38 protein-coding genes, 1 tRNA gene and 1 pseudogene (1 of these 40 running past the window's edge) are annotated in these 57671 nt (G+C 35.9%); 23 read left to right on the top strand and 17 right to left on the bottom strand.

What is annotated here, in order from left to right:
- The 4 genes from acs to VKJ25_RS16120 all read left to right on the top strand — a co-directional run.
- Positions 1–1660, top strand: partial view of an acetate--CoA ligase gene (gene acs, locus VKJ25_RS16135; RefSeq protein WP_324237660.1) — the 3' portion only. It extends 308 nt beyond the left edge of the window; only the last 1660 of its 1968 coding nucleotides appear in the window; the start codon falls outside the window, past its left edge; it ends in the stop codon at positions 1658–1660.
- Between the two features lie 102 nt (positions 1661–1762).
- Complete coding sequence (locus tag VKJ25_RS16130; protein WP_324237659.1) at positions 1763–2176, top strand: lipoxygenase family protein; 414 nt, start codon at positions 1763–1765, stop codon at positions 2174–2176.
- A 272-nt stretch (positions 2177–2448) separates the two neighbouring features.
- A complete protein-coding gene (locus VKJ25_RS16125) occupies positions 2449–4581 on the top strand; it encodes a pentapeptide repeat-containing protein (RefSeq protein WP_324237658.1) in 2133 nt (710 codons plus the stop codon).
- A 164-nt stretch (positions 4582–4745) separates the two neighbouring features.
- The gene (locus VKJ25_RS16120; RefSeq protein WP_324237657.1) at positions 4746–6068 is read left to right on the top strand and encodes a YcjF family protein; all 1323 of its coding nucleotides are present in this window, start codon (positions 4746–4748) and stop codon (positions 6066–6068) included.
- A 596-nt stretch (positions 6069–6664) separates the two neighbouring features.
- Here the strand turns inward: VKJ25_RS16120 and thiS are convergent.
- Both thiS and VKJ25_RS16110 read right to left on the bottom strand, forming a co-directional pair.
- Positions 6665–6880, bottom strand: a complete 216-nt coding sequence (thiS, locus tag VKJ25_RS16115) for a sulfur carrier protein ThiS (protein ID WP_324237656.1) — start codon at positions 6878–6880, stop codon at positions 6665–6667.
- Positions 6881–6891: 11 nt separating this feature from the next.
- Positions 6892–7974 carry a thiamine phosphate synthase gene (locus VKJ25_RS16110; protein ID WP_324237655.1) on the bottom strand — a complete coding sequence of 361 codons (1083 nt, stop codon included), beginning with the start codon at positions 7972–7974 and terminating at the stop codon, positions 6892–6894.
- A gap of 1710 nt (positions 7975–9684) precedes the next feature.
- Here VKJ25_RS16110 and VKJ25_RS16105 point away from each other — a divergent pair.
- Positions 9685–11493 carry a DUF1565 domain-containing protein gene (locus VKJ25_RS16105; RefSeq protein ID WP_324237654.1) on the top strand — a complete coding sequence of 603 codons (1809 nt, stop codon included), beginning with the start codon at positions 9685–9687 and terminating at the stop codon, positions 11491–11493.
- A 407-nt stretch (positions 11494–11900) separates the two neighbouring features.
- On the opposite strand, the gene VKJ25_RS16100 is transcribed toward VKJ25_RS16105, so the two are convergent.
- Positions 11901–12083: a hypothetical protein gene (locus VKJ25_RS16100; protein WP_324237653.1), complete on the bottom strand. Its 183-nt coding sequence runs from the start codon at positions 12081–12083 to the stop codon at positions 11901–11903.
- A gap of 1 nt (position 12084) precedes the next feature.
- The gene (locus tag VKJ25_RS16095) at positions 12085–12222 is read right to left on the bottom strand and encodes a hypothetical protein (protein WP_324237652.1); all 138 of its coding nucleotides are present in this window, start codon (positions 12220–12222) and stop codon (positions 12085–12087) included.
- A gap of 620 nt (positions 12223–12842) precedes the next feature.
- Here VKJ25_RS16095 and VKJ25_RS16090 point away from each other — a divergent pair.
- The 6 genes from VKJ25_RS16090 to VKJ25_RS16065 all read left to right on the top strand — a co-directional run bounded on the left by VKJ25_RS16090 (position 12843) and on the right by VKJ25_RS16065 (position 26781).
- A complete protein-coding gene (locus VKJ25_RS16090) occupies positions 12843–13433 on the top strand; it encodes a DUF3038 domain-containing protein (RefSeq protein WP_324237651.1) in 591 nt (196 codons plus the stop codon).
- Between the two features lie 314 nt (positions 13434–13747).
- Positions 13748–15727, top strand: a complete 1980-nt coding sequence (locus VKJ25_RS16085) for a DUF4335 domain-containing protein (protein WP_324237650.1) — start codon at positions 13748–13750, stop codon at positions 15725–15727.
- A 555-nt stretch (positions 15728–16282) separates the two neighbouring features.
- On the top strand, positions 16283–17152 hold the full coding sequence (locus tag VKJ25_RS16080) for an MBL fold metallo-hydrolase (RefSeq protein ID WP_324237649.1): 870 nt from the start codon (positions 16283–16285) through the stop codon (positions 17150–17152).
- Positions 17153–17643: 491 nt separating this feature from the next.
- A complete protein-coding gene (gene rpsU, locus VKJ25_RS16075; RefSeq protein ID WP_324237648.1) occupies positions 17644–17832 on the top strand; it encodes a 30S ribosomal protein S21 in 189 nt (62 codons plus the stop codon).
- A gap of 432 nt (positions 17833–18264) precedes the next feature.
- A complete protein-coding gene (gene deoC / locus VKJ25_RS16070) occupies positions 18265–18939 on the top strand; it encodes a deoxyribose-phosphate aldolase (protein WP_324237647.1) in 675 nt (224 codons plus the stop codon).
- A gap of 705 nt (positions 18940–19644) precedes the next feature.
- Positions 19645–26781 carry a translocation/assembly module TamB domain-containing protein gene (locus tag VKJ25_RS16065; protein ID WP_324237646.1) on the top strand — a complete coding sequence of 2379 codons (7137 nt, stop codon included), beginning with the start codon at positions 19645–19647 and terminating at the stop codon, positions 26779–26781.
- A 441-nt stretch (positions 26782–27222) separates the two neighbouring features.
- Here the strand turns inward: VKJ25_RS16065 and VKJ25_RS16060 are convergent, their stop codons facing one another.
- Complete coding sequence (locus VKJ25_RS16060) at positions 27223–28311, bottom strand: PIN/TRAM domain-containing protein (protein WP_324237645.1); 1089 nt, start codon at positions 28309–28311, stop codon at positions 27223–27225.
- Positions 28312–29025: 714 nt separating this feature from the next.
- Here VKJ25_RS16060 and hemW point away from each other — a divergent pair.
- Complete coding sequence (gene hemW, locus VKJ25_RS16055) at positions 29026–30273, top strand: radical SAM family heme chaperone HemW (protein ID WP_324237644.1); 1248 nt, start codon at positions 29026–29028, stop codon at positions 30271–30273.
- 924 nt (positions 30274–31197) lie between these two features.
- Positions 31198–31455, top strand: a complete 258-nt coding sequence (locus VKJ25_RS16050) for a DUF1830 domain-containing protein (protein ID WP_324237643.1) — start codon at positions 31198–31200, stop codon at positions 31453–31455.
- 404 nt (positions 31456–31859) lie between these two features.
- On the opposite strand, the gene VKJ25_RS16045 is transcribed toward VKJ25_RS16050, so the two are convergent.
- The 4 genes from VKJ25_RS16045 to VKJ25_RS16030 all read right to left on the bottom strand — a co-directional run bounded on the left by VKJ25_RS16045 (position 31860) and on the right by VKJ25_RS16030 (position 33904).
- Positions 31860–31931: transfer RNA gene (locus VKJ25_RS16045), tRNA-Asn, on the bottom strand.
- A 147-nt stretch (positions 31932–32078) separates the two neighbouring features.
- On the bottom strand, positions 32079–32621 hold the full coding sequence (locus VKJ25_RS16040) for an NYN domain-containing protein (RefSeq protein ID WP_324237642.1): 543 nt from the start codon (positions 32619–32621) through the stop codon (positions 32079–32081).
- A 324-nt stretch (positions 32622–32945) separates the two neighbouring features.
- Positions 32946–33641, bottom strand: a complete 696-nt coding sequence (locus VKJ25_RS16035) for an energy-coupling factor ABC transporter ATP-binding protein (protein WP_324237641.1) — start codon at positions 33639–33641, stop codon at positions 32946–32948.
- On the bottom strand, positions 33638–33904 hold the full coding sequence (locus tag VKJ25_RS16030; RefSeq protein ID WP_324237640.1) for a UPF0367 protein family: 267 nt from the start codon (positions 33902–33904) through the stop codon (positions 33638–33640). The genes VKJ25_RS16035 and VKJ25_RS16030 overlap by 4 nt, the downstream gene beginning before the upstream one ends.
- 1454 nt (positions 33905–35358) lie before the next feature.
- Here VKJ25_RS16030 and psbD point away from each other — a divergent pair.
- Positions 35359–36417 carry a photosystem II D2 protein (photosystem q(a) protein) gene (psbD, locus tag VKJ25_RS16025; protein WP_324237639.1) on the top strand — a complete coding sequence of 353 codons (1059 nt, stop codon included), beginning with the start codon at positions 35359–35361 and terminating at the stop codon, positions 36415–36417.
- Positions 36418–36914: 497 nt separating this feature from the next.
- Entirely contained in the window at positions 36915–37196 is a 282-nt protein-coding gene (locus VKJ25_RS16020) for a 4a-hydroxytetrahydrobiopterin dehydratase (RefSeq protein WP_324237638.1), read from the top strand.
- A 444-nt stretch (positions 37197–37640) separates the two neighbouring features.
- Here the strand turns inward: VKJ25_RS16020 and VKJ25_RS16015 are convergent, their stop codons facing one another.
- The 3 genes and pseudogenes from VKJ25_RS16015 to VKJ25_RS16005 all read right to left on the bottom strand — a co-directional run.
- Positions 37641–37913, bottom strand: coding sequence for a hypothetical protein (locus tag VKJ25_RS16015; RefSeq protein ID WP_324237637.1), 273 nt, complete (start codon positions 37911–37913; stop codon positions 37641–37643).
- Between the two features lie 49 nt (positions 37914–37962).
- The gene (locus VKJ25_RS16010) at positions 37963–38163 is read right to left on the bottom strand and encodes a hypothetical protein (RefSeq protein ID WP_324237636.1); all 201 of its coding nucleotides are present in this window, start codon (positions 38161–38163) and stop codon (positions 37963–37965) included.
- A gap of 14 nt (positions 38164–38177) precedes the next feature.
- Positions 38178–38315, bottom strand: a pseudogene (locus VKJ25_RS16005) (HNH endonuclease); the annotation flags it as partial.
- 679 nt (positions 38316–38994) lie between these two features.
- On the opposite strand from VKJ25_RS16005, the gene VKJ25_RS16000 reads away from it, so the two are divergent.
- The 3 genes from VKJ25_RS16000 to VKJ25_RS15990 all read left to right on the top strand — a co-directional run bounded on the left by VKJ25_RS16000 (position 38995) and on the right by VKJ25_RS15990 (position 43791).
- The gene (locus VKJ25_RS16000) at positions 38995–40860 is read left to right on the top strand and encodes an iron uptake porin (protein WP_324237635.1); all 1866 of its coding nucleotides are present in this window, start codon (positions 38995–38997) and stop codon (positions 40858–40860) included.
- Between the two features lie 772 nt (positions 40861–41632).
- Entirely contained in the window at positions 41633–42598 is a 966-nt protein-coding gene (gene cysK / locus VKJ25_RS15995) for a cysteine synthase A (protein WP_324237634.1), read from the top strand.
- 518 nt (positions 42599–43116) lie between these two features.
- Positions 43117–43791 (top strand): J domain-containing protein, encoded by a 675-nt coding sequence (locus VKJ25_RS15990; protein ID WP_324237633.1) that lies wholly within the window; start codon positions 43117–43119, stop codon positions 43789–43791.
- Positions 43792–44564: 773 nt separating this feature from the next.
- Here the strand turns inward: VKJ25_RS15990 and VKJ25_RS15985 are convergent.
- Positions 44565–45803 carry a vWA domain-containing protein gene (locus VKJ25_RS15985; protein ID WP_324237632.1) on the bottom strand — a complete coding sequence of 413 codons (1239 nt, stop codon included), beginning with the start codon at positions 45801–45803 and terminating at the stop codon, positions 44565–44567.
- 797 nt (positions 45804–46600) lie between these two features.
- Here VKJ25_RS15985 and VKJ25_RS15980 point away from each other — a divergent pair.
- The 5 genes from VKJ25_RS15980 to VKJ25_RS15960 all read left to right on the top strand — a co-directional run bounded on the left by VKJ25_RS15980 (position 46601) and on the right by VKJ25_RS15960 (position 52594).
- Positions 46601–47290, top strand: a complete 690-nt coding sequence (locus VKJ25_RS15980) for an ATP-dependent Clp protease proteolytic subunit (protein ID WP_324237631.1) — start codon at positions 46601–46603, stop codon at positions 47288–47290.
- 244 nt (positions 47291–47534) lie between these two features.
- Positions 47535–48125, top strand: a complete 591-nt coding sequence (gene clpP, locus VKJ25_RS15975) for an ATP-dependent Clp endopeptidase proteolytic subunit ClpP (protein WP_324237630.1) — start codon at positions 47535–47537, stop codon at positions 48123–48125.
- A gap of 414 nt (positions 48126–48539) precedes the next feature.
- A complete protein-coding gene (locus VKJ25_RS15970) occupies positions 48540–49181 on the top strand; it encodes a J domain-containing protein (protein ID WP_324237629.1) in 642 nt (213 codons plus the stop codon).
- A 1028-nt stretch (positions 49182–50209) separates the two neighbouring features.
- A complete protein-coding gene (locus VKJ25_RS15965) occupies positions 50210–51454 on the top strand; it encodes an FkbM family methyltransferase (protein ID WP_324237628.1) in 1245 nt (414 codons plus the stop codon).
- Between the two features lie 183 nt (positions 51455–51637).
- Positions 51638–52594, top strand: a complete 957-nt coding sequence (locus VKJ25_RS15960; protein WP_324237627.1) for a calcium/sodium antiporter — start codon at positions 51638–51640, stop codon at positions 52592–52594.
- Between the two features lie 344 nt (positions 52595–52938).
- On the opposite strand, the gene VKJ25_RS15955 is transcribed toward VKJ25_RS15960, so the two are convergent.
- The 4 genes from VKJ25_RS15955 to VKJ25_RS15940 all read right to left on the bottom strand — a co-directional run bounded on the left by VKJ25_RS15955 (position 52939) and on the right by VKJ25_RS15940 (position 57271).
- Positions 52939–54051: a potassium channel family protein gene (locus tag VKJ25_RS15955; RefSeq protein ID WP_324237626.1), complete on the bottom strand. Its 1113-nt coding sequence runs from the start codon at positions 54049–54051 to the stop codon at positions 52939–52941.
- 190 nt (positions 54052–54241) lie between these two features.
- On the bottom strand, positions 54242–55333 hold the full coding sequence (locus VKJ25_RS15950) for a glycosyltransferase family 4 protein (protein ID WP_324237625.1): 1092 nt from the start codon (positions 55331–55333) through the stop codon (positions 54242–54244).
- 733 nt (positions 55334–56066) lie between these two features.
- Positions 56067–56774, bottom strand: coding sequence for an SDR family oxidoreductase (locus tag VKJ25_RS15945; protein ID WP_324237624.1), 708 nt, complete (start codon positions 56772–56774; stop codon positions 56067–56069).
- The gene (locus VKJ25_RS15940; protein WP_324237623.1) at positions 56771–57271 is read right to left on the bottom strand and encodes a 6-pyruvoyl trahydropterin synthase family protein; all 501 of its coding nucleotides are present in this window, start codon (positions 57269–57271) and stop codon (positions 56771–56773) included. Before VKJ25_RS15940 ends, VKJ25_RS15945 begins: the two co-directional genes overlap by 4 nt.
- Between the last annotated feature and the right edge of the window lie 400 nt (positions 57272–57671).

Below are 57671 nucleotides of genomic sequence, written 5' to 3'. Positions count from 1 at the left end.
AATTTGGGAAGGAGAACCAGGAGATTCTCGTACCCTCACATACGCCCAATTACATCGAGAAGTTTGCCAAATGGCAAATGTATATAAACAATTGGGAGTAAAAAAAGGCGATCGCGTGGGTATCTATATGCCCATGATTCCGGAAGCAGCGATCGCCATGTTAGCCTGTGCCAGAATAGGCGCACCCCATACAGTAGTTTTTGGTGGCTTTAGTGCAGATGCTCTGAAAAACCGTCTGGTTGATGCTGAGGCCAAATTAGTCGTCACAGCCGATGGTGGTTGGCGTAAAGATGCTATTGTTCCGCTCAAAGAACAAGTAGACAAAGCATTAGCAGCAGGTGTTCCCACCGTAGAAAATGTCCTAGTTGTGAAACGCACTGCTCAAGAAATTCAGATGGAACCAGGACGCGACCATTGGTGGCACGATTTGCAGCAAGGCGTTTCTGGGGAATGTCCAGCAGAACCGATGGATAGTGAAGATATGCTATTTATCCTCTACACAAGTGGTACAACAGGGAAACCAAAAGGGGTAGTACACACCACAGGGGGGTATAACCTTTATAGCCACGTTACCAATAAATGGGCATTTGATTTGCAAGAAACAGATGTATATTGGTGTACTGCTGATGTAGGCTGGATTACAGGTCATAGTTATATTGTTTACGGTCCTCTTTCTAATGGTGCTACTAGCCTCATGTATGAAGGGGCACCCAGAGCGTCTAATCCTGGTTGTCTCTGGGATGTAGTAGAAAAATATGGTGTTACCATTTTCTACACCGCTCCTACTGCGATCCGAGCATTAATGAAAATGGGAGAGCACCATCCCTATTCTAGAAATTTAAGTTCTTTACGTTTATTGGGAACAGTAGGAGAACCCATTAACCCAGAAGCTTGGATGTGGTATCATCGGGTAATTGGTGGCAGTCGGTGTCCAATAGTTGATACTTGGTGGCAAACCGAAACAGGTGGATTTATGATTACTCCTTTGCCTGGTGCTACTCCTACTAAACCTGGTTCCGCAACCAAGCCTTTCCCTGGTATTATTGCTGATATTGTGGATCAGGAGGGAGAAGCTGTTGCTGGTAATGATGGTGGATACTTAGTCATTAAGCATCCTTGGCCGGGAATGATGCGGACTGTTTATGGTGATGACGATCGCTTCCGTCGGACTTATTGGGAATATCTACGCCCGAAAAATGGGGAATATATTTATTTTGCTGGTGATGGTGCGCGCAAAGATGAAGATGGTTATTTTTGGGTCATGGGTCGTGTTGATGATGTGATTAATATAGCAGGTCATCGTCTGGGAACGATGGAAGTAGAATCGGCGTTGGTGTCTCACCCTGCTGTGGCAGAAGCTGCGGTTGTTGGTAAACCTGATCAGGTTAAGGGTGAAGCTATTGTGGCTTTTGTAACTTTAGAAGGCGAGCGCCAAGCTAATGAGGCTTTGGAGAAGGAGTTGAAGCAGCACGTTGTTCAGGAAATTGGAGCGATCGCTCGTCCTAATGAGATTCGGTTTACGGATGATTTACCGAAGACTCGTTCTGGGAAGATTATGCGACGGTTGTTGCGTTCTTTGGCATCAGGTCAGGAAATTGTTGGAGATACTTCGACTTTGCAAGACCGGAGTGTGTTGGATAAGTTACGGGGTGGTGAGTAATGGCGCTACGGGCAAGTTAAAAGTCAAAAGTCAAAAGTTTGACAGTTGAGTAGAGTGCGTTAATGAAATTTAACGCACCGCCTACTAAATTGTGGGATATTATTGAAAGCGGTATCGACGATTATTTTTACTGGCAGTGCGCAACACGCAGCAGTTAATTTTGCCCAAAAAACTTATATGATGTATGTTCCCGCATTTCCTTTGGCTCATTATCTGATGCCACCGACTAATATTGAAGATCGAGAAAGTTTTATGGATGGTTTACCTTCTTTAAATCAAGCTCAAAGTCAGATTCATACACTTTATTTATTGTGTTCAGTTCACTATACGAAATTAGGGAAGTATCGTAGTTCTGATTTCCCAGAAAATAAGAAATTACAAGCAGCGTTGACAAAATTCCAAGAAAATTTGAGTGTGGCAGCGACTATTATTAATAAAAGGAATCAAAGTTCGGATCGTTTGATGCCTTATGAGTTTCTGCTTCCAGAGAATATTCCCCAAAGTATTAATATTTAGGGTTGAGTTTATGAGGTAGGGGCGAATGGTATTCGCCCGTAGAAGATAAATGGGAGTTATCAATTTGCTGAAAATTTAGGTTGGGTAGAACGCAGTGAAACCCAACACCTGGGATATGGTTGTTGGGTTACTCCTACGGAGAAGCAAGCTACGTTCCATGCTGCGCAATGCTAACGCAAACAAACCAGCCTACATAATTTTTAGGAGTTTTGAAACTCAGCAATCGTCTTTCCAATTTTCCTTTAGTACATCCTTTTTAATAAATAAAAAATATGAATCGGCGTCAACGTGAAATATTGCAACTATACTCACAAGGTGAGCTAAATTTCCAAGGAGCTAATCTTAGAGGTCTGTCTTTTCAGGAGGAAAATTTGTCTGGTGCAGATTTCAGTTTTGCCGATCTTCGGGGTACTAATTTTAGTGGGGCAAAGCTAACGGGAGCTAAGTTTTGTGGAGCTAAGGCAGGGTTACAGAAATCCCAGATAGTAGTTTTGCTTGTTGGTGTTTTTGTTTTATTTAGTGTATCAGTTTTTTTGAATGTATTAGTTTCAGCTTTTATATTACTTAATTTTCAAAATAGTGTCGAGCAGCCAATTGCTGCTTGGGTATCCTTAGTTGTAATTATTATATTTTGGATAACGTTTATTTGTGAAGGGATAGAAAAATCAAGTGAACCAGTTGCTGCCACATTCGCTGGGGCTGTGCTATTGGCCGGAATATTCCTCTGGAAGATAGCCAGCGCCGGAATTCCCGCTTTCCTCAGTTCATTAGCCGCAGCAGTCGGTGTCGCTTTTGTCTTTTCCGGAGCTTTTGCCTTCACCGAAACTGTCTCTGGAATGTACGGCTTTATATTAGCTTTGATATTAGCCTTAGCAGGAGCGGTTGCATTTGTCTTCGTATTGGTCATAAGTTTCGCCTTCCTGGGAGCCATGGCTGGAGTTATAACCTTATTCCAAACACTTTTAAGTGCTTATGTTGCTTATCAAGCAATTAAAGGAGATGAAAGATACGTTTTTCTGCGTAATGCAGCTCTTACTTTTGCTGCTGTAGGTGGAACATCTTTCAGAGATGCCAATTTAACTGATGCTGACTTTACTAATGCTACTCTCAAAGGTACAGATTTTACAGGAACTGAGATAATCCGTACTTGTTGGAAAAACACTATAAAACTAGACTACATACGACCTGGAAAAACTTATCTAAAAGATGCCAAAGTCAGAGAGTTAGTAAAAACAGGTCAAGGTGAAAACATCAATTTAGATCGCTTTGACCTCCAAGGAATAGATATCGAGGGAGCAAACCTAACTAACGCCAGTTTCATAGAAGCGAACCTCAACTCAGCTAACCTTCAAGATGCAAACCTCTCTCGTGCAAAATTAGTAGGAACATTTTTAGACCAAGCTAACCTCACAGGAGCAACCTTAACCGGAGCTTTTCTTGAAGACTGGGGGATAACAACCACAACTAAACTAGATGGTATCAAATGCGATTATGTTTATATGCGTCTGCCTCCAGATAAACGACCAGACTTTCTCAAACTTCCACCAGAAGAAAGTTTGGATGAGCGCGTGCGTCGAAAACCTGCCGATGAAGATAAAAATTTTGAAGAAGGAGAGTTTACAGAATTTATCAAACCTTTAGTAAATATCTTAGACCTTTATCATAATCAAGGAGTAGACCCCCGAATAGCTGCATATTCATTTGAGAAACTACAAAAAGACCATCCAGAAGCAGAAATAAAAATGCGTTCTATGGAAGTTCGCGGGGAAAATAACGACAAATTATTGATTAGAGCTGATACTAAACCTGAAGCTAACCATTCAGTATTAGATAAAGAATATTTCGATACTTACAACAACTTAAAAGCACTTTCAGAAGAACAACTTCTAGCAGTATTGGCAGAGAAAGAAAAAGATATTGAATGGTATAAAGGTGTGTTAAGTGCAGCAGTTCATCGCCCTAGTGTTAATATAGAAAATAATAGTAATAAAGGAAATTTAATTATGTCAGAAAGTAGTGGAGACCACATTCATGCTCATCAAATTGATGGAGCAGTTGCCAACAAAGGAGGAAGTTATGGTGTGGGTAGTAATAAAGGAGAAATTAAAGACTCAAAAATTGCTGGTACAATTTACGAATCTCAAGAACAAAATTTAGCACAAGCAGCAAAAGATATTCAAGAATTATTAGAGCAACTTGATGAAACTTACCCGTCAGATACAATGCCAGGCAAAGTGAAAATTGCTGAAGAAGTAATTACACAAATAGATAATAATCCAACTAAAGCAGAAAGAATATTCAATGCTATAAAAGCAGGTGGAGTTGCTGCCTTTGAACAATTCCTAAATCATCCTGCAAGTAGTTTTGTTATTGCAGCATTGGAAGATTGGCAAAAGACTAAATAATGAGAATAAACCAGGTTTATTGCCTCGATCTTTAGACATCTCTAGGAAAGATGAAATAGGAAAAATGGAATAGGAAACCCACCCCTAACCCCTCCTAGCAGGGAAAAAATTTATAATTTATGGATAATAATTGATTTTACTACTGAATTAATAACTGAACTGCAATGACTGAACAACCCGATACTAACTCCCCAAAACTTAATTCCGAAAAGTCCGATCGCCCGACTGAAGATGTCAAAACAGAGTCAAAAAAAGATTCTTGGCAACATCGGATCGGTGGAATTTTCTATGATACCAGCAACCGTCTCACCAAACTTTTCCCTGTAGATCGGGCAGCACAAACAGTAACGAAATGGTTTAGCGTCGATGAAGCTCAAGTTGCTGAAATATTGGCAAAAGTACGCGCTGAACTTCCTACGACTGAAGCTATTTTAATCGGTAAACCCCAAACTGGTAAAAGTTCCATAGTTCGTGGTTTAACAGGGGTTTCTCCAGAAATAATCGGCCAAGGTTTTCGCCCCCACACTAAACACACGGAACGTTATGCTTATCCTTCTGAGGATTTGCCGTTGTTAATTTTTACCGATACTGTGGGGTTGGGAGATGTGAAACAGGAAACTCCGGTTATTATTGAGGAACTTTTGGGAGAGTTGCAACAGGAAAGCAACCGTGCTAGAATTTTGATTTTGACAGTCAAAATTAATGATTTTGCCACGGATACTTTACGACAAATTTCCCAACAGTTGCAACAAGAATATCCTAATATTCCTTGTTTATTAGCAGTAACTTGTCTCCACGAAGTTTATCCTAACTCTACGGACGATCATCCTGAATATCCTCCAGAATATGAGGAAGTTAATCGCTCTTTTGCTGCTATTCAGGAAGATTTTCGTGACTTGTATAATAGTTCTGTTTTGCTTGACTTTACTCTGGAAGAGGATGGCTATAACCCAGTATTTTATGGTTTAGAAGCTTTTCGAGATAGTTTAGCAGAATTGTTGCCAGAAGCAGAAGCGCGAACTATTCATCAATTATTGGATGAGGAAGCAAGCAAACAACTAGGGAATATTTACCGAGATGTGGGGAGGCGTTACATTTTATCGTTTACTATTATGGCAGCTACCGTGGCAGCAGTACCTTTGCCTTTTGCCACAATGCCAGTATTGACAGCGTTGCAAGTGTCGATGGTGGGTTTATTGGGAAATTTCTATGGGCAAACAATTTCGCCTTCTCAAGCAGGTGGAATTGTTAGTGCTATCGGTGGGGGTTTTGTTGCTCAAGCCGTGGGAAGAGAGTTGATTAAATTTGTGCCTGGGTTTGGGAGCGCGATCGCTGCTTCTTGGGCAGCTACCTATACTTGGGCGTTGGGTGAAAGTGCTTGTGTTTATTTTGGAGATTTGATGGGAGGAAAAAAGCCAGATCCTGATAAAATTCAGGGAGTTATGCGGGAGGCATTTGAGTCAGCAAAGGAAAGGTTTAGGAGATAATTGATAATTAATAATTAATAATTAATAATTAATAATTAAAATTCAGGACTTACGCAAAGGTACTAGGTGCTATATATAGAGTCTTGCTCAGTTACGAGATACGCTTTTAATGTCGCGTAGCGTTTCGGCGCTTGAGCCGACATATAAAGCGGAGCTTTGCGGAACGCAAAACGCACCTTACTACAGATAGCGTCCATGGGTAAGTCCTAAATTAATAATTAATAATTCAGGACTTACGCAAAGGTAATATATATATATATATAGTAAAAAAACTATTGTGCAATAGTTTTAAGAACCATATCTAGGGTTGCTGCGTAAGTCCTGTAATTGATACAGCAAATTTCAGACAAATGAGGTACAGGGTGAATGGTGAAAACATGGTAGTGGGATTTAATAGTTAAATCTGTACTTCTTATGCTTGGAGTCTGCTATATTCATCTCTTAATTCAGTAACACCGCTTTTAAGTAAGTATTTCAAACCTCCGACTTTAGTCGGAGGTTCACTCTCTACTGATAACTGATAACTGAAATGACTCTTCTATAATTCCCATTCCTACTGACTTCTGGATTCTGGATTCTGGCTCCTGACGCAAATCCTATACACCTCCTCCTACAATAGTAACTATTTCCAATTTATCTCCCGATTGCATTTCAGTTTCATCCCAAAATTGTCTATGGAGAATCTCACCGTTATATTCCACAGCTACCAAACGCGGGTTTAACCCCAACTCTTCCAGAAAATTTGGTAGAAGAGTCTGGGGTAAACAGGTGCGAGTTTCTCCATTAACCTTAAGTGTTATTTTATTTGACATTCCTATGTAACCTAGATTTTTTCCGGTAATATATTATGAGAGCGTAGAGTTTGATAACGATTTAATTGAGACAGAAAATATTGAGTTACCAAAGTTGGTTGCTCTGCCTCCATAATCGCCCTAACTACGGAGACACGCTCGGCACCACCAGATAGAACTTCATCACAGTTTTGCATATCAATTCCACCAATAGCAAACCAAGGAATCGGACAATTTTTCACAGCATAACTAATATATTCTAAACCTGCTGCTGCTTTACCTGCTTTAGTCGGAGTTTCATATACTGGTCCGACTCCAATATAATCGGCTTTTTCCTCGATTGCTCGCTTCATTTCTTCTGGATTTGTGGTCGAACGACCAATCAGTTTCTGGGGACCAAGGAGTTGTCTAGCCAAATTAACAGGTATATCCTCTTGTCCCAGATGAACTCCATCTGCATCAACAGCGATCGCTAAGTCTACTCGGTCATTAATAATAAATAGAGCGCCATAGCGACGGCACATTTGACAAAGTTCCTGAGCTTCTGTTAACTTTCTTACATCATTTGCGGTTTTATTCCGATATTGGACAAGAGTTAATCCTCCCTGAAGAGCAGCTTCTACTATATCAGTTAATTTTTCTTGGGGTGAGGTGACAAGATATAAGTAAGAGTTTTGGAGTTGTTGATTTCTCTGATAGGCAAGAATCCCACTTTCGATAGTATAAACTCGATAACGTATTTGTTTACAAGCAGAAGCCATCTGAGAATTATAAATTTTTCCATATTCTTCTAGAACTCTGAGCGCTTCTTCTAAACGACAGAAATTAACTTGTAGTAGTTGTTGCACATCTGAACGGTGTTCCTCTTGTGGATGAGTTAATTCCGTACCAGGGTCTCCAGGAGTATTGCGGGACATTCTTAATTCTGTGCCATGCCAGCTCCCAATTTCTTGACGTAATAGTTTACATTCATTGGCCAAATTAACACTATTAAGGCCAAAGCGACACCATTCTTCAATAATTCTCAGTCCTTCCCGCGCCCTATCTAAATTGGCATCTAAAATTCGCCGAACGGCAGGTTGCACATTTTTATCCCCATTATATTGATCGCCCATAAAAATTATCCTATAAGTTTTAATCCTAAGTTTGTGTTTATCAACCATAACTATAATCTTGGTCACTCAGATATTTGGGAGGCAAACCAAGACAAATTTTGTTACTAATATAAATTGTTTTATGACACTTCTTAACATTTACAGGGGATTTTATCTTAGTGTGGTACACCTATTAAGGAGTGAGAGAGTAGGGGAGTGGGGGAGTAGGGGAGTAGGGGAGTAGGGGAGATAGGGTAGATTAAAATAATCAGGACTTACATGGGAGGTACTATATATAGAGTTAAAAAACTATGGCGCCAGAGTTTTAAGCACTATATCTATGGCTGCCACCTAAGTCCTCATAATTATAGAATTATCAACACATACTACAGCGCTTTCCATTTTTATGAGGTACACCTGCGCAGGCTTTCCGGACCGCACTGCAATGTTTTCACCATTTACCCTGTACATCTTAATGCCGGAAATTTGCTGTATAGAACCCCTAAATGGGTCTCTAAAATTAGATGGGGAGATGGGGAGATGGTGAATATAAGGCTCTAATTCTAGCTTTTTCCTTATTTCCCCTCCACGGTCAGGGTTAGGGGTGGGTTGACTCCTGACTTAACTTCTTTGGCAAAAAAAACTAAAGATACAGTTAGGGGTTCTATATAACCGAATTCTATATATCGGAATAAAATTAGGTGGGGAGATGGAGCCGATAGAAAATATATTTATTTACTCTTTCAAAATTCCGGTTATTGTCTTTCAACGCAAGAAAGATATTCCTAGCTGATAGCTAATAGCTGATGGCTGTTTGCGTAGCATTCTGTAGGAAATGCTTACAAAATTACTGCTTATGGAGTAGAACTATTACCCCCTTTGGTTTAAACCCCTACCCCCTATTATCAAACTATATATAATAATTGAAGAGGGCTTGCTGATTAAATCTAAAAGTATTGACAGAAAAAGTATCGGTTAAATAGTTACACTTCAGAGGAACACAGAGACAATCCCCCCTACCCCACAAGTGAAAGCTATCCCTTACCCATAACTTCTGAAAAACTTGTGGGACTCAGCCCTAGCCCCTCCCAGGAGGGATATCCCTTACCCATAACTCCTGAAACCCTTGTGGGACTCAGCCCTAGCCCCTCCCAGGAGGGGAAGGGGGAGCTCTTAGCAGGGGAGAAGGGAGAAACAATCATGCTAGCTAAGTAAAAATACTTAAATAATCAGAGCTTACGCAGCGACCCTAGATATAGCGCTTAAAACTATGGCGCCATAGTTTTTTAACTCTACATATAGTACCTTTGGGTAAGTCCTGTAATCCCAGAAAAAGCCGAACCAAGACTAACCCATAAGTTGTCAATAATACCCAAGTTTTATAAGAAAGATGTTTATAAAGCATAGGGCATAAAAAGGGGGGGAAGTAGAAGGGAATATTGGTTCAAAGGGAAAAGTTTTTTATCATTGATTATTCGGACATGATATTAGCCTTTTTTAGATATGGAAAAAGTATCAGCTTTTCTGTGAAAAAAAGCACAGTTCCCGAAAAATCAAAAAGTTAGGATTTTGGGGTAATATGAAAGAGAAAAATAAAGGGGCTATAATAAAGACTTATTCTATAACTCCCTGTTCCTCCTGATTCTTAATTACTACCTACTCCCTACTTCAACCATCAGAATTTTTCAGCAAACTCTAAATAGTCTGTCACAGTGTCCTAGGACGAAAGCCGTGAATCTAATATTTATCCTTTTTTGGCAAGAAAATAATCAAACAAATTTAGTGCGTAAAATTAACTATTTATCACCTCTTTTAGCTACAGCTTTACTGGGGTTATTTACCTCTACAAGTTTGGCAGTACCATTAGTACAAAAAGTTGCCCAATCTCCAGAAACTCAAACTAATTCTCAAACGAATGTGCTTTATGTTAGTTCATCTATTGGTAAAGATTTTGGAGATGGCACTAAAACTGCTCCTTTACAAACTATTACTTATGCTCTGAAAATTGCTCGACCTAATACCACAATTTTACTAGCTCCTGGAACTTATAGTAGACAAACAGGTGAAGTTTTTCCTTTGATTTTACAGCCAAAAATTGCTATTAAAGGTAACTATTTTAATAGTGGGAAAAATGTTGTAATTGAAGGTGGTGGTAATTTTAAGAGTCCGACTAGAAATCGCCAAAATATTACAATTTTTGCTGGTAATGACTCAACTTTAAGTGGTGTAACTGTCACAAATCCTAATTCTCAAGGTTATGGTTTATTGATAGAATCTCATGGCTCTTTTATTAGTAAAAATACTTTCACTGGTAATCGTCTTAATGGAATTTCTGTGGTGGGTAATAGTACGGCAATTATTCAAGAAAATAGTTTTTATGATAATGTCAGAAGTGGGATAACAATTTATGATAATTCTCAGCCAGAAATTAGAAATAATTTCTTTCAAAATACTGGCGTAGGAATTAATATTTCTGATGATTCTGCTCCCCAAATTATTGGAAATCGTCTCATTGAAAATCAAAATGGGATTATCGTTCAAGGAAATGCAAAGCCAACTTTACGCGGTAATTATATAGAAAATAATAGACAAAATGGAGTCAAGGCGATCGCTCAATCACTACCGGATTTAGGTAATTCTCAAGAACCTGGGCGTAATACTATCCGTCATAATTTTAAGTATGATATTTATTCCGAAGTTGAAGGTAAAACTATTCCTGCTTATGGAAATTCTTTAGGGGGTGATCGTAATTATGGCAGTATCGACATGAATGGAAAAGTTGCTCTTTCTCCGAGAGTTGCTCCTTCTTCCTCAAATGTAAGTCAGGCAAAAACAATAGAAAAATCAGAGGAGCGGAGCAAATCTAGTGGTGTTATTTCCCAACCAAGACCAGAAAATTCAACCTCAAAAGTGATTACTATCCCTGTTCCACCTCCACAAAACCAGAGAGGAGCGAGGGGAAATTCTAACTCAGAAGTGATTACTATCCCTGTTCCACCTCCACAAAACCAGAGAGGAGCGAGAATAGACTCTAATAATACCACAAGCCGTCGCAGAAATTCACAAAGAATAATACGAATTAATCCTGATTATCAGAATAGACCAAAAACTGAAACACCAGAAAGATTACGAAATTTACCTCCAAGAAATACCCCAAGTAATGAGAGTAACGCACCTGTTGCTTCTCTTGATTTATTACCTGTTCCGACGGCAAATATTCCCCTTGGTAGTGGAGGTTATGTGCCACCAGTTATTGCTAGAAATCAAAGTCCTAGTTCTTTGTCTAGATTATCTTCAAATTCTAGTTCTCAAAATCCTACAGCAGCTTTAGGTTTACGTTATAGGGTAATTGTCAATGTCAGTAATATTGATCAGGAGTCTAGGTTGCGATCGCTGGTTCCAGATGCTTTTTCAACTAATATTAATGGTAAATCTGTAATGCAAGCAGGAGCTTTTCGGAGTGGTTATAAAGCTAATCAACTATTAAGAACTTTGCAGAATAATGGGTTGAACGCTAAAATTTTACCCATGCAAAACTGAAGTCAGCAGGGACGCTGCTAGTTTTACCAAATCTTTTTGATGCTGCATTTTTCGCTCCTGATATAATTCTCAGGACTTACCCTGTTACCCTAGATATAGTGCTTAAAACCTCATGCGGAATAGTTTTTTAACTCTATAGAACCCCTAAGTGTATCTTTGCAAAAGTGACGGTTAGGAGACACGAGTCAGGAGTCAGGAGTTACGAGAGCAAGTTAGATAATAGGAAAAAAAGTATCAAAGTAGCCCCATTATGCACCATTTCCTTAGAATAATTAACATTAACTTAACTAAAATTAGTAAAGAAGTGATTCTGTTTGTGGTGATTAGTTAATAACTGAAGTATGATCCCAGTCTAGCACTACTTTTAGGAATTGGTATAACAACTCGTAATAACTCCAACCTTTTATTCATAATGAATGAAGAGGGATTTTTAGATTTTCATATCCAAGACGATACAATGGTTGATTACATAAAACTGACAGTCGAAACAAATGGTAGCGAACTTGTTCTTGAGTAACTTCATCAATTCCATGAATAAAATTTGACTTTCTCAAATTACAAATTCGACAAGCTAATGCTAAGTTTTGCACCTCATTTAATATTTCTTTCCCAAGCAATAGGAATAATATGCTCAACTTCAAAAGCTAAATTAAAAATCACCTCTGGCGCATAAAAATATTCACACTGATGTCTAGCTCTTTTAGCAACAAATAGATAGCTAGGATTCATTAAAATTTATATTTTCTGATTTTTCAAATTTGCCAATATCTCTCTAGTTCTTTCCGTTGCTGCGACTAATTCTGTTGCTGCTAATTTTTCTAATTATTGCTGTTCTTCCCTAGATAATAATTGTTGATTATTCTGACTTTCGTGAAACTTGTTCATTAACTGTTGAAGTTTCTCATGTTGTAGGTAAGAAAAAAATCAGTCTGTTCAATCATAGATAATTGATAATTACTTCTCCCTAAAAGGAAGAGGATTGAATAAAAGGAAAAAATTTATTTCTCAAGGGGAGATTAGATATGGCTAGGGAACCCATCCATCTCACCCTACGGTAAGCTCCGCTTTTCATATCCCGCAGCGTTTCATGTCGGCTCAAGCGCCATTTCGCTGCGCGACATATAAAGCAAAGCGCAAAAACGACCGCTTTGTCCCTTTTAAAGGAGAGGCTTCAAGGCGCGAATTATTTAATTATTAATTCTTCGGTAAAGTTTTGTTGGGTTTCACTTCGTTCTACAAGGGCCTACATTTGACTAATAACCACAAAATTTTTTCCCACACTAGACACAATTTACTTGACTAAGACTACAATGGACATGCTTAGTTTTTAATTTTCAGAGGTATAAAATATGGTAGTATCTGCAACTCCCAGTGATGCCAAACTTTTCGTACTTCCTCAGAGACAAGATTCTATTCAGCCTCCATTGGCCCAAACAATTCCATTAAACAAAATTAGAACAAAATTGGACATGACACTATTATCTCTCAAGGTTTTAATAGGTATTAATTCTGAGTCCATAGTTCAACTGGCCAGTAAATTTAATTTACCTCCCCAAATTGTTGATGAACTTGCTCTAGTAATCACAGAACACCAGGGAAAAACACAGTTAGTATTCCAAAATCAACCTTTAAAGGTAGAAACAGCTCAAAGTTTGATATTAGTTATCTGTCACTTAGCGAAACAACATCAAGCATTAATTCGTCGTGCAGTAGCATTAATGGAACAAATAGGGACTCAAAGTAGTAAACCTGAATCTGTTACTTTATTGAGAGAATATATTTGTAACTTTAAAAAAGCATATCAAAATTATTATTATAATTGTGAAAATACAACATTAGATAACTCAGAAAAATTAGCTCAAAAACTATTAGTTGATTTGTTATTTTATAGCGCTCCTCAAGGATGCAATCGTCTTTTGTCAAGTCTTGAATCTTTATAAAAAAAAACACTATTAATCCTATCATTAGTTAATTAGAATTAATCTATAGCAATATAAAATCAAAATTACCAGATTTTTGTCTAAAAAGCCTTAAAAAGTTAGTATTATGGGTAAAATTTGGGCAGAAAAATCAAGGGATAATTTTTATGAGTACCTGCTCTATAACTCCCTATTCTTTTTGACTCTGTACGGACGTTGCATGGAACTTCCCTACCTACTCCCTACTTCAACAAAAAGACTTTCCATAAGCAAACCCTAGATAGTGATAGCTAAGAAGTGTAGATGGTATGATGTTAAATTGATATTTAATTAAAATGTTTTCACGAACTTACACTCCCCCAACTTGTACATTAAAAGTCACAGCTAGAGGTTTAGCGTTGTTAACATGGTTTGGTATACAAAGACAACAACGCTTTACCCTAAGTTTTGACGATCCCAGGGTATCAGAAGGAGAGCATATTACAGTTAAGGGAGATCGCTATGAACTGGATACTCTACACAAAGTTGTGACTACCTATGTCCAAGAATTTTTAAATGACTCTCCAAATTTACCCTTGGACATGGAAAACACGAGATTAGAAAAAGATAGCAATATACCATCACCAGATTCTGAGACAAAAATTCAGGAAAATACTATCAAAACTTCTGATCCTAAAATTGTCAACTATGATTCCCAACCCCCCATAGATAATCAAAATATTTATGTGCAACCACGAGATTTATTAACCCATGATTTATTTTTGGGGCCTCTAGGAAACAAAGAATCAGGAACATTTATTTCCTTGAGTATGCTACAGTTATATGATTTAGCGATCGCTCTCGATGAATCTCAAACTGATTTACAGACATTACCCCAATTTCAATCTGATAATGAAGTTAAATCTATTCCTGAATGGCTGCATACTGCCATACTCATTCTAATTACTGCTGGTTTGACTGTGGGTGCAATTAAACTCTACAACCGTTATGCAATAAGTCAGCAAAAACAAGAAGAAAATATTGCTACATCAGATGCGACCAACTCAGATGCGACCAACAATAATAATCAAGAAATTCCTAGTCAGACATCTCCAACCCCTATTCCATTAGCTACTCCAACAATATCTCCATCCTCATTACCGACTCCACCAACAAATTTACCAACAACAACAATAGTTAAACCTTCTCCTGTTCCCACACCATCTCCTTTGTTTCCCAAACCAACTCCTACAGCACCACCTCCTAATAATTTACCAGCACCTGATTTTTCTTCCACTATCGAAAACCAGGGAACTACGAGTACCCAAAACCAGGGTAGTACGACTACATTTGTTGTTCCCTCAGCACCTTCACAAACACTACCACAAGTTCCTCCAGCAGCACCAGTGAGACCAGCAGCTATTCCTTCCTTAGCACCAGTGAGACCAGCACCTATTCCTTCCTTCGCACCAGTGACACCACCATCTATTCCTTCCTTCGCACCAGTGACACCACCACCTATTCCTTCCTTAGCACCAGTGAAACCAGCACCTATTCCTTCCTTCGCACCAGTGACACCACCACCAATACCTTCATTCGCACCAGTGAGACCAGCACCAATACCTTCATTCGCACCAGTGACACCAGCACCAATACCTTCATTCGCACCAGTGACACCACCACCAATACCTCCAATTCCACAATTGACACCACCACCGCTTCCTCCAATTCCACAATTGACACCACCACCGCTTCCTCCAGCAGCAGTGCCTAACTATGGAGCGCCAGTACAACCTAGAGTTGCTGTACAAACACCTCCAAGTCTGCAAACTCAACCTACTCTAAATCAAACTTCGTTACAGGATATTAAACCAAACCTGAATCAGACAGAGGTCAAACCCTATTTTGATGTGGGTAGTATTCCGATCAATATTCCTAAAGCAATTGATTTACCACCATTGAAAGATGTAGACCAGGTTGCTGTCCGTGAGACCTCAACTACTGTTGAACCTAGTAATGAAGAAAAGAAATCTAAATATACTTTACTTGATAAAATTCCTCAAGTTGCAGAAGTGAGAGAATATTTTGAGGAAAATTGGGAACCACCGTCGGATTTAGCTGAGGATTTGCAATATACTTTGTTATTAAATGGTGATGGTACGGTTAATAAGGTGACACCGATTAATCGAGCATCAGTTGAGTTTTATGGTGATACAAATATGCCTTTAGAGGAAAAAGCTTTTGTGTCTAATATTGAGGGTGGAAAAACTGTTAAAATCAGATTAGTTTTGAGTCGAGATGGTGGAGTCAAGACTTTTTTAGAATCTTTGAATTAGATTTCTCCAGAAAAGAGGTATGGAGGGAATGGGCAATAGGTAATAGGAAGAAATATTTGATTTACTGTTTGATTTGCCACAACTTATTTAAGATTGCTATATAATACTAAATCCGGTTATTAGAAGGTGATTTTCCCAATTTATTTTTAATCCTTCTCTCTTCTGCCTTACCTTCACAGTAAATCTCCTTTCTCAACCGGATTTAGTATGAATAATTAGGGTTTGCTGATTAAATTTTAAACCATTGGGATATGAAAGTTTTGGCCTTTTAAGGTATTAAAAAAGTGCCAGATTTTACCTCCGAATGCTTGAAAAAGTTATAATTTTTTGCTCACATTTAAGGTGAAAAATTAACGGAATATTCTTCTAAATTCCTAGTTTTACTAAAGCATAGCACTATTTTTTAAAATTTAGAAAAATTGATGATTTTTGTCTGGTAATTAATTTTATCTTTTCATTCTCGAAGTTGATGATAAAGCTACAAAAATTTATATTTGAGGACAGGGATGTTATAATTAAAAAAGATAATTTATTCTTTTCAACTACTAGGTAAAAATGGCTAATCTAAAATTACGACGCTCGGAAAATGTTAATGGCGATATATACGTTGATAATACCTGCATAGACTGTGATACTTGTCGCTGGATGTCGCCACAAATTTTTCATCGAAATGGAGAAAAATCAGCAGTTTATCATCAACCTATAAATGAAGCAGAAAGACTAACAGCAATGCAAGCTTTATTATCTTGTCCGACAAATTCTATTGGTACAGTTGCAACTCCCAAAGATATTAAAAAAGTTCAAGAAACTTTGCCAATTTTAGTTGCAGATAATGTTTATCATTGTGGTTATCATTCAGAAAAATCTTTCGGTGCTGCTAGTTATTTTATTGTTAGACCAGAGGGAAATATTTTAGTAGATTCTCCTCAATTTTTACCTCCATTAGTGAAGCGTTTAGAAGCAATGGGAGGAATTAAATATATGTATTTGACTCATAAAGATGATGTGGCAGATCATCAAAAATTTCGAGAATATTTTCATTGCAATCGCATCCTCCATATTGACGATATTTCTCCAAATACTGAAGATGTAGAAATCAAATTAACTGGTACAGAACCTATTTCTCTAGCTCCAGATTTATTAATTATTCCTATACCTGGTCACACCAAGGGACATACGGTTTTACTTTACCAAAAATTTTTATTTACAGGAGATCATTTAGCATGGTCTAATCACTTAAATCAACTTTATGCTTTTCGTCGTTATTGTTGGTATTCATGGTCAGAACAAGTTATTTCTATGGGTAAGTTAATCAACTATAATTTTGAGTGGGTATTACCTGGTCACGGCCAACGTTATTATGCTGATTCAAAAACTATGCAGCAAGAATTACAAAAGTGTATTGTTAAAATGGAAAAAGAATAATTAATAATTAACAATTAATAATTAATAATTACCTCTTTTTAAAAGGTAGAAGATGGACTAAAAGGAAAAAAAAATCTGTATTTTATCAATTAAATCATGTCTGGATAATCAGTGATAAAAAACCTTTTTTCTTTGAACTTTTTTTCCCTTCTACCATCTGGCTTCTACCTTTTGCCTTCCTTACTCTCTACTCCCTCTTTATCTCGAAATTTCATTAATATGGATTTTTGTTGTGTGACATGAAAAGCGGAGCAGTTCCGCAAGAGTTTGAAACCTGGCGATCCCACCCTACGGGAAGTTCCGAAGCTAGAATTTATATGATCAAAAGTGGGTAATCTGTGCTAATATAACAAAGCAAACAAAATAAGAGTTTCAAAACTTTTGCAATAGCAGCCAAAATAATTTGGTCTTAGTTCATAAAAATGGCGGAGGCTAATTAATTTGGCTCTAGAAAAAATAGTAAATCTAAATGAATGGAGGATCATCGATAAATGACGCAAGTTATCTTAGGAGAAAATGAGGGAATTGAATCCGCATTACGTCGATTTAAACGTCAGGTTTCTCAAGCAGGAATATTTCCAGATATGAAAAAACATCGTCACTTTGAAACGCCAATTGAAAAAAAGAAGCGTAAAGCAATGGCCTTACAGAAGCAAAGAAAGAGACGTTCCCATTTTTAATTAATTATTTCAACAATTAGACATCTCCAGAAAAAAGGTATGGAGGCAATATAGAGAAGTAATTCATAATTTCTGGATAACAATTGATTTTATTTTGGACTTTTGGAGATGTCTATTTCTAAAAAGAAAAGCTGTGCTTAACGACATACAGTGCTTCCTGTTGTTATGAGGTATACCCTCGCGGGCAAGATGCCCGCACTACGTTTTTTCACCGTTTACCCCGAAAAAGAGAAAAAGTTTTTTGATAGCTGATTATCCTGACATGATATGACTAGCTAGTATAGCAATTCTTAACAGTTAAAAAATATATTTACAATCCCCCTAAATCCCCCTTTGTCAGGGGGACTTTGAAGACTTCCCCCCTGACAAAGGGGGGTAAGGGGGAATAAATTAATTAGTAAATTTAATCCTATATTTTGATAGAAAAAAACAATGATTTTAGAGGAGCTGGAAGTTGATATTGCCCCTTTTATTGACCACTCTTTATTAACTATTACCGCTACTCCAGAGGAAGTGTCAAAATTTTGTACTGAAGCTGACAAATTTCGGTTTCCGTCCGTTTGCGTATACCCTTGTTATGTGAAACAAGTAGTAGATTTTCTTCATGGTAAAAATCCGACTGTTTGTACAGTCATTGATTTTCCTACGGGTACAACGACAAGTAAAACGAAATTATATGCAGCTTTGGAAGCAGTAGAAAATGGAGCTTCGGAATTAGATGTGATGGTTAATTTGACTTATATTAAAACGGGGGAAACTGATCGACTACATCGAGAAATAGCAGAAATATGTGAAGAAACTGGTAAGACGGTAAAAGCTATTCTGGAAATGGCATTCCTAACTGAAGAGGAAAAAAGGTTAGTGACAGAAGTTTTGATGGATGCGGGTGTAGCTTTTATTGTCACCAATACAGGATGGTATGGTGGAGCAACAGTGACGGATGTCAAACTGCTCAAAGAAATAACTAAGGCTAATATTGGGATTAAAGCTGCTGGAGGAATTAAAACTTATGAGCAAGCAGCAAATCTAATTTTGGCTGGTGCGACTAGACTGGGTACATCTCGTGGTCTAGAATTGCTGAATCAGCAAAACAACGAGTCATTATAAGTCAGAAGTCATTTCAGATTCAGTAGCGTTAGGCGCTAGCGCCTAACGCACCACAACCATCTATAGAATTGATTTGTGAAATAGACTTCCATGAAAAACGGTGCCTTACGCTTCGCGCTCCACACCCTACCGGACTTTTAGTTTTCAGGTGTGTAATTGCTATTATAGCAAAGGGATTTTTGTTGTTTGATAGTTCCTCCCATTTATAATCTAATAGTTAGTTTCACAATAGAAAACTTGAATCTCATTTCACTTTATCAGTTATCAGCTTTTTCAGTTGTTAGTTATCAGTTTTTTAATTAACAGAACTACAGATGTTAATAGTTAAATATTAGTACCATTCTCTACTAGACTTATGTATTATCATAATAAACTGCAAAAGTCAAGCCTATTCATTCTTTTGGATAAAAATATTAGTGCGATTTTTCGAGAACCGTGCATCTTGCTCGTGACTGACGCAAAGAAACCGGGTTTCTGGAGCCGCCTGCCACCTCTTCCTTCCTTAATCTAAAAATCGCTGTAAGGTACACTTTATTTCAAATTCCCAATAAATAATTGTACCATTACATATACTAAGAACTGAAAAAGCTGTTTCGCTGCGCGACATAAAAAGCGAAGCTCCTCCGTAGGAGGCTAACTGAATTGCGCGGTTCCTCCGATAGGAAACTAACTGATAACTGATAACTGAAAAGGCTGGTAACTGTAATGACAAATACTCCAACAAATCCCAACGATCCAACCCACTCTTCCACTCCTAAAAAATGGATAGGCATCATCATTATTGGTGGTCTCGGATTAGGTACTATCGCAGTCGCCGGAGGAATAGCCGGAACTTGGTTTGTCCAAAACGAATTAGCGCCAATGGTTAGTGAAAGTCTCACCAATTTGCTACAAAGACCAGTAAAAGTGGGAGAACTGAAAAAGTTTGGCCTTGGTTACATAGAATTTGGCCCCTCTTCCCTACCTCCTGACTCTAGTGATTCTATCAGCGCCTCGACGGAAGCAGTCAAAGTTACATTTCCTCTAGGACCTCTTTTATTCAGAACTTTAATCCTGAATATTACTTTTGGGGAATCTCAGGCTACTATTCAGCAAGAAGCTGATGGTTTAGTTGTCGTCCCCAAGTTGGCAGACTTGCCACCTCCACCTATAACTGTTGATATTCAAAAGCTCAATTTCTCGAAGGTAGATGTTACTATTAATCCTTCCGCAAAGGCAAAATCTGCTAATCCGATTCTGATAGGTTTAAATAAAATTGAGGCTCGGTCTCAAGATCAACAACAACGTTGGTTTGTAAATCTTGATGGCAAAATTGTGGATGCTGGCAGTTTTCAGGTTGACGCTGATGCTAATCTGAAAACTATGGAAATTAAAACAAAAGTTGTCGGCCAAAAGTTGCAGTTGCCAATATTTGCTAATTTAGCATCGGCGGTGGAAAATGTTCCTAATGTGAATTTGGTGAGTGGGGAGTTAGATACTAATCTGGATTCTCAAGTTAAGATAGCTGGCAATGCTGTTATTGTGGAGAATGTGAGGGGGAAGGTTAGTTTACAAAAGTTTCAGGTGAATACGGAACTTCTGAGTAACCCAGTTAATTTGAATACGGTTGCTGATATTGCTTGGCCGAAAGTTAATGTGAAAAGTTTCAATGCTAACTATGGGGATATTGGGTTAAAGGTGGGAGGTGCTGCGGAAATATCGAGGAATTTAGATTTACAAAGTATCGGACTCGATTTAAAAGCGGAACTGGCAGCAATTTCTTTTGACACTCTGTTTAATACTGCGACGAGAGAGATTAATTTGTTGTCGAGTCAGATAACGTCAACGGAAACTAAGAAAGAGTTACAGGAAATTCAAGGTCAAATTGCCGATCTCAGACCTTTATTAGACGGAGCATTGAAAACGGACGTGAAGGTTTCGGGAAATTTATTGAAACCAGTCGTATCAGGAAAAATTGAGACTACAGAAGTTACGAGAGTTGAGAGATTATTGTTTAAGAGTATTGCTACAAAGTTTACTGTTAATCCGGAGTTCAACCAAGATTTTCAACCTGTTAAAGTTAGTGCAGGTTTTTCTGATTTAGAAATTAGTCCGTTAGCAGGAGGGAAGATAACTGGAAAGGGAAGAATCGAGGATTTAGTCGGGAGTCAACCCACCCCTAACCCCTCCCAGGAGGGGAACCCAGGAAGAAGAAGTCAGAATTTAGAAGTTAGAAGTCAACCCACCCCTAACCCCTCCCAGGAGGAGAACTCAGGAGAAAGGGTATTGTATGCAACTTCCGTGCCTTTATATTATGCAAATTCTGAACCTGTTGATACCAAGTATTCCCAACTTCCCACACCTCCCACACTCCCCACACCCCCCTCAAATCCGACATCTCCTACATCTCCCTCACCCTGTTCCCAGTTAAGTGTTCCCTGTTCCCTGATTCTTGACTTAGATTTGCAGGTGGAAAGTTTACCTGTGGAAGCGATCGCTCAACAATTTGCTTTTGTTTCTCCTCTTCCAGTAGGTGATTTGTCTACGGATGTTAAAGTTTCTGGTTCTTTAGAAGCTATTCAAGGTCAAGTTAAATGGCAATTACCGCAAGCGGTTTATCCTTTGAGTGGTGAAGTTGATATTCTGAATAATCAGGTGTTTATTAAGAATACTGTTGTTAAAGTTGGTAATAAAGGAAGGGTAAATGTTGATGGTAATGTTAATTTGGAAAACTGGCGATTTAAGGCGACTGCTAATCAAATTGGTTTAGATAATTTATCGGCTTTACAACAGTTTGGTGTACCATCAGGATTGGAGGGTATTGTTAATGGTGAAGGTGATTTTTCTGGTTTAACAACGGATTTTTCAATTAATAGTATTAAGGGAAATGGTAAAGGGATAGTTAATATTGCTGGCGGTCAAGTTAATGTGAATGGTGAGGTGAATAATGGTATTTGGCAAGGTAAAGGTAAGGCTGTTCAATTAAGTTTAAGAGGTTTAGAAAGAGTTGCTAGAAATTTAGATATTAAGGTGACTCCTAATCGAATTTTATCTAATAAAACTGATGGAAAAATTAATGGTGAAGGAATTGCTGCTGGAAATATTAATAATTTAAGTTTGCCAGGAATAAAGGCTGATTTTGCTGGAAATCTTAGTTTAGAAAAAGGGGTGATTAATGCTAGGGGTCAAGTTAGAAATGGTGGATTGAAAGGATTAGTTAATACTCAAGATTTACCTGTTAATTCTTTGTTGGATTTAGGCTTATCGGCAGCAAATTCGGGAATTATTACTGACCAGGAACAATTAAATCTAATTAAAACAAATATACCGAAGTTAAAGTCTCTGAACGGTTTGTTAAATGGGAATGTCAAATTATCAGGAAATTTGACTAATCTTGACCCGGAATTTTTACAGGAAAATATTACGGCAAATTTAACTGGAAATTTGATAGTTGAACCGGGTATAATTGATGCTGCTGGTAGTTTGAAAGGTGGAAATTTTAAGACGGTAGTTAAAACTAATGAAATTTCTTTAACTGCTGTGGAAAAATTATTAATAGATACAGGCATAGTTGCCCTTAAAAACAATATTTTATCCGAAAATACTAAGGGAAAAATTGCCGGAGGAGCCATAGTTTCGGGAAATATTAAAAACTTAAGTCCTGAAGGAATTAATGTTGATGGGGATGGGAAAGTTACTATTGCTGGAGGAACAATTAATGCTAAAGGAAAATTAGATCGAGGCAATTTTGAAGCTTTAGTTAAGAGCAGTAATTTATCAGTGAATCAATTGGTAGATTTAGGAGAATCGGTTTTAGCATCTGGATTAATGTCAGTTGACCAGACACAAATCGAAACTTTAAAAACTCAAATTCCAGTAGTTAAATCTTTAAATAGTCAAGTAAATCTTAATGCTAATTTATCTGGAAATTTAAGAGATTTATCGCCAGAAGGAATAAATGCCACAGCCACCAGCAAGTTACTTATTGATGAAAATCCTATTAATATTCAGGGTAAATTTAATCAAGGTAACTTTTTAGCAAATATTCAAACAGCCACAATTAATTTACGCCTTCTGGAAGCAACTATTAGAAAAACTGGTTTAGTTGATATTCCGGCTAATGTCAGTTTACCCCCAGGAATAGAAGGAGAATTAATTGGTAAATTAAGCCTATTTGCTAATATTAATAATTTGAATCCTCAAGCAATAGCAGCCGATGGAAATGGCATATTAACAATTGGAAATAATAAAATAAATGCTAAAGGAAAATTAGACCAAGGCAACTTTCAAGCAATAGCGATCGCCGACCCTATTCCTCTCAGTTTTGCTAAAAAAATAGCCAAAGAAACAGGAATAGTTCCTCCAGAAATTTTAACCTCTTTAGAAACAATTAAAGGGAATATTATTGGTAATGCTAAAGTAGCTGGAAATTTAGATAATTTAAACCCAGAAGCTATCGCAGTTGAAGCAGCAGGAAAACTACTTTTAGATAAAGGAGGAGCTGTAAATATTAATGGAGAATTAGTCGGTCAAAACTGGCAAGCTGCCGTCGTGGGAGACAAAATTCCTTTAGAACAATTCTCGACAGCTATAGAAAAACAAGAGGAGGCAAAATCGGCAGTTGTTGCTATTAGACAAGCACAACAATTATTAGGTCAAGCCACAAACTTACCAATAATTGGCGGATTATTTAATAGTAGAATTAATTTATCAGGAAATCTACAAAATTTAACCCCAGAAGGAATAAAAGCTAGGGGCGGATTAACACTTTCTGAATTACCAGTTATTCAAAAATCTCTTAGTTCTTTCTTTGGTTGGAGTGGCAAACAAATAGAAATAGAAAAAGTTGCTATTCCTCCCAATGTTAATCTTAATGGCAAAGTTCGTGCAGATTTTCCAGCCCAAAAACCACCAGAAATTTCTGGAATTAATATTAACATTAATTTATCAGACTTTGATTTAGCATCTCTGCCAATCGAAAAATTTACCAAAGATTTACCCCTGGAAAATAAAAACGAATTATTAAAAGGTTTATTCAACTTTCAAGGTAAAGTTATTGGTAAATCTATCGAAGATTTAAACTTAGTTGGCGATCTAGATTTGAGAAACTTAGTAGTAAATGCCAAAGACTTAATAGATACAGACTTAATAGATTTTGATTCCCGGTTATTAGGAAAAATAAATGCCGGACTTAATCAAGGAGTAAACCTGAAAATTGCTGGTAATAATGACCGTTTAGAATTAGTATTAGATAAAACCTATTTTCCCACCAATTTATTAGTCAAACTTGACCAACTCAAACTAACAGGAACTACCAAAGGAGAAAACTTTTTAGTAACATTAGATAAATTCCCCATCCAATCATTAGGAATAACACCGCCACCAGAATTTGGTATCGGTGCAGTTGCTGGAGAAGCATCAGCAAAAATAGCTCTATCTAATTTGAGAACATTTGATATCAACGCCATTAAAGCAGATGGCAACTTACAAGTATTAAAACCAGCTATTGGTTACATAGATGCCAAAAGTTTCACAGCAGACATAAATTATAGTCAGAAAAAAGCAAGCCTCAATAACGGTATCTTTCTACTAGGAAACAGTCGATACCTTTTAGAAGCAATGCTTGACATCAACTCACCAGATGATAATTTTGATCCCAGGTTTGGAGCTAGTCTCAAAATCGAAAAAGCAGAAATTCAAGATATTTTGACCGCCCTCCAATGGTTCGACTTAGCAGACATTGGACGAATAGCACCTGCAAACTATGCCAAAGCAGCAGACATACAAACATCACCAGTCGGTTTGCCAGAAAATACCTCTATAATCAGGCAGTTGCGTCGATTTGCCGAAATTCAAGCACTGCTCCAACAGCAAGCAAGTCAACAAACAACCACCGCTGTATCAATACCACCCCTTGCCGAGCTAGATGTTGGTTTTTCTGGAGAAATAAGAGCGGTAGGTTCCTTGCAGTCTGGTATTGATGGGCAATTTGATATCAAAGGAAATGGTTGGAGTTGGGGAGCGTATCAAGTAGATAAATTTCTCCTAGAAGGCAAATACGAAAAAGATACACTAACCGTTAAACCCCTAGAAGTCAAAGTGGGAAAAGCATCCTTAGCTTTCAATGGAGACTTGAGTGCAGAACAACAAAATGGAGAATTAAAACTAGACAACGTAGACTTAGCAGAAATCCAAAAATTTGCCCAGAGCTACATACCACCAGATATCAACGTTACCGGAATATTAGATTTAGAAACAAAATTAGGTGGAAACTTTGCCGATCCCAAAACTGTCGGTCAAATTCGGATAGAAAATGGAACTCTCAACGAACAACCTATCGAGAGAGCAAAAACAGACTTTAGATTCGATAGTGGAAGACTGCAATTTAATGGAGGCATTTCTATCATTGGCGACCCCATTACATATCGAGGTAATGTACCCATCGACTTACCCTTTGCCAGAGTTTATGCAGATAGTAATCTCCTTGACATCGAGTTACAAGTAAAAGATGATGCCTTTCAAATAATCAATATTTTGACTGACCAGTTGACACTAAACTCTGGTAAAGGAGAAGCCAGGTTGCAGGTAGCCGGAACCTTACAAAAACCAAGCATAGTCGGACTTACAAAATTTACAGACGTTAGCATAACCGCAGCAGCATTTCCCGAACCTGTAACAGACTTAAAAGGTGCAGTCTCATTTATTGGCGATCGCATCAAAGTCGAAAAAATTCAAGGAAATATTAGTCAAGGTACAGTTGGAGTTACGGGAGTTTTACCATTGCTGCAACCTTTAGGCGGTCAAGACGTAGATATTAATAACCCCCTAACTATTAGTCTAGACCAACTTAACATAAACTACCAAAAAGCTTTCCAAGGAGGTATTGATGGCAAAGTATTAATTACAGGTGCAGCTTTGCAACCCGAAATTGGTGGTGACATAGAAGTATCCCGTGGTAAAATATTTTTAAATGAAGCCGCAGGTTTAGCAGGAGCGACAGGAAATCAAGCAAATGATGCTGCTGGAGCATTTGAGATCGGTCTGAATAATTTTCAGTTGATATTGAAAGACGGCCTCAAAATGATTAGTCCAGGATTAGCAAATTTTCAAGTGGCAGGTGGTTTAACAGTAAATGGCACTGTCACTGATATTCGCCCTAGTGGTACCATAGACTTACAAGGTGGTATCGTTAATTTATTTAGTACCAGTTTGCGGTTAGATCCCAGCTACAAAAATAAAGCCACATTTATCCCTAGCAATGGACTCAACCCGATGTTAGATCTACAGTTACTAGCATCAGCTTTTGAAAGCAGTGGTTCATTAAGAACCAGATCGACTACAGCATTTGACGCTGAAACAGCAGATACTCCAGCACCAGGAACTTTAAATAGCAATCAGAAAATTAATATTATGGCTAAAGCAAGAGGACTGCTATCAGAACTAGAAGATAATCTACAGTTAACCAGTTCCCCAGAACGAACAAAAGGGCAAATAGTCAGTTTATTAGGAGGCAATATTATTAATACTTTTAGTGAAGACAGAAATTTAGCATTAGCAAATGTAGCCAGTACCGCATTATTTAGTACCATCCAACAAGATATTGTTCAAGCTACAGGACTAAGTGAGTTTCGGGTATTTCCTGCAACTATTCCTAAAAGTGGTTCCCAAGAAGCTTCTAGTTTAGGTTGGGGTTTAGAGGTTGGTATTGACGTGACAGATAAAGTGGGAGCATCCGCAACCACACTTAATGGTACAACAGAGTTATCTGTAAATTATCAAATTAGCGATAAAGTACGTTTCCGTGGAGGTAGTAATTTCCAGGATAATTCTGTGTTGTCAGTTGAGTATGAGACCAGATTTTAGGTTTTTTAGGGAGTATGAATGATTTTTAGTAGGGGCGGGTTTCTCAGTGAAGTTAAGAAGTCACCGACAAATTAGCTAAACCCGCCCCCTACCCCCACATTATTTTAATATTGTAGAAAAGAGGGCGGGTTTCTCAGTGAAGTGAAGAAGTCACCAATAAATTAGTTAAACCCGCCCCCTACCCCCTATTGTAGAAAAGAAAAGAGGGCGGGTTTACATAAATGTGAGATGGAACCGGGAAATCTCTGCTCAAACCCGCCCCTACATTTTGATCAATGATTTTTAGTAGGGGCGGGTTTCTCAGTGAAGTGAAGAAGTCACCAATAAATTAGTTAAACCCGCCCCCTACCCCCACATTTATCCGTTAAGTTAAGGAGTTTTCACCGATAAATTAGTTAAACGCCCCCCAGATTAAGGTTTTAGAGAATTAATAATTAATAATTATTCATTATTCATTATCAATGACTCTTGAGTACGAGCAAAAATCATTCTCCCAGCAGAAGTTTGCAAAGAACTTGTCACAATCACTCGTACCTCATCACCAACATATTCGCTACCCGACTCTACCACAACCATCGTACCATCATCTAAATAACCAATACCTTGAGAAGGTTCCTTACCTTCCTTACGGATTTTAATTTCAATCGTATCACCAGGTAAATAAGTCGGACGCATTGCCTGAGTCAAATCATTAATATTTAACACAGGAACCTTTTGTAAACTAGCAACCTTAGACAAATTATAATCATTAGTTAGCAGAGTACCATTAATTTCCAGAGCAAAACTAATCAACTTCCCATCCACAGTAGAAATTTCGTCATAGTCTGCAAAATGGATTTGAATCTGAGAAGGATAAACCTCTTTGATCCTATTTAAAATATCCAAACCCCGTCTACCTCTGACTCTCTTTTGATCATTAGCAGCATCAGCAATAAGTTGTAGTTCCTGTAAAACGAAGTGTGGAACAAGAATTTGACCCTCTAGAAAACCTGTTTCTAATAAAGTTTCTATTCTACCATCAATAATACAGCTAGTATCTAAAACTTTGGTACTCGCAGGTTTCAGAGTTCCTTCTGCTACCAATACTGCATCTAAACTATTAGGATTAATTAGCCGTAAAAACCCACGACCGTGAGTATCAGCCACATTAACTCCTGTAAAACCCAACATTATACTACCTAAAACTGCTACCAAAGGTTTAATAAAACTGAACTCCTGGGGAATAGGCAGTAAAAAAAGTGGCGCTAGCATTAAGTTTGCTACCAATAATCCGATAACCAATCCTATCGCCCGCGTTAATAATAAGTCAACAGGCATCTTACTGACTTTTGTCTCTACTCGTCGATATGTAGTTTGAAAGACTAATCCTACCACAAATCCAATCAGAGCGGTAAAGGCAGATAATACCGAACGTAAACCTTCTATATTAGTAACTTCTAGTAAGACATTTGGTGGTAGAAGTTCTATGCTATAGAAACCTATCCCGGCTCCAGCAAGTAAAAATGAAATGATAATGATTGCGTCAAGCATTTTTTTCAGTTTGTTTTTTGTTTTATAAAAATATAGATATTTCCCTAAGAGGTACTCACCAATAATGATTAAGAACCATAATTCTTGGGTTGCTCAATATTATTTCTATTATATCTTTACCGTTATATGCCATTCTTTACGGTTATCTTTATTATTAGGTTTTAACTTTATGGAAATTTGACAACAATTCATAATGCAGATTCCCTTTTACAGTTATTTCTTATAGCAAAAATTGTATTTAGAGAGCTTATGTAGCAAAATAATCTAATTAATTTCACCTGATTTTTGATCCCAAATAATGACTTATTACTGATTTTATTTAGAATAAATATCAAACAATCATACCAGATTCATTAAATAATTTTCTAAATAAGCTTGTCTGTTTAGAGATCATTGATATATGTCGATAAAATTAATATTTACTTAGTAAATACTATTGAAAACTTATTTGTAACCAACTTTTATTATTCACAAAAAATAGTTATTTTTACTTTAATAATACCAATAAATTACACCATAAAAAGAATAACATAGCTACTTGAAAACCAGAGCATAAAAAATATGTAAGGAATTTTTGCGACTTTCTACTTAAGCAATATTTATACCTCCTCAAAAAATATTATATTTCTGATTTACCTTACTACTACTTCTCATTAAGTTTATAATTGTTTAAGATAGTTAGACAAATGATATATTTTGTAACTGTGTTTAATAGTGAAAAGGCCAGTCGGAAATTACCCCATTCCTAGTTCGGCTTATATTCATATCCCTTTTTGCCGAAGGCGCTGCTACTACTGCGATTTTCCAGTCTCTGTAGTGGGCGATACTAAAAAAGGTGATAACTTTTCTCAAATTCAAGAATATGTGGAGGTAATCTGTCAGGAAATAAACATAACAACATCTTTTTGTCAACCCCTAAAAACTATTTTCTTTGGCGGTGGTACTCCTTCCCTATTGTCAGTAGGCCAACTAAGTCAAATTTTAGATACCCTAGAACAAAAATTAGGAATTGTGGCCAATGCTGAAATTTCCATAGAAATGGACCCCGGAACTTTTGACCGAGAACAAGTCCAAGGATATAAATCCCTGGGAGTAAACCGAGTCAGTTTGGGAGTACAAGCATTCCAAGATGATTTGTTGGAACTTTGTGGGCGATCGCATAATGTCTCAGATATTTACAAAGCAGTAGACATATTGTATCAATCAGGAATTGTTAATTTTAGTATCGATCTAATTTCTGGACTGCCACACCAAACTTTAGAAAAATGGCAAACTTCCTTAGAAACAGGAATAGCTCTTTCCCCAACCCATATCTCCAGTTATGACCTTGTACTAGAACCTGTGACAGCGTTTGGACGTCATTATCAATCAGGTCATAGTCCTTTGCCTCAAGATGAAACGACAGCCCAAATGTATAGAATGGCACAGCAGTTAATATCAAGTTCAGGATATGAACATTATGAGATATCTAATTATGCTAAGCCAGGTTATCAATGTCGCCATAATCAAGTTTACTGGGAAAATTGTTCTTATTATGGATTTGGTATGGGTGCAGCAAGTTATGTAGAAGGAAAAAGATTTACCCGACCGCACACCCGAAAAGAATATTATCAATGGGTGCTATCTTTTCAAGGTAATAGTATCGAAAATCAGGGTATAGACATATCAAATCAAGATTATTTGTTAGAAACACTGATGTTAAAATTCCGGTTGGCTAAAGGAGTAAATTTGTTAAAATTATCTCAGGAGTTTGGTCAAGAAACCGTAGAAAAATTATTAACTTATTTGCAACCCTATCAAAAATTAAAGTGGGTAGAATTTATTAATTCAAAAGGTTTAGTAATCCCTTTCTCTAGCAACCAAAAACTTCCAATAGAAGGATATATAAAATTGACAGATCCTGAAGGTTTTTTGTTTTCTAATACTGTTTTATCAACCTTATTTAGCAAACTTAGCAAGTAATTATTTCCGGCATAATTCTGCGAAGCAGTCAACAATCAGCTATTTATTTGAGTTTGAGATAAAAGTTTGATTAGTTGAAGTAAATTCAATCTTAACCTATGAAAAATTTTATATTTATTAAAAAGGCATTTTCAGGTTGAGATAGGGTTTGCTAATAGCTAAATACTTACATTAATAATTACATAAAATTCCAGGTACATACATACTTAGAATTAAATGCCTCTAGATCAGGTATTTTGCCAGCAACAGGTGTACCTAAACAAAGTAAAATCTGTTGTATTTTTAATAGAATAAATAATTAGTATGCAACGAGAGTAAAAAGCTTGGTGTTGCTGAATAAAGGGATGAATATAAGTGGGATAGGCATCCTGACCGTCCGAAAATATAAGAAACGGGCAAAATTCCCCGAAACACAAAACTATTAAAATCCCAAGCGTATTTATGTAATGCCAAAAGCTATGAATAATCAGGCTATTAGTTAATCTTAGTTAATTATTACCTAAGTATTCAGCTTTTGAACATAAATAAGTAAGTTACCAAACTTAGCTAGTTACCGAATTTTATTGATAACTTTTAATTCTGCTTGAAAGACTACTTTCTGCTTCCCTTTGAGAATGAGTTAGCAACTCAAAGCTGATAGCTGATAGCTGACTGCTGAATGCTTACATTATTACATTCAAAAGCTCAATACTTACTTAAGTAATTTGATCAGTATAAAATGCTCAATTATGAACATATATGACTGGGAAAATAACAATCTAGAAGTAGATAACTTAAGTTAAATAAATTTTCTTCAATAAAAGTAGTTAAAGATATGCTTAAAGAATTACTATCAATTTATAATAATAGTATTGGCACTCAAAAATCTCAAGATTCAGTCGGGTTGCTAATTAGCATTGAAAACTTAGAAGGAACTTAAAGATTATGACTGTAACACTAGATAGACTACCAGAAAAACAAAGTCAAAAAATTCTCTGTTTCTATGCAAATACTACTGCCAAAATGCAGATTGCTAGAATTAGTAATATTGAAAATGAATATTGGGAACATACCGTCTTTCCTGGAGAACGTTTCCTCTTTCAAGCATTTCCTGAAGCAGAATTAGAAATTCATCAAACTCTGGGAAATGGTGAAATTAAATGTGAACGTATCTTCTGCCAAAAATTGAAAGTTGATGAATAATTAATTTGTAGCAATCCGTGTATAGGCGGTGACAAATCAAAAAGTAGGTAAAAAATCGGTAGAATTTAAGACCGTTAGGGGTTTGGTCTCCAAAGCCTCTACCAACTAGAAATTTTCCCTCTTCTCTGATGGTATAACCCTTCCGGTAATCCTTAGAATTTAAGACCGTAGGGGTTTGGTCTCCAAAGCCTCTACCAACTAGAAATTTTCCCTCTTCTCTGATGGTATAACCCTATTATCCAAAGCCAGCGGATTTGATATGAAAAGGAAGAAGTTATATCAAATCCGGTAATCGTTAGAATTTAACACCGTAGGGGTTTGGTCTCCCAACCCTCTACAAAGGTCTCCCAACCCCCTACAAAGGTCCCTAAACCCTCTACAAATATGTTCATAAAGTTTTTAAACTCCCCGGGCAGGATTCGAACCTGCGACCAATCGGTTAACAGCCGACCGCTCTACCGCTGAGCTACCGAGGATTAAGTGTGTGCTTTTTCCTGAGCAACAATTACTTATTATAGTGGTGATGCAAAATATTTTGCAACCCCTTTTTGATATTTTATTTTTATATCTATCATTAGATAATTTTATTTAACTTTACGTCAAACTATATGATAACGTAAATATTATTTACCCATTCTCAATTCAGCCAGACGTCTTTGAGATTCTGGGTCTAAATAACTAGCAAAACGACTTGATGTTTTTTTCCTTCGTTGACATCTACTCCGAACATTGCTGGCTACATTTTCTACATCATGGGCAAGCTGTTGAGAAGACATCCACTCAGCACCATAACCAATCACGGTAAGTTTTTCATCTCGATCTGAAGTAGCCACTATTAACCTACTTTTAGATAAATGGATATCCTGGCGAAGATTAGCACAAGCTTTCTCTATAAAAGTATCTGCTGTCTGACCAAACTCTGTATAATAAACCAATAATCTATCAGTAATAATTTCTTTCGTAGTAGGAGTATATTGGTATTGGGAATCAAATACGATTTGAGTATTTAAGCCCTGACTAGCACTGTAGTTTACTAAAGCCTCAATTAAATCTCTTCTGGCTGTTTCCAATCCATGAAAATTGCGAACTTCTCGGAGGCGAGGCCATAAACCAATAACGTTATAGCCATCTACAAGTAAAATAGTTTGCTTTAAAGGGCGTGACATGACTCAAGGTAAGTTATTTAGATAATGTTAACAAATACTAAGCTAGCATAACATTTATCCAAATTTATAATCTACACCCCACTATTCTTAATATCCTTGCTAAAGGGTTAACTAATAAAAATTAGTCCAGCAACTCAAGCATTAAGGTATTAGTTAGTCGTCAGCTATCAGCAAATCCTATCTAAATATCTGAAAATGGCTTGAACCTTTAAAGTAAAGTCGCCTTTGATAGTAAAATTGAATTTACCGCAACTAACTAATAAAGCTTTTATCTTAAAATAAAATAAATAGCTGATCGCCAAATGCTTACTCAGGAACAATAGTTTAATCCAAATCCTTAATTAAACGTTTCTGCAAAAGTTCAGGACTACCTTCATCTACTACTTTGCCCTTATCTAGCAAAAATGCTCCATCAGCATAATCTAACTCATTCAAGCGATGAGTCACCCAGAGAGCAGTAATACCTCGATTATTTACCAAACTTTGGACTTGAGTCACCAAATCTAATTGACTATCTGGATCGAGTAAAGCTGTAGGTTCATCCAAAAGTAAGATATCACAGTTACGAGCAATAGCACCAGCAATAGCAATTCTTTGTTTTTGTCCCCCACTCAAAGCATAAATAGGTCGGCGTTGTAGTTCTAATAAATTTACAGCACTCAAAGCATCTTCAACCCTAGAGCGAACTTGAAGTTGAGATAACTTCTCTTCAACCAATCCAAAAGCAACATCAGCTCCCACTGTAGGCATTACAAGTTGATGGTCAGGATTTTGAAAAACAAAACCTATTTTACCTTCAAAATTAATTTTTCCAGATTTAGGAGACAAAAGTTGAGCCAGCAATCTTAACAAAGTTGATTTGCCACTACCATTACTACCCAAGAGCATCCAAAACTGTCCCTTGGGTACTTTAAGAGAACAAGAACGTAATACTTGACTACCGTTAGGCCAATTAAAACAAATATCTTCTACTAAAATTGCTGGATGAGTAACCTTAACAGTTTGATCTTTTGGCTTCATTGACCCATAGCTACAAAACCAGGTGTTCTTCCAGCAGCAGCAGTACCAGATTTTTGGGAAATTTGCACCCCAGAAACTTCACTGATTACTATAGCTATCTTTTTCTCTGGCATTTTCTCACAAGTAAGTTCCAAAATTTGAGGGCTTCCAGAACGAATAGCCTCAAGAATTTGTTGATAAACATCCTCAGCATCCTCAGCAGACTTACGTTGTACTGAAAATGGTACAGGAGTATATTTTACAATAATATCAATAGTGAACATTTTTAATTATTTAGTCAGGTTGAACCGTCATTTCAGTTATCAGTTATCATTACCTCTCGCTGTTGGCGCAGCATTCCGCAGGAAAGCCAGAAGCTTGAAATACTGAATCGAAATTTTTTTCATCCCTTTTTAAGGGGAGGCTTTAAACCTCTTTTTTTTTGGTAACTTTCTCCCGTTTTAACCTTAATACAGTATAACGAGAATTAAGCCTTATCAATAGGGATACCTACTGCCAAAGCTGTTGACTACTTAAAATCAACTCTAAAAACTTTGGCTTTGCCTACTTTTAATAAGTGACCTGGCTATGCCTGGTTTGCATGATGTTAATGGTGCTTTACTCGTGTCAAGCACGAATACATAATTAGTTGAATTGGAGATTTTTGCGTCCCTCCTACAAAAAGTGTAAAGTTGGCCACGCCCGGTTATTTTGGCTTGAAAAGGTATGACACACTTGTTTTTCAAATCTTTTTACCTGTTTAATGCCAAACACTCTTAGGTCAGAACTGGCCACGCCCATACGAAGTATTATGATCGATCAGGAGGTTTACTTACTGCTAGGTAGGCTGGACTAACCATTTAAGCGACTTGAGCGCTTTGATTAGATTTGTGGTTAGTCTTATATATAGTAAGTCCCATCTTAGGTATTACTTAAGATATTATGTGAATTTGATAATATTTTCAACTGGCTATTCATAACATTCAGCAGAGAGAGGGGTTAGGAAATTCTCATTCCTCTCATAATTTATCCACAGCAATAATTTAACTTCTGTAGTTCGCTAATCCAACAGGGATTTTCATTTCGGTAGAACACAGTAGGAGATAATGGCCATTCGCCCCTACAACTTTTTGGTTATGTAGGGCTGGCTGAATAAATCTAAAAGTCTTTATAGATAGAGGTAAGTGCCTTTTTTAGTCGTGATTTCTTGGGAACCGTAAAATTACCAGGTTTTCGCCCCTTTTGGGTAAAAAAGTGACTATTTTGGTTATATTGGGACATCCAAGTCAAGGGATAATTTTTCTGATGTATCGGGAACCGTGTTCGTCCTCTACAACTCCTTATTCCTCTTGACTCTGTACGGACGTTCCATAAGTCCCTACTACTCCCTACTCCCTCCCAAGCGCAAAAAGACTGAAGAACCGCACACCCTATGTAGTTTATCAATCTGAAAAGCGCTGCAAGAACTTTCTTGTATAACTTGTGAGCTTTAGTTTAAATTTATCAGGCCACTTTAAAATCTAAAATCTAATAAAAATTATACTTAAAAAAATTTATTTTTCTAGTTGCCCCAATCAAAAATTACCTCTATAATGAGAATCACGGTAATAAAACTAAACATTGTTTACAAAACTTCTCATTTTCTGTCCAAACAGAAATATACATAATTAGGTATATCTATACTATGTAGTGAGAAAACATTGACCGTAGTTATCATAATTATTTGGAGAATATCGTAATGACTGTAGCAGTGGGACGCCCACAAACTCAAAGAGGCGCATTTGATGTCCTCGATGACTGGCTAAAGCGCGATCGCTTTGTATTCGTAGGCTGGTCTGGTATACTCTTATTTCCATGTGCTTTCCTAGCCATTGGAGCTTGGTTAACTGGTACTACCTTCGTTACTTCCTGGTATACTCACGGATTAGCTTCCTCTTACCTAGAAGGCTGTAACTTCCTAACTGTTGCAGTTAGTAGCCCAGCAGATACTATGGGACATTCCCTATTATTCCTCTGGGGCCCAGAAGCTCAGGGTGACTTTGCACGTTGGTGTCAAATTGGTGGCCTTTGGTCATTCACAGCTCTACACGGTGCATTTGCTTTGATTGGCTTCTGCTTACGTCAGATTGAAATTTCCCGTTTGGTAGGAATTCGCCCTTACAATGCTATTGCCTTCACTGGACCAATTGCTGTATTTGTAAGTGTATTCTTAATGTACCCATTGGGTCAATCAAGCTGGTTCTTTGCACCTAGTTTTGGTGTAGCTGGTATCTTCCGATTCATCCTATTCTTACAAGGATTCCACAACTGGACACTAAACCCATTCCACATGATGGGTGTAGCTGGAATTTTAGGTGGAGCATTGTTATGTGCGATTCATGGAGCAACAGTAGAAAATACTTTGTTCCAAGATGGAGAGGCAGCAAATACTTTCCGTGCATTTGAGCCTACTCAATCTGAAGAAACATACTCAATGGTAACAGCTAACCGCTTCTGGTCTCAAATCTTTGGTATTGCATTTTCCAACAAGCGTTGGTTACACTTCTTCATGTTGTTCGTACCAGTAATGGGATTGTGGATGAGTTCTATAGGTATTGTAGGTTTAGCATTGAACCTACGAGCTTATGACTTTGTCTCTCAAGAGTTACGAGCTGCTGAAGACCCTGAGTTTGAAACATTCTATACTAAAAACATTTTGTTGAACGAAGGTATCCGTGCTTGGATGGCTCCTGCGGATCAACCACATAAAAACTTTATCTTCCCTGAAGAAGTATTACCTCGTGGTAACGCTCTGTAATATAACTTAGTTAATTGAAGGATGAGTCCGGGTCTGGTACTCATCCTATTTAATAGCTTCTACATATTTAGTAATGTGGGAGTTATTATTTTTTTGGGGGGGGGATTTTTCTTTCTGTTCTGAAAAAAAAATTAACTAGGTAGTTGCATTTTCAAATTTTTGTGCTAATATAAACTAAGTGTAATAAATGAACAATAACCGTTCAGGGATAAAAGGAGGTGATGCCTATGCCAGATAGTAGTAAACGCATGGGTCGCCTGATTGGAGAATGCCGGCTGTGTGCCGGGGCTGCTCTCTAGCAGTTAGTCTTTGTTCCCACCCTGGGAACTATAAGGATTAACCTTTACTAGGCTGATCTAGGGTTCCTCCCGGCAGTCAGGTTTCAATCAAAGTGACCCCCTAGACCGCTCTTATCTTAAATCAGTTGTTAGGTATTTCCTAAGAAACTCTTAAAGATAAGAGCGGATAGTTTTTTAAGTAATTCTAGGAATAGCTTAATGAGTCAATTATTAACTTTAGAAGAAATCAATGAACGTGCCAGTCAAATATCAGATTGGAAATTGGCAGGAAATAAGCTTAAGTGTATAAAAGTATTTAAGGATTTTGTGGAAGCGATTGATTTTGTGAATAAATTAGTAGCTCCGGCTGAAGCATCACAACATCATCCAGATTTAGAAATATCTTACAATAAAGTGACAGTTATATTAACAACCCATGATGTTGGTGGTTTAACAGAAAAAGACTTTAGCATGGCTGAAAAAATATCTAGCCTAAGTTAATTCAGTTAATTTAGTTTTTCCTAGAATCTCATGTTTTGATCTAAGCAAAAAAATGTTAGTATTTTAAGCGACTGAAAAATTATTTATTATTTATAAAGAAAGTAAATAATCATAAGATGCTATAATTGTTATCTGATTAATTTACCCAAGTCAAGCTTCGTAAAGCCAAGTTTATTTAGGGCTTGCGTATGGAGATATCAAAGCATTTGCAGATAAAGTTTTTAGGATTTTTAGGTAGGTCAAAAGTACCTGCTTTTAAGCTGCTTAATGCACGGTTCCCGAAAAAACAAAAAGTTACAATTTTAAGCACATTGTTGAGCAAAAAAAAATTACTTTCTTGCTCCTCTGCTCAAGGGAAACGTCCCTACGGGAGGTTTCATGCAAATTCCCTACCCTTAAAAAACTTTTTCAGCAAACCCTAATTAGGTCTTAGAAAAAATCTACTTAAAACGAGTAATTGTATCCATCTCCATAGTGAATAGATTGAATATGATTTCTAGATACAGACAAGATTTTATCCCCATGTCGGACATCAAAGTTACCCTTACTTCTTACAGTTTTAATCCTGACTCCTTTTAATCCATTGTTTTTCCCTTTTACCACATTATTGACAATATCTCCAGTTTTCCAACCTACGACAGGCTTTTTAGCCCTATAACCCTGACGGGGAAAACCATATTTGTCCATTTGCACCATCTGTCTACAACCGTGTCCCATTGCCGTTACCAATAATGGTTGAGTAGTTAGGATTGTTAATTGTTCGACTTCACCAACACAAGCCGCATCTATACAATGTTATGCATGGTAAATTTAGCCGTCGCCGATTATATTTAGTACGAGCACCACTTCCAGTAGTAATGGGCAAACCTGTTGCAGTTAATGTTTCAAACAACTTCCAACGAGTAGCATTAACAGCAGCAGCATCTTTAAGTGGTTGCTTGGCCTGAAAACGTATCCGCTCCAGCAAGTTGGGTTTCCCACTCAGGAATCTTTAATATCTTGGTTTCCCTTTGCTTCATTGCACGGACGACAAGCCAAAGTCAAATTACTAATGCGGTTAGTACCACCAAAAGACTTTGGTTGAATATGCTCAACTTCCAAAGGGACATTTTTAGTATTGCAATAAGCACAGGTTCGATTAAACTTGAAGACTTTCTTATTAAGATAAAACTATAGGCGATCGCTCTAAAAGAAATAGGTTTATTTGTATAAGGTGTTTTGAGAGTTATAGGTTTTGAAAGAGCCGAGAATAATGTTAGTAAATATTTCTTGGGTTTATTTTAACAATAAAAAAAAGTATTTTCCAAAAAATAGCGTATTGTAGTAAAATATGCAAGCTTCATATAAATATACAGTATCATAGACAAAAAACTTTCTTAATGATTAATTTTTGATAGTCTGTTAATTGTTTACTGAACTTAATATTTAGACGAACAAGTTGATAGTTTCCTAGTTCTTAGCTAGGGTATAGCTCAAAAGTAAGAGATTAAGGTTTTAAGGCAAAAAAACCTAAATTTGTAGTAAAAGTAAAATGAAGAATATATTTGTGCTATAAAGAAGTCGAGCAAATATCAGATTTTGTTCTAGGGTGTTTATATTAATGTTGTGCTAATCCAGTTCGAGAAAAAGGTATCTTACCTCTGAAAGAAAATTGGACTATCTGCTATTTAAGCCTATTTTTAATGTCCAAAGGAGATGCAATATTATCAAGCAATAATTAATTACTCTACCCTATAAAAAATCAACCAATAGAAAAACCAAATAGTACCTCTGTAGTCTGTGTGAGGATGAAGATAAAATGTCAAAAATATTCTGGAATTTTCTAGTCTTTAGTCCAGCAGTCTTGGTCGCAACCGTAGCTGCATCTTCAACCGCTGTGGCGATTGAAAACAAAAATTATGATACAGTTATTCAGCCTCAAGCTGCAACAACTGAAACCTTAGAAACACAAGGAACTCAATTATTAGCTCAAATTCCTGGAACAAATTCAGCTAACTCCGTTACAAATACACCAAGAACTACTATACAACAAATTAACCGCTATGGTAGAGAAGGTCGTAATCTTCGTCAACCCGGTGTTCCTAGAGATGCCAAAGGTCAAGTTACTTCTGTAAATCAACTTTCTGATGTTCAACCTACAGATTGGGCATATCAAGCACTACAATCTTTAGTAGAACGTTATGGATGTATTGCTGGATATCCAGATGGTACTTTCAAAGGGAACCGCGCTTTGACCCGTTTTGAATTTGCTGCTGGTGTTAACGCTTGCCTAGATAGAATTACAGAAGTTATACAAAGTTCTCTAGGAGATGTAGTAACTAAGGATGACTTGGCTATTCTAGAAAGAATACAAGAAGAGTTTGCCGCAGAATTAGCAATTATTCGGGGTCGCGTAGATAGTCTAGAAGCTCGTGCTGCTGAATTAGAAGCCAATCAATTTTCTACTACTACCAAACTCACAGGTGAAACTATTTTTGCCGTTGTTGATAACTTTGAAAATGAAGGCAGATATGGAGTTTTTGGTGAAGGCCGTCAAGATGAAGACCAAACAGCATTCCAATATCGGGTACGCCTGAATTTCAATACTAGCTTTTCTGGTGAAGACTTATTGTTTACTAGATTACAAGCAAGTGATGCTCAAGCATTCAACCAGGGAATAAGTGAGGCTCAGGGAACTCAAACCTTTAATATCAACAATACAGGTAATACGTTTGCGCTAGATAAGTTATTCTATAAGTTCCCTCTCAAAGATAACATCAGAGTAACTCTTGCTGCTAATAATGTAAGTTGGTACGACTTTGTGCCTACACTTAATCCTTACATGGAAGATTTTGATGGCGGAAGTGGTTCCCTTAGTGCTTTTGGTCAAAGGAACCCTATTTATCGTTTAGGGGGAGGTGCAGGAATTGGAGTTGAGTATGATTTTGGCTGTAAAGATAAATATGCTTGTAGCCATAGTCCATTCTCTCTATCTTTTGGTTACTTAGCAGCGGAAGCTGAAAATGCTAGTGATGGTAAAGGTCTATTTAATGGAGACCATGCTGCTCTGGCACAATTAACTTTTACCCCAGTCAGAAATTTTCAACTTGGACTTACCTATAACTATGGTTATTTTGGACCAGGTAATTTTGGATTTGATGATGGTGCGGCTACAGGGATAGGTGCTAATAGTGGATTTGTGGGAACTGGTATTGCTAATAGTGTATATGGTTTAAATGCTGGGATTAATAATCGTAGAGGTCCAAACAATATTGCTAAATCAGTTGTGACTAATGCTTATGGTGTAGAGGTTTCTTGGCGAGCTGCTAGTTGGGTTACTCTTAATGGTTTTGGTACATTTATTGATGGTAAACTAAGTGGCTTAGGTGATTTTGAAATGTGGACCTATGGGGCTAATCTGGCTTTTCCTAATTTGTTTAGGGAAGGCAGTTTAGGTGGTATTGTTGTAGGCCGGGAACCTTATATGAATGGTTTAGATGTTCCTCGTGGTTTGGGTACTGGATTAAGACAAGACCAGTCATGGCATTTTGAGGCATTCTACAAGTACCAGGTTTCAGATAACATTTCTATTACTCCTGGTTTGACTTATGTTACTAATGCTAATCAGAGTGATGATAATGATGATTTAATTATTGGTACTCTCAGAACTACTTTCCAATTCTAGTTGTTGGTTAGAAAAATTAGGGTGGTATTTGCCACCCTATGAATTATAATGACCGGTTGTTGTATTTTCTAGGAAAGTTGCACGTTGCGTTTTTCCTTCCTATATTTCCTGTGTTCACGAAATAACTGGGTTTCTCAAAAATTTAGTCTCAGGCGAAGATAATAAATTGGTTGTATGTGAAGATATGGAGAGTACAAAGTTATCCTAAAAAATTATTTGTTTTCAAGGGTTAAAGCATTACTGGTAAAGGCTTACAGCACCTACAGTTCTCATTAGAAAGTTTCTAACTTTTAAATGGCTGAAATCCTTAGCTAGCAATAGTTATTCCTAGAATTTTGCACTGTCCAGTGAAGATATTAGATATCTTTATGGTTGATTTTCCTGCTTCATAAAACCGATATAAAACCTCATAGTCTGACATTTTACTGTGTTACTTCCTGCTGTAGGGATGCTATTATACAAAGTCCCTAATCGTCGGCAGCTCTCCGTCCACAAGCATTAACGGTCAAGCCGACCGCATTTCTTGAATTTATACTTTACAACATTTTCTTCTATTAGTAACAAGTTCTATTTTTTTGTTGAATAAAAAGTCATGCACATAGACTAACAACCCTAGTTAATATCTAATATATCACAATAATAGTGAGTATGCAATCGAAAATTCTGTGGCGGGCAATTTTTTTGTGGGGTGCTTCAGAGAATGAAAATGTTGGTAATTTTCCACTCCAAGAGTATTGTTAAAATTAAAAGTTTAACATCAGTGATAAATATTATGCGTATAGCTCAAAACATTACAGAATTAGTAGGTAACACTCCCTTAGTAAAACTTAATCGTATTCCTCAAGCAGAAGGTTGTCTGGCAAAAATATTAGTAAAGCTAGAAGGAATGAACCCTACTGCTTCCGTCAAAGATCGTATTGGTGTAAATATGATTAATGTAGCAGAGCGTGAAGGTTTAATTGCACCAGGGAAAACTACATTAGTTGAACCAACTTCTGGAAATACAGGTATTGCTTTGGCAATGGTAGCTGCTGCTAGGGGTTACAAGCTAATTTTGACTATGCCAGAAACAATGAGTATAGAACGTCGTGCTATGTTACGAGCTTATGGAGCAGAATTAGTGTTAACTCCAGGTAGTAAAGGAATGAGAGGTGCTATTACCAAAGCACAAGAAATTGTAGATTCATTTAGTGACAAGTATTATATGTTACAGCAATTTCAGAATCCAGCTAATCCAGAAATTCATAGTAAAACTACAGCCCTAGAAATATGGGAAGATACAGATGGTAAACTAGATATTCTGGTGGCTGGTGTTGGTACTGGTGGCACAATTAGTGGAGTTGCAGAAACCATTAAAGCCAGAAAACCTGAATTTCAAGTGATCGCTGTGGAACCTTCTAAAAGTCCAGTTTTATCAGGTGGCAAACCTGGACCACATAAAATTCAGGGAATAGGAGCTGGTTTTGTGCCAGAGGTACTAAATACAGAAATTATTGATGAAATAATCCAAGTTTCTGATAGTGAGGCGATCGCTTATGGTCGTCGTATAGCTAAGGAAGAAGGTATCTTGTCTGGTATTTCTACAGGAGCTGCTCTTTGTGCAGCCATCGAAGTAGCCAAGCGTCCAGAAAATGATGGAAAGTTAATAGTGATGATTCAGCCTAGTTTTGGGGAGCGTTATTTAAGTACGCCATTGTTTCAAGAACCAGAATTAACTTTGGCCACATTCAATAATTAGGGTTTGCTCAAAAAAGAAGAGTATAGGGAGAGTGAGGAGGGTGGGAAGTGTGGGGAGAGTGGGAAGACAGAGAGATTAGGAGAAATAATTGTGCCTTGGTTTTTCTACCTTTAGTCTTGCTAAAATCTTAACTTTTTGGTGGTTATATTTGTAAAAGTTGCACTTTTTTGGGATTGAAAAAGCTATAATTTACCTATAGAAACTTTGATATTTCCATAAGCAAGCCCTATTTAGGGCTTGCTGATTAAACCTCAAACTTCGGCTTATCGTTGGGCAAAAAAAATTACCCCCTCCCCTACTCCCCTACTCCCCTACTCCTACAAAAAGACTTTTACGGTTCCCGAGAAATCAGCAAACCCTAAATAGTTCATCCTAACCACTAATTTTTTCTGGGAAGAGGTTTGCTGAAAATCTGATTCCAAAAGCTTTTAGCTTACTTATTATCCCTTCAGCACCTGTTCAGAAGTTATTTACAGTCGCTATATTTGTTATTGTAGTTATTGAAAAAATATGGTTCGATGGTGACTTCTGACTATTACAAAACCCTAGATGTTAATCCTACTGCAACTCAAGGACAAATTAAACAAGCATATCGTCGTTTAGTGAAGGTATTTCATCCAGATACTAATACAGATACTGCAGGCCATGATAATATTATTAGGATTAATGAAGCTTATGAAGTATTAGGGGATCCCCAAAGAAGAAGGTCTTATGATAATCATCAATTTAATCAAAATTCTTATAGGTATGAAGCAGCTAGCCAAGGTTATCGAAAATACCATACAAGAAGCAAGAATGTTGATGGAAATCTGCAAAAATGGTTAAATCAAGTTTACAAACCAGTTAACAGAATCATAGTTCAAATATTGAGACCTTTAAAAAGAGAAATTGATGATTTGGCTGCTGATCCATTTGATGATGAATTACTTGAATCTTTTCAAGATTATTTAGAAAGTTCTCGACGTTTACTGACAAAAGCTCATAACTTATTTAATTCTCAACCAAATCCATCTAATTTTGCGGGAGTAGCTGCTCATTTATATTATTGTTTGAATCAGGTTAGTGATGGAATAGAGGATTTAGAGTTATTTACTTTAAATTATGATGATTATTATTTACATACAGGTCAAGAATTATTTAGAATTGCTGATAGACTGCGCCAGGAAGCAAAAGCATCAATGAAAAGTCTTTGATAATTTTTTATATGGGAAATCTTATTTTTTATTGTTTGTTTGCTATTAGTTACTCATGCTCAAAAAGTGATAATTTTGAGCATGAGTTGGGCAGAAAATAAAGGACGATTATTTTGAAGAGCTTTTCTATAATTTCCATTCTTCTTAATTTCTGGATTCTAAATAAATGCCTTTACCAAAAGTTTTTCCATATAGCAGTTTTCATGTGAGTAAATCAAAGTAGGGACGTTGCATACAAAATCCCTACAAAATTTTGTTTATGGCAATGTGGTTCATCAAGAAAGAAAAGCGTTGTCAGCAAATCCTAATCTAAGCATTGAGGTATTATATAGTCATTCCGAATAAGAATAACACTTTTTCAGCGAAAACCCTTTCACAGCAAGAAAACCTTGTCTCAATCTAAATCAGAATGACTATAGAATTTCTCCACAGTAATGCTATACTTGGAAGACGGTAAAAATAACTAGAAAAACCACAAAAGCTAGTTAACAATAAAATTATGTCAATAAATAGTATTTAGAATGAGAATAGGTATTAGCTGTCAGCTAGCCTCCTGTAGAAAAACTCCTTTAATAGCAACAATACTCTGCTTTTAAAGCTATCTATTATACAGTTTTATATCAAGAGAAATGTTTATAAAGTATAGTCTTAAAGATAGGATTTACATCTAAAACAAAAAAAATAGCTGATAGCTGAGGCTGATGGCTGAATGCTTACATCCTAATTATTAACCAAGGAATTTTTCCCTGGTTAAAATAATAGAAAAGTACCTTCTATTTTAAAATAGTTTTGGAAACAATTCTGGTTTTTTTCCGTTCTGCTTCTGAAAGTTCTTCTCCATCTTGGAGACGAGTAGCGCTGGTTTGTAAAACAGTTGCTGCTCCTGTATCTCCCATTTGCAATGCTGTTTTAGCTGCTGTTTGTAACATTGTAGCTGCACCGGATCTATCACCTTGTTGTAATTTAGTTTCAGCTATTTGAGTTTGTCTATATTTTGCTAAAGCTAAGATATGATTTTGTACTTGGGGGTTAACTTCAGGTTGGTATTTTTCCATAAAATTAGCTTCAATTAAAATTGATTCGGAAAGTAAATCTTTCTTACTTTTAGCAGGGTCATTATAACGAATTTTTAATTCAGCAATTGTTTGTTTTCCTGCTGGTAATTTCCCTATATAAATATTAATTAAAACAACTCTTTCTACATTTTTCATTAAATCTCCCAGTCTGACTAGAAATCCATTTTCCTCTTTTTGAACTGGTAATTCAATAGTATCTGGTGCAACTTGGGCAATAGGTTTAAGTTCTGCCAATCTAACTTTAGGCATTAAAGAAAATTGTAAATAAGAGTTAGTAAGTTCTACAGATTGAATCCGACTAAATAATTTACTAAACTCTTCTATTGCCTGTTCTGGTCTTTGAATATAGGCAAGAGTTCCGCCTCCAGCATCAGCAATTTTTTCCAAAATATCTTGATTCCAATCATCACCAAATCCTAGAGAATTTAAAGTCATATTATAATCTGTTGCTAACTTTGCTAGCTTGAGACAACGGTCATTATCTCCATGTTCGTTTTCCCCATCAGTTAACAGAAAAACCTGAGAAATAGCATCTTTTTGACCCTTACCTAATTCTTCTATTCCTAACTTTAATCCTTCATCAATAGCAGTACCACCAGAAGCTCTTAGTTTGTTAATTTCACGCTTAATACTATTAGTATCATTAATAATTTGATTCCGAACAATTACTTTTGATCTATGATCAAAAGCTACTACTGAAAGGCGATCGCCTTCCTTTAATTTTTCTACAAGTTGTGTTGCTGCTTGTTTAACTGTTTCGAGTGGTTTTCCCTCCATCGAACCACTGTGGTCTAAAATTAAACAGAGGTTTAATGGTACATTTCGTTCTAAATCATTAGCCATAGCTGAGATAGATATGGCCATTTGACGTTGAGATGAAGATTGAGAGGCATCAATATTAATATCGTTGAGGGCTGAATGTAAATTAACTTTCATAAAATGTATGAGGATTTTTTTAACTACTAATTTAATAATATCTCCAAAAATATAGGGGAAAATTTCGATATAAGTTAAGCATTCAGCTATTAGGAGTCAGGGGTCATATCTTGAGATAAATGAAGCAAGGACTTTTTTTACTTCTCCTGCATTTTGAACTAGATAATTCAAGCATAAAAACAATGAGTTTTAGTTGTCAAGCTTTACTTTTCTCTGACAATAAATTATATATATTCTGAGAAACTGATAGTTTAGTGCTGAATGCTTATTAATATAAATATCAAGAAAATTAGTTGTTTAAGGAGTATAGATAATTATGGAAAAATTTTACTGAGAAAGTCAACACTATCTCTGGTAAAGATTAAGTAAGCAGCCGTCATTTATAAGCTAACTTCCTAGGTCGTAACTGCGAAATTCAGCTATTGTTTTTAGTGAGCGATAAAAGCTTTATTAATTTAGCTAGAAAAATTTTACTTTACTATATAAAGTCATATCTAAAGTTTATATTCACTTAAAACCTATCCTTAAAGATAAGGTGTTATTGCTGATAGCTGAGGGCTAATAGCTGAATACTTACAAGATTAACTCAGAAAACTAAGTAATGGTAAATTTTTCATTTTTGCCTAATAATTATAGTACAATCCACACCTAGACAAAAAAAGTATTTTAAGTTAAGAATAGTTAGAGTAATATTATATATCAAGAATATGGCTAATAATCAATCATATCCGCTACAATAACATTGCACAACCTAAATATAATCAAAAGATAGTACAATCATTATTAGGAATTATCTAATGGAATCACCAATAAAAGCAGTTCAAACCAGCACTTATTATGGAGACGCATCTTTTCGGACACCACCCCCCGATTTAGAATCTTTAATGTTAAAAGAACGAATCGTTTATTTGGGGTTGCCATTATTTTCATCGGATGAAGTAAAAAGAAATATAGGTATTGATGTTACTCAATTAATTATTGCTCAATTGCTTTATTTACAATTCGATAATCCCGATAAACCAATTTATTTTTATATTAATTCTACTGGTACTTCTTGGTATACAGGAGATGCTGTTGGTTTTGAGACAGAAGCATTTGCTATTTGTGACACAATGAGTTATGTAAAACCACCAATTCATACAATATGCATTGGTCAAGCTATGGGTACAGCAGCTATGATTTTGTCTGCTGGAACAAAAGGATATCGGGCAAGTTTACCTCATGCTACTATAGTTTTGAATCAAGCTAAAACAGGAGCAAGAGGTCAAGCAACAGATATTTCCATTAGAGCAAAAGAGGTTATTGCTAATAAGACAACTTTTTTAAATATTCTGTCTAAAAATACAGGTCAATCAGTAGAAAAGATTGCTAAAGATACAGATAGAATGCTTTATATGACTCCAGAAATAGCTAAAGAATATGGTTTGATTGACCAAGTTTTAGCAAGTAGAAAAGAATTACCAAAACCTTTACCTGCTACTGTTTAAATTATCTGTAAAAGAAACAAGTTTTAACAAGTAGAAAATAATCACCAATATCTTTAGCAAAAAATCAGGTCTTCAAGCTCCCTTTTTATTTTAAGGGGGATGAAAAAAATAAATTTCAGTATTTCAAGCTTTCCTATTTGAGGACGTACTGATAACTGATAACTGTTAGCGAAGTTCCTCCGAAGGAGGCTAACTGAATAACTGAAATTAAGTTCTCAATAAAATTAAACGGAAAAAAAGTATTATGCCTATAGGTGTTCCCAGTGTTCCTTATCGTCTTCCTGGTAGTCAGTATGAAAGATGGATAGATATTTATACCCGTCTTGGTCAGGAACGAATTATTTTTCTCGGTCAAGAAGTTACAGATGCTATAGCAAATAGAATTGTAGCTTATATGTTGTATTTGGATTCTGACGATCCAAATAAGCCAATTTATCTTTATATAAATTCTCCTGGTGGTTCTGTCACAGCAGGGTTGGCAATTTACGATACTATGCAGTATATTAAGGCAGATATTATTACTATTTGTTTGGGTTTAGCTGCTTCAATGGGTTCATTTTTATTAGCTGCTGGAACTAAAGGTAAAAGACTGGCTTTACCTAATTCTAGGATTATGATTCACCAACCAATGGGAGGTACTCGTGGTCAAGCTACGGATATTGAGATTGAAGCTAAGGAAATTTTAAGGGTTAGATCGGTATTGAATAATATGTTAGCGGAGCGTACAGGTCAGTCTTTGGAAAAGATAGAAAAAGATACGGATCGTGACTATTTTATGTCTGCTGAAGAAGCAAAAGAATATGGTCTAATTGACCAAGTAATTGAAGAACGTTGAAGTTAAATGGATAATTAATAATTAATAATTAATAATTAGGGTTTGCTGAATAAAGTATGAACGATCAAAGTATTTCTTTTGGGGATGTAGAGGAGGAATGGAAATTATAGAAGTGTTGTTAGAATAATCTTCCCTTGATTTTGTTCCCAACTCTTGTTCAAAATGCACTCATTTTTGATTTTTCGGGAACCTTACCCGATCTACCTAAAAGGTGGTACTTTTTCAGGTAATCAAAAAGTCTAATTTTTTTACCTTTCAAAACTCTGGTATTTGATCGGCAAGCCCTAATTAATAATTGACAACTATAAAGTCTATCTAAGGCGCTTGATAATTGCTTTTAGCAACCTAAAGAAGCAAAGCTTTGCTGACAGAAATAATTATCAATTATTCATTGTCTATTATCAATTATTAAATATGAACATTGCAGACTATTATAGAAAATTAGAACTAAATTTAGGAGCTAGTTTAGGAGAAGTAAAAGCTTCTTATAGACGACTAGCAAGAATGTATCACCCAGATGTTAATCCAACAGATATACAAGCTCAAGATAAATTTATTGCAGTAACAGAAGCGTACAAAATTCTGTTAAAAGTTGCTCCTGCTCAAATAGAAACACCTGATAATTTTACCCCAACATCAACAACTAATAAAAACTCAAAATCAGAAACTGTATCTCCAAAAACTTCACCTCCAAAACAAACAAAAGTCAAAGCAACTTATAAACAAGAAAAATATAAAAATTACTCCCTTACCTCAGAAGTAGAAAAGCAACTGAAAGAAAATTATTATTTACATTTAAAACAACTATTAAAATATCAGAGATATCCTCGGGCGATCGCTTTAGTAGAAGGTTTAGCTCAGAGAATGCCCCAAGATTGGGAAGTTAGGCAATGGCAAGCGATCGCCTATCAACGTTGGGCACGTCACCTGATTAGTGAGAGAAAACTAGATAAGGCCAGAAATTATTTGAAGAAAGCCCTGAAAACAGACCCTCAAAACCGCGCTCTCTCCGCAGAAATAGAAAATGATTTTCGTGTTTTGGAAAAAATTTATTGATTATTAGCAGATTTGCTTCATAATTATTCTTGGCTGTCAAAAATTAGTTAAAAATCTTAGTTGAGGTACGGAATGTGATAGAAAGTTTAATGTAAGTATTTCCTGCGGAATGCTGCGCAAACAGCCGTTAGCTATTAGCTATTTATTACTTTATGGTTGAGCGATAAAAGTTTTCTTGGAAGCACATTCCTAAGAGTGGAGTTTGAAGTATCTCCAATTAAATCTTACTACATTTATTGAAGTCTTATTGCTGAGAGGTGAATGTTTACAGTTTGATTAGGAACATAGAATATATTTAAGCATCAATATACAAGATACAGGTAATTTGATCTAGTTACTTTATATCAAGTATAATTTAGCCAGTTTTTCAATTAGATTAACTGTAATAACTGAGCTGTCTGGTAAGCATTTTGGGTGGGAACTTAGTTAACAGCTATTTTTTAGTTTTCAATTAAAGCTTTGTTAATTAAGTCGTAATTAAATCTGACTTTAAAAAAGTCAATTTTAAAGTTTATATTCATTTAAACCCGCTTTTTTTATAGTTAAAATATTATTCCTATTTGCGTAGCATTTCGGAGAAAGAACTGACAGCTAATACCTGAATGGTTATGATTAATAATTAATACTTTTTTGCTTGAACAAAAGGTAAGTATTCAGTAGTTAGCCATAAGTAAGCTAGCCTCTGTGGGAGTAACTATTTTAACAGCTATTTTTTAGTTTTAGATCAAAGCTTAATTACAGAGGATTCCACCGTGAGCTACACCCACGCGAGCAAGATGCAAGGTTCCCAAAAAATCGCACTGGGAAAATTAAATTATTAATATCTGTACTTCATATACTTGGAATCTGCTGTAATTAAATCAGAATTAATTTTGACTAAAAAAGCAGACTTCAAATATAATAACTTAAACTTTCTCCTTAAGGTTTGAAGAGCATTGCTAAAAGCTAATAGCGGAATGCTTAAAAACAAAAGTGAAATATTTTTCAAAGTCAAATAAACAATCAATAAATCATCAAATAATTTAACAATGATAGACATAAATCAAGAAATCCAAACAGCTATCAAATTCCAAAAAGAGGGAAAGTTTCAAGAAGCAGAATCAAGATATATAAACATACTAAAATCTGATAGTTACAATGTACCTTCTCTAATTAATCTTGGTTTAATAGAGCAAAGTAGAGGTAAACTAGATGAAGCAGCTCAATTTTATAAATATGCTTTTTCTGTAGATGCAAATAATATATCTTTACTGTATCTTTTAGCTAGGATTACACAAGATTTAAACCAATTTGATGAAGCTATTACCTGCTGGCAAAAATTAGTAGAATTAAAACCAGATTCTGGTTTAGAACTTTATGGTAATATTGGTAATTGTTTAGTTCAGCAAGGTAAGTTTGACGAAGCCCTAAATTATTTTCGTCGTGCTTTAGAAATATCTCCCAAAAGTTTTCAAGCTCATCAAGCGATCGGTAATTTGCTGATTAGACAAAATCTCCTTTTGGAGGCTAAATCAGAATTTAACAAAGCATTAGAAATTAATCCTAATTATCAAGCAGCTAAAATTTGGTTGGCTCTAGTTGATAAGTTAATTAGGGGAGATAATTTAGTTTCATTCAATTATCAAAATAATCCCATACAGTTTGAAATAACAGGCAAAAATCTAGCAGTAGAAATTGCTAATGTTAGTGGTACTTTTTATGAACTAGCTGAGTTAGAATTTGTTCGGCAGAATCTAAAGTTATCAAATCCAATTATAGTTGATGTTGGAGCTAATATAGGGAATCATTCAGTATATTTTGCCAAAATTATGCGGGCAGAAAAAGTCATTCCGATAGAATTTCATCCTGGTATTATTGGAGCTTTGAAGAAGCATATTTTAATTAATCAAATTAGTAATATTGACTTATCGAAATTAGGTTATGCTGTTGGTAAAAGTCGTGGTAAATCATTTATCAAAGAACATCCTGCTCAAGACTTATGTTTAACAGAAATTGTCGATAATATTGTCAATGGTACAGAGGTGGTAGTTGTAACTTTAGATGAGTTAATTAATGAAAAAGTAGATTTTATCAAAGTTGATATACAAGGTCTAGAAATAGATGCTTTGGCAGGAGCAAAAAACTTGATATCTAGTTATCAACCTGATATGCTAGTTGAAGTTGCCAAAAATAATATTAAGGACTTTCGGAACTTTTTAGAGGAAGTTAAATATCAAACTGTTAAGGCATTTGATCGTGGAAGATATGTTAACTTTTACGTTAAACATACATAAGCATTTCCTGTGGAATGCTGCGCAAACAGCCGTCAACTTTTAGCTTGAGAGGATAAATTTAATAAATAATATCAAATCCATTAGTATTGGTACAATCCAATATTGTAGAAGTTTGCTCTCTAAGGGTAAGCATTCCGCAGGAAATACTTACTATTTTTGTCCAATTTACTACTTCATAAAATAATGCAAAACTTAATTATTTGGCTAATAATATTTATAGTCAGCTTGTTCATTCTAATTAAAGCTTCTGACTTTTTTACAGATGCAGCAGAAAAAATAGGTATATCTTTGGGAATTTCTCCTTTTATTGTAGGGGTGACAATAGTATCAATAGGAACATCTTTACCGGAATTAATATCATCTACAATAGCAGTATATCAAAATTCTTCTGAAATTGTTTTTGGTAATGTTATAGGTTCTAATGTTGCAAATATATTCTTGATTATTGGTACTGCATCATTAATAAGTAGTCCTTTAAGAGTGCAATACGAACTAATTAGTGTCGATTTACCCCTATTTGTTAGTTCAGCTTTTTTGTTAGCTCTAACAGTTTCAGATGGTAATTTTTCTCGAAATGAAGCTATTATCTGTATTTTGGCATATTTTATATATGTTTTGTATACAATTAATGGCGATCAAGAAGAGCAAGATCAAGAACAAGATTTGGAAACTAAAAATAACTCACAGAAAAGTTTGCCACTCAAACAAATAGGAATTCTAATTATTAGTTCATTATTTGTCTTTTTAGGGGCTAATTACACAATTGAATCTGTAACTAAAATTTCTGAAATACTGAACATAGGCAAGGAATTAATTGCTTTAAGTGCAGTTGCTCTTGGTACATCATTACCAGAACTAATAGTTACTTTTTCTGCTGCTAAAAAAGGCAACCCAGAAATTGCAGTGGGAAATGTTTTAGGCTCTAATATTTTTAACTCATTAATGGTAATGGGAATACCAAGATTGATGGGTAATTTAGTAATTCCTAAAGACCCTTTTAACAATGGGTTATTAATTTTATTGGTAGGAACTATTATCTTCTTTTTCGTGACTCAAGATAAAAAGGTAACTCGTTGGGAAGGATTAATATTTTTCATATTTTATGGATGGTTTATTGGCAACATTTTTGGGCTGGTTTGATATTGTCTGAAGTGTAATAGTTTAGAAGGTATCTTATATATAATTGCGCAGGGAAAGCGTTTTTATATGAAATATGAAAAACCTAAGTTTTGCGTCAGCCAAACGGCTGCTAGAGCGGATATGAAAAGGAGGAGATAATCTCACAAAATCAAATAATATTTTTCTAGCCACCGTAACGCACCAAATACTAAGGAATGAGATATTAAATAATATCTACAAAAATTAGCTATAAGTAACGCACTAAAATGTTTCTGTGGAGGAAATCTGGAAGTTAATAAATTCTCATTCCTAAATATTTGAAGTGTTTATTGAGATTTATTGTATAAATACCTTCTCAAAGATTGCTAAAGGTCAGATAATCCTTTATTTAATCCCCCTGCTGTTTCGCTAGCCGCAATGACAATCAAATAATCATTTTCATTGAACTTATATTCAGAGGGAGGATTAGAAATTACATTTCCTTCTTCTCCTCTTTGAACTGCAATTATAATCGCTTGATATGTTTGTTTGACCCGGATAAAAACATCAATAAAACTAAATCCTACCTCCGACTTTGGTAGTGGAACTTTATAAAGTTGACTTCCATATTCATAACTTAATATATCAGAAACAGCTTCACTAATACCATGATTAAGAGCTGCTTTAGAAATTAACCGACTACTTAATTGACTTGTGACAATAATTTCATCTGCATGAGCGCGTCTACAGGTAGAAACATAGGATTTATTGACTAACTCAACAATTGTATAAGAACTTCTATTAATACTTTCAACTGTTAGAGTAGTTAAAATTACTTTTGCATCTCGATTTGTGTAATCTAACTTATCATCTCCTAAAATAATAACAGTCTTTGCTTTTTTTAAATTGGCTTGATTTAAAGTATCATCTGAAACCTGACCTCTCACAAAAAATAAATGTTGATCTTTTAGAGGTTTACGTTCAATATCAGCAATTAAAACAATCGGTTTTTCCTGCATTTTTGCGTCAATGCGTAATTCTTTAATAATTGTTTCTGCACGATAATTCCATTCACAAATAATAATATGGTTCTCAAATTGATAAGAGTTCATACCTAAATCATCCCTAATTTTTTGATCGACTAAAATACTAGCTAATGTAGCACTAAAAACACCAAGAATCGCAATCCCAATAATCATATCAATTACTGCTATTAGGCGACCCATTGCTGTAGTCGGAGTAATATCACCATAACCGACTGTGGTTAGAGTAACAATTGTCCACCATAGACTATCAATTAAAGAAATATCAGGTTCTGCTAAATAAATTCCTAATGTACTCAAGCTAACAATAGCAACAATTAAAATAACTAAACGAATAAAGTTTTCTTTCTCTAAAAAAATCCATATTCTTTGCAGTTTGAGATACAGCTGAAAAAGCGATAATTTGAGTTTATTTTTAGATTTTTTTTTACTTTTCATGCTTTGTTTATTCTTCATAGTTAGGGTTTACTGAAAAAGTATTTTAGTAGCGGGGAGGAAGCAAAATCCAGGAGGAATAATTTTTCCTTGATTTTTCTACCCTTGGCCTCCCTAAAATCCTAACTTTATAACGCGTGGAATCTGGTGTAATTATTTCTCCCCAATTCTTAATTATACCAATACTACCTGATTTGATATGATTACCCACCTAAGAGATCATTTGAGCGAGAATATCGTCAAACCAATTTTCCATACGATCCCCATAAGCTTCGATAGAATATTCTGCTTCTGCCTGTTGCCGACAAGTTGAACGAGCAATTTTATCAAGATTCTTAATCGCTTTTTCCAACTCTACTAAATTATCAGGCTCAACTAGCCAACCGGTTTGACCATGACCCACAATTTCTGACGGGCCTCCTTTATTGTATGTAATTATAGGTACGCCACAAGCTAATGCTTGAATAGTAGTCATACCAAATGCTTCACTCCAGCGATGAGTCATTAAATACCCTCGACTACGCCGCAGTATTAACTGCATTTCCCTAATTGGTAGAAACCCTAAATATTCTATTGGTGCGTCAGGATAACTTTTCTGGATATTATCCCAGTAAGACTTATCCTGAAGAAAACCCATTATTTTTAAAGGGATACCAGTATTTTTTGCCACCTCAACAGCATCTTCCAATCCTTTTTCTGGAGAAATACGGGCTACCCATACCAAGTAGTTATCTGGTTGGTCACAATATTGATAGTCTTTTAAATCAATACCATTTCCCACAATTCGACATCTACTAGCAAATGAGAAAGTTTCTGCCTGAGCTTTTGTATAAACAGCAATAGTACCAGGAAAACGAATGCTGGTTTTTTCGATAATCTCATCCATTACGTTTGACAGAGACCCTACACTTACTAGATGAGCAATAGGAGTATTTATAAACGGAGATAAATAAAAAGGAAGCCAGTCATAGGCAAAGTTAATAATTAAATCGTAATTTCCTTGTACTTCTCGAATAAATTCCCACATATTAGTAAGCACAAAGTTAGGAATTATGGAAATAGGGGTATCACGGTTTAATAGTTGCATGCTAGTTTGCAGTTCTCCAGGAATTTCAATAATGTGACCAAATTTAGTTATGGAACCCTGTGGCGCAACTATATCTACTTTGTGTCCTCTGCGAATCATTTCTTGGGCAAGATTTTGTAATATAAATTCGACCCCACCTCCAATACCTGAACCAATAGCTCCTACAGGTGTAGAAGCAAATAATAATCGTAAGGGTTTAGTTTGAGTAATTTTCATTTTAAGGGAGCAAGAAAAAGAAGAGGAGAATTGATTATTTATAGATAATAATTGATTATTTTTTTTATTTTTGGAGATATTTAATAGGTTCAGTAGGATGTGTTAAGCGCTTGCACCCTACTAGACTGTTTTATCTAAAATGGTGCATTGGGTAGGGGCGGGTTTATGCAGAAATTTTTATACTAATCTAGGATTTATACAAACCCGCCCCTGAGACCTATGCTTTACCCAAATCTTTCTTAACATAAAACTTGACAAAAATAACAAGTTATGTGTAGGTCTGAGAGCGGCTTTTTCTGAAGAAAATTGTATTGAATTAGACACTATGAGTGAGGAATGTAGACAGGATTCTTCTTCCCCCTCTTCCCCGTCCTCCCCACTCCCCACAAGGGTTGCAAAAGTTCCTTATAAGGGATAGTGGGGGCGCGTTTATGTAAATCCTAGAATCAGTATAAAAATTTCCTGAGAAATCCGCCCCTACCAACCCGTCCCGGAAACGGTAGCTCATATCACTGGGGCGCGTTTATATCAATCCTAGAATCAGTATAAAAATTTCCTGAGAAACCCGCCCCTACCTATTGCATTTAGATGTGTCAGTCCACTACATTGTCTTCCTAATGCACATTTTTAGATGAAACAATCTACTACTGAAACATTTCATCTGTCAATGCTTTTATATTTAATCACCAGAGCAATAATTATCCATTATCCATTATCCATTATCCATTATTAATTATCTTTCTTTTTGTCCTAAATTTGCATGGAGTATTGTACCATTAATAACGGGGTTTGTAGCTGCAAAATAAATAGTTTCGGCAATTTCCATAGGTTCAATGAAACGATTTTGAGCATTCATAGTTTTTATCTGTTCAATAATTGTCTCATCGTGATTAAGATGACTTCGTAACATTGGAGTATCAGTAAAACCAGGACAAATACAAGCTGTATGAATACCTCGATCTATTAAATCTTGACAAGTTGCTCGCATTAACCCCACTGCTGCGTGTTTAGAAGTAACATAACTAAAAGCACCAGCTACTGCTTTTTCAGAGAGAGTCGAACCCAAGTAAATAATAGCAGACCCCTTTGACATTTTTGGCATGATTATTTGATTTAATATAGTTGGAGCAACTACATTAATTTCTAAGATATCTCGTAGATTAATAGCTTGAATATTTTCTACACTATCCTTATCTAACCGAGCAGCATTATGAACTAAAATTATTGTTTCAGAATTTTCTAATTGAGGTAGTAATTCTTTCTGCAAATTTTCTTCAAAATCTTTTGCAGTTAAATCTACCTGAATATTAACTACATTTGTCAACGGACATAAATTTCTAGAAAGGTTAATAACCTGAAATTCTTTTTGTAAAAATAGTTTAGCCGTTGCTAATCCTATACCACGACTTCCACCAGTTATAACCAAGTATTTTTTACTCATTCTTTACTCCAATAACTACTACCTGACTGACCATAACCAAAAGACATCTTAACTTCTATTGCCTGAATAAGATGTTCTGGATTTTCTTCTACATGAACAAGTAATTGTTCCAAAAACCAATGAGAAAGTTCTTCTACAGTAGTATTTCGCACCGGTAGTAACTTGACATCTCGTTTCAGAAACGGTATTTTTTCTTTGTCACTATTAAAGAAAGCATAAATATATTCATCTGATTCTTCTATTCTGAGATGAGGACTTTTTAATGGCAGTAAAACACTTTCATCCAGAAATTGACAAATATCAAGAATAATTTTTTTGTAAATACAATAATTGAAGGTAATGCCATTTTCCATCAGTTCAGCCTCGAAGATCGCATGTACATAAAAATTATGACCGTGCAGATTTTCTCTTTCACTTTCTGAATATATAGTGAAGTGACCTGCGGAAAAGTTCATTGCTTGCTTGAATAACTCAATTTTAGTCACTCGTTTGTTCATAGAAAGTTTGCCTTCGTATATACCTAAAAAAAATAGGAATGAAGAAAATATAGCAATTGTAAATTAAGATTTGCTGAAAAAATTATTTTCGGGAGAGGGCAAAATGCGTCGGTAATTTTTTCCTACACCATATTTTTGTATACACTAAAGTCAACTTTTGTTGAGATTTACAACTAAATCAAGGTAATAATTTTTCAGACTACTTCCTGTACAGCTCCCTGTTTATCTTGACTCTGTAAGGACGTTCCATGGAACTTCCCTAGTTTCTACCTTTACTAATAGACTTTTTTAACAAACCCTAATTACTCTTTCCTTTTTTTTTTAAATATTCCTGTCAAAACCCATTATCTCTCTAAAAATGAACCCTAAATAGTAACTGGAGAATCAACATAAATATTTG

This window comes from Okeania sp., from assembly GCF_035285525.1.
Classification (GTDB): Bacteria; Cyanobacteriota; Cyanobacteriia; order Cyanobacteriales; family Microcoleaceae; genus Trichodesmium.
This window is presented reverse-complemented; position numbering and strand designations above follow the sequence as displayed.

Bases quoted from the DNA above. Each gene is read 5' to 3' on its own strand.
- VKJ25_RS16125 (WP_324237658.1), top strand. From the start codon at position 2,449: ATGAATCGGCGTCAACGTGAAATATTGCAACTATACTCACAAGGTGAG.
- VKJ25_RS16120 (WP_324237657.1), top strand. From the start codon at position 4,746: ATGACTGAACAACCCGATACTAACTCCCCAAAACTTAATTCCGAAAAG.
- thiS (WP_324237656.1), bottom strand. From the start codon at position 6,880: ATGTCAAATAAAATAACACTTAAGGTTAATGGAGAAACTCGCACCTGT.
- VKJ25_RS16110 (WP_324237655.1), bottom strand. From the start codon at position 7,974: ATGGGCGATCAATATAATGGGGATAAAAATGTGCAACCTGCCGTTCGG.
- VKJ25_RS16095 (WP_324237652.1), bottom strand. From the start codon at position 12,222: ATGAATCCTAGCTATCTATTTGTTGCTAAAAGAGCTAGACATCAGTGT.
- VKJ25_RS16090 (WP_324237651.1), top strand. From the start codon at position 12,843: ATGGTAGTATCTGCAACTCCCAGTGATGCCAAACTTTTCGTACTTCCT.
- VKJ25_RS16085 (WP_324237650.1), top strand. From the start codon at position 13,748: ATGTTTTCACGAACTTACACTCCCCCAACTTGTACATTAAAAGTCACA.
- VKJ25_RS16080 (WP_324237649.1), top strand. From the start codon at position 16,283: ATGGCTAATCTAAAATTACGACGCTCGGAAAATGTTAATGGCGATATA.
- rpsU (WP_324237648.1), top strand. From the start codon at position 17,644: ATGACGCAAGTTATCTTAGGAGAAAATGAGGGAATTGAATCCGCATTA.
- deoC (WP_324237647.1), top strand. From the start codon at position 18,265: ATGATTTTAGAGGAGCTGGAAGTTGATATTGCCCCTTTTATTGACCAC.
- VKJ25_RS16065 (WP_324237646.1), top strand. From the start codon at position 19,645: ATGACAAATACTCCAACAAATCCCAACGATCCAACCCACTCTTCCACT.
- VKJ25_RS16060 (WP_324237645.1), bottom strand. From the start codon at position 28,311: ATGCTTGACGCAATCATTATCATTTCATTTTTACTTGCTGGAGCCGGG.
- VKJ25_RS16050 (WP_324237643.1), top strand. From the start codon at position 31,198: ATGACTGTAACACTAGATAGACTACCAGAAAAACAAAGTCAAAAAATT.
- VKJ25_RS16040 (WP_324237642.1), bottom strand. From the start codon at position 32,621: ATGTCACGCCCTTTAAAGCAAACTATTTTACTTGTAGATGGCTATAAC.
- VKJ25_RS16035 (WP_324237641.1), bottom strand. From the start codon at position 33,641: ATGAAGCCAAAAGATCAAACTGTTAAGGTTACTCATCCAGCAATTTTA.
- VKJ25_RS16030 (WP_324237640.1), bottom strand. From the start codon at position 33,904: ATGTTCACTATTGATATTATTGTAAAATATACTCCTGTACCATTTTCA.
- psbD (WP_324237639.1), top strand. From the start codon at position 35,359: ATGACTGTAGCAGTGGGACGCCCACAAACTCAAAGAGGCGCATTTGAT.
- VKJ25_RS16020 (WP_324237638.1), top strand. From the start codon at position 36,915: ATGAGTCAATTATTAACTTTAGAAGAAATCAATGAACGTGCCAGTCAA.
- VKJ25_RS16015 (WP_324237637.1), bottom strand. From the start codon at position 37,913: ATGGGACACGGTTGTAGACAGATGGTGCAAATGGACAAATATGGTTTT.
- VKJ25_RS16000 (WP_324237635.1), top strand. From the start codon at position 38,995: ATGTCAAAAATATTCTGGAATTTTCTAGTCTTTAGTCCAGCAGTCTTG.
- cysK (WP_324237634.1), top strand. From the start codon at position 41,633: ATGCGTATAGCTCAAAACATTACAGAATTAGTAGGTAACACTCCCTTA.
- VKJ25_RS15990 (WP_324237633.1), top strand. From the start codon at position 43,117: ATGGTGACTTCTGACTATTACAAAACCCTAGATGTTAATCCTACTGCA.
- VKJ25_RS15985 (WP_324237632.1), bottom strand. From the start codon at position 45,803: ATGAAAGTTAATTTACATTCAGCCCTCAACGATATTAATATTGATGCC.
- VKJ25_RS15980 (WP_324237631.1), top strand. From the start codon at position 46,601: ATGGAATCACCAATAAAAGCAGTTCAAACCAGCACTTATTATGGAGAC.
- clpP (WP_324237630.1), top strand. From the start codon at position 47,535: ATGCCTATAGGTGTTCCCAGTGTTCCTTATCGTCTTCCTGGTAGTCAG.
- VKJ25_RS15970 (WP_324237629.1), top strand. From the start codon at position 48,540: ATGAACATTGCAGACTATTATAGAAAATTAGAACTAAATTTAGGAGCT.
- VKJ25_RS15965 (WP_324237628.1), top strand. From the start codon at position 50,210: ATGATAGACATAAATCAAGAAATCCAAACAGCTATCAAATTCCAAAAA.
- VKJ25_RS15960 (WP_324237627.1), top strand. From the start codon at position 51,638: ATGCAAAACTTAATTATTTGGCTAATAATATTTATAGTCAGCTTGTTC.
- VKJ25_RS15955 (WP_324237626.1), bottom strand. From the start codon at position 54,051: ATGAAGAATAAACAAAGCATGAAAAGTAAAAAAAAATCTAAAAATAAA.
- VKJ25_RS15950 (WP_324237625.1), bottom strand. From the start codon at position 55,333: ATGAAAATTACTCAAACTAAACCCTTACGATTATTATTTGCTTCTACA.
- VKJ25_RS15945 (WP_324237624.1), bottom strand. From the start codon at position 56,774: ATGAGTAAAAAATACTTGGTTATAACTGGTGGAAGTCGTGGTATAGGA.
- VKJ25_RS15940 (WP_324237623.1), bottom strand. From the start codon at position 57,271: ATGAACAAACGAGTGACTAAAATTGAGTTATTCAAGCAAGCAATGAAC.